General features: G+C 73.1%; 42 protein-coding genes and 1 riboswitch. Of the genes, 22 read left to right on the plus strand and 20 right to left on the minus strand.

The window, feature by feature from the left end; translation table 11 throughout:
* Positions 1-396 precede the first annotated feature (396 nt).
* Complete coding sequence (locus ACIBAF_RS19010; RefSeq protein ID WP_399464357.1) at positions 397-648, minus strand: hypothetical protein; 252 nt, start codon at positions 646-648, stop codon at positions 397-399.
* On the minus strand, positions 635-2,209 hold the full coding sequence (locus ACIBAF_RS19015) for a PspC domain-containing protein (RefSeq protein ID WP_399464358.1): 1,575 nt from the start codon (positions 2,207-2,209) through the stop codon (positions 635-637). The genes ACIBAF_RS19010 and ACIBAF_RS19015 overlap by 14 nt, the downstream gene beginning before the upstream one ends.
* Positions 2,210-2,352: 143 nt before the next feature.
* Between ACIBAF_RS19015 and ACIBAF_RS19020 the strand changes: the two genes are divergently transcribed.
* Both ACIBAF_RS19020 and ACIBAF_RS19025 read left to right on the plus strand, forming a co-directional pair.
* Entirely contained in the window at positions 2,353-3,681 is a 1,329-nt protein-coding gene (locus ACIBAF_RS19020) for a PspC domain-containing protein (RefSeq protein WP_399464359.1), read from the plus strand.
* Entirely contained in the window at positions 3,678-4,448 is a 771-nt protein-coding gene (locus ACIBAF_RS19025) for a LuxR C-terminal-related transcriptional regulator (RefSeq protein WP_399464360.1), read from the plus strand. Before ACIBAF_RS19020 ends, ACIBAF_RS19025 begins: the two co-directional genes overlap by 4 nt.
* A 47-nt stretch (positions 4,449-4,495) precedes the next feature.
* On the opposite strand, the gene ACIBAF_RS19030 is transcribed toward ACIBAF_RS19025, so the two are convergent.
* Positions 4,496-5,575 (minus strand): NlpC/P60 family protein, encoded by a 1,080-nt coding sequence (locus ACIBAF_RS19030; RefSeq protein ID WP_399464361.1) that lies wholly within the window; start codon positions 5,573-5,575, stop codon positions 4,496-4,498.
* A gap of 463 nt (positions 5,576-6,038) precedes the next feature.
* Between ACIBAF_RS19030 and ACIBAF_RS19035 the strand changes: the two genes are divergently transcribed.
* The gene (locus ACIBAF_RS19035) at positions 6,039-6,392 is read left to right on the plus strand and encodes a hypothetical protein (protein ID WP_399464362.1); all 354 of its coding nucleotides are present in this window, start codon (positions 6,039-6,041) and stop codon (positions 6,390-6,392) included.
* Here the strand turns inward: ACIBAF_RS19035 and ACIBAF_RS19040 are convergent.
* Together ACIBAF_RS19040 and ACIBAF_RS19045 are read right to left on the minus strand one after the other, a co-directional pair.
* On the minus strand, positions 6,370-7,377 hold the full coding sequence (locus tag ACIBAF_RS19040; RefSeq protein WP_399464363.1) for a tellurite resistance/C4-dicarboxylate transporter family protein: 1,008 nt from the start codon (positions 7,375-7,377) through the stop codon (positions 6,370-6,372). The two genes, ACIBAF_RS19035 and ACIBAF_RS19040, sit on opposite strands and share 23 nt — an antisense overlap.
* 367 nt (positions 7,378-7,744) lie before the next feature.
* Entirely contained in the window at positions 7,745-8,911 is a 1,167-nt protein-coding gene (locus ACIBAF_RS19045; protein WP_399464364.1) for an NlpC/P60 family protein, read from the minus strand.
* Positions 8,912-8,918: 7 nt separating this feature from the next.
* A riboswitch (cyclic di-AMP (ydaO/yuaA leader) is annotated at positions 8,919-9,098 on the minus strand.
* Positions 9,099-9,337: 239 nt separating this feature from the next.
* On the opposite strand from ACIBAF_RS19045, the gene pcrA reads away from it, so the two are divergent.
* Entirely contained in the window at positions 9,338-11,836 is a 2,499-nt protein-coding gene (gene pcrA, locus ACIBAF_RS19050; RefSeq protein ID WP_399464365.1) for a DNA helicase PcrA, read from the plus strand.
* A 55-nt stretch (positions 11,837-11,891) separates the two neighbouring features.
* Here the strand turns inward: pcrA and ACIBAF_RS19055 are convergent, their stop codons facing one another.
* Both ACIBAF_RS19055 and ACIBAF_RS19060 read right to left on the minus strand, forming a co-directional pair.
* Positions 11,892-13,382 (minus strand): M23 family metallopeptidase, encoded by a 1,491-nt coding sequence (locus tag ACIBAF_RS19055; RefSeq protein ID WP_399464366.1) that lies wholly within the window; start codon positions 13,380-13,382, stop codon positions 11,892-11,894.
* A 218-nt stretch (positions 13,383-13,600) separates the two neighbouring features.
* Positions 13,601-14,575 (minus strand): esterase/lipase family protein, encoded by a 975-nt coding sequence (locus ACIBAF_RS19060; protein ID WP_399464367.1) that lies wholly within the window; start codon positions 14,573-14,575, stop codon positions 13,601-13,603.
* A gap of 523 nt (positions 14,576-15,098) precedes the next feature.
* Between ACIBAF_RS19060 and ACIBAF_RS19065 the strand changes: the two genes are divergently transcribed.
* On the plus strand, positions 15,099-15,515 hold the full coding sequence (locus tag ACIBAF_RS19065) for a cobalamin B12-binding domain-containing protein (RefSeq protein WP_099936101.1): 417 nt from the start codon (positions 15,099-15,101) through the stop codon (positions 15,513-15,515).
* Between the two features lie 68 nt (positions 15,516-15,583).
* Here the strand turns inward: ACIBAF_RS19065 and ACIBAF_RS19070 are convergent, their stop codons facing one another.
* Both ACIBAF_RS19070 and ACIBAF_RS19075 read right to left on the minus strand, forming a co-directional pair.
* Positions 15,584-17,227, minus strand: coding sequence for a DUF5691 domain-containing protein (locus ACIBAF_RS19070; protein WP_399464368.1), 1,644 nt, complete (start codon positions 17,225-17,227; stop codon positions 15,584-15,586).
* 43 nt (positions 17,228-17,270) lie between these two features.
* Positions 17,271-18,635 carry an SWIM zinc finger family protein gene (locus ACIBAF_RS19075; RefSeq protein WP_399464369.1) on the minus strand — a complete coding sequence of 455 codons (1,365 nt, stop codon included), beginning with the start codon at positions 18,633-18,635 and terminating at the stop codon, positions 17,271-17,273.
* Between the two features lie 167 nt (positions 18,636-18,802).
* Between ACIBAF_RS19075 and ACIBAF_RS19080 the strand changes: the two genes are divergently transcribed.
* The 7 genes from ACIBAF_RS19080 (at position 18,803) to sucD (ending at position 28,528) form a co-directional block, all read left to right on the plus strand.
* Positions 18,803-19,933 carry an AAA family ATPase gene (locus ACIBAF_RS19080; protein WP_399464370.1) on the plus strand — a complete coding sequence of 377 codons (1,131 nt, stop codon included), beginning with the start codon at positions 18,803-18,805 and terminating at the stop codon, positions 19,931-19,933.
* Between the two features lie 127 nt (positions 19,934-20,060).
* Complete coding sequence (locus tag ACIBAF_RS19085; protein ID WP_399464371.1) at positions 20,061-22,430, plus strand: DUF5682 family protein; 2,370 nt, start codon at positions 20,061-20,063, stop codon at positions 22,428-22,430.
* Between the two features lie 184 nt (positions 22,431-22,614).
* Positions 22,615-23,778: a VWA domain-containing protein gene (locus ACIBAF_RS19090; protein ID WP_399464372.1), complete on the plus strand. Its 1,164-nt coding sequence runs from the start codon at positions 22,615-22,617 to the stop codon at positions 23,776-23,778.
* Positions 23,779-23,893: 115 nt separating this feature from the next.
* Entirely contained in the window at positions 23,894-24,826 is a 933-nt protein-coding gene (locus ACIBAF_RS19095) for a hypothetical protein (protein ID WP_399464373.1), read from the plus strand.
* 102 nt (positions 24,827-24,928) lie between these two features.
* Positions 24,929-25,993, plus strand: a complete 1,065-nt coding sequence (locus tag ACIBAF_RS19100; RefSeq protein ID WP_399464374.1) for a hypothetical protein — start codon at positions 24,929-24,931, stop codon at positions 25,991-25,993.
* A gap of 421 nt (positions 25,994-26,414) precedes the next feature.
* Positions 26,415-27,593, plus strand: a complete 1,179-nt coding sequence (sucC, locus tag ACIBAF_RS19105; protein ID WP_399464375.1) for an ADP-forming succinate--CoA ligase subunit beta — start codon at positions 26,415-26,417, stop codon at positions 27,591-27,593.
* 47 nt (positions 27,594-27,640) lie between these two features.
* Complete coding sequence (sucD, locus tag ACIBAF_RS19110) at positions 27,641-28,528, plus strand: succinate--CoA ligase subunit alpha (protein ID WP_079660326.1); 888 nt, start codon at positions 27,641-27,643, stop codon at positions 28,526-28,528.
* 79 nt (positions 28,529-28,607) lie between these two features.
* On the opposite strand, the gene ACIBAF_RS19115 is transcribed toward sucD, so the two are convergent.
* On the minus strand, positions 28,608-29,567 hold the full coding sequence (locus ACIBAF_RS19115; protein WP_399464376.1) for an RNA polymerase sigma factor: 960 nt from the start codon (positions 29,565-29,567) through the stop codon (positions 28,608-28,610).
* 67 nt (positions 29,568-29,634) lie between these two features.
* Here ACIBAF_RS19115 and ACIBAF_RS19120 point away from each other — a divergent pair, with 67 nt between their 5' ends.
* Entirely contained in the window at positions 29,635-31,278 is a 1,644-nt protein-coding gene (locus ACIBAF_RS19120) for a DUF6350 family protein (RefSeq protein ID WP_399464377.1), read from the plus strand.
* A gap of 58 nt (positions 31,279-31,336) precedes the next feature.
* Here ACIBAF_RS19120 and ACIBAF_RS19125 read toward each other — a convergent pair whose 3' ends face one another.
* Positions 31,337-32,080 (minus strand): hypothetical protein, encoded by a 744-nt coding sequence (locus ACIBAF_RS19125; RefSeq protein WP_399464378.1) that lies wholly within the window; start codon positions 32,078-32,080, stop codon positions 31,337-31,339.
* Between the two features lie 281 nt (positions 32,081-32,361).
* Between ACIBAF_RS19125 and purN the strand changes: the two genes are divergently transcribed.
* Both purN and purH read left to right on the plus strand, forming a co-directional pair.
* Positions 32,362-32,991 (plus strand): phosphoribosylglycinamide formyltransferase, encoded by a 630-nt coding sequence (purN, locus tag ACIBAF_RS19130; RefSeq protein ID WP_399464379.1) that lies wholly within the window; start codon positions 32,362-32,364, stop codon positions 32,989-32,991.
* Positions 32,988-34,571 (plus strand): bifunctional phosphoribosylaminoimidazolecarboxamide formyltransferase/IMP cyclohydrolase, encoded by a 1,584-nt coding sequence (purH, locus tag ACIBAF_RS19135; RefSeq protein ID WP_399464380.1) that lies wholly within the window; start codon positions 32,988-32,990, stop codon positions 34,569-34,571. Before purN ends, purH begins: the two co-directional genes overlap by 4 nt.
* An 81-nt stretch (positions 34,572-34,652) precedes the next feature.
* Here purH and ACIBAF_RS19140 read toward each other — a convergent pair whose 3' ends face one another.
* The 5 genes from ACIBAF_RS19140 to ACIBAF_RS19160 all read right to left on the minus strand — a co-directional run bounded on the left by ACIBAF_RS19140 (position 34,653) and on the right by ACIBAF_RS19160 (position 39,372).
* On the minus strand, positions 34,653-35,126 hold the full coding sequence (locus ACIBAF_RS19140; RefSeq protein ID WP_399464381.1) for a hypothetical protein: 474 nt from the start codon (positions 35,124-35,126) through the stop codon (positions 34,653-34,655).
* Between the two features lie 53 nt (positions 35,127-35,179).
* On the minus strand, positions 35,180-36,085 hold the full coding sequence (locus ACIBAF_RS19145) for a hypothetical protein (protein WP_399464382.1): 906 nt from the start codon (positions 36,083-36,085) through the stop codon (positions 35,180-35,182).
* A gap of 160 nt (positions 36,086-36,245) precedes the next feature.
* A complete protein-coding gene (locus ACIBAF_RS19150; RefSeq protein ID WP_399464383.1) occupies positions 36,246-37,838 on the minus strand; it encodes a serine/threonine protein kinase in 1,593 nt (530 codons plus the stop codon).
* On the minus strand, positions 37,835-38,608 hold the full coding sequence (locus ACIBAF_RS19155) for an FHA domain-containing protein (RefSeq protein WP_399464384.1): 774 nt from the start codon (positions 38,606-38,608) through the stop codon (positions 37,835-37,837). Before ACIBAF_RS19155 ends, ACIBAF_RS19150 begins: the two co-directional genes overlap by 4 nt.
* Positions 38,609-38,754: 146 nt before the next feature.
* On the minus strand, positions 38,755-39,372 hold the full coding sequence (locus tag ACIBAF_RS19160; RefSeq protein ID WP_399464385.1) for a hypothetical protein: 618 nt from the start codon (positions 39,370-39,372) through the stop codon (positions 38,755-38,757).
* A 295-nt stretch (positions 39,373-39,667) separates the two neighbouring features.
* Here ACIBAF_RS19160 and ACIBAF_RS19165 point away from each other — a divergent pair, with 295 nt between their 5' ends.
* From ACIBAF_RS19165 to ACIBAF_RS19185, 5 genes are all read left to right on the plus strand, one after another.
* Complete coding sequence (locus ACIBAF_RS19165; protein WP_399464386.1) at positions 39,668-40,522, plus strand: bifunctional methylenetetrahydrofolate dehydrogenase/methenyltetrahydrofolate cyclohydrolase; 855 nt, start codon at positions 39,668-39,670, stop codon at positions 40,520-40,522.
* Between the two features lie 61 nt (positions 40,523-40,583).
* On the plus strand, positions 40,584-41,066 hold the full coding sequence (locus ACIBAF_RS19170; RefSeq protein ID WP_399464399.1) for a DUF3017 domain-containing protein: 483 nt from the start codon (positions 40,584-40,586) through the stop codon (positions 41,064-41,066).
* A 141-nt stretch (positions 41,067-41,207) separates the two neighbouring features.
* Positions 41,208-41,666 carry a helix-turn-helix domain-containing protein gene (locus tag ACIBAF_RS19175; RefSeq protein ID WP_399464387.1) on the plus strand — a complete coding sequence of 153 codons (459 nt, stop codon included), beginning with the start codon at positions 41,208-41,210 and terminating at the stop codon, positions 41,664-41,666.
* A 108-nt stretch (positions 41,667-41,774) separates the two neighbouring features.
* A complete protein-coding gene (locus ACIBAF_RS19180; RefSeq protein WP_399464388.1) occupies positions 41,775-42,794 on the plus strand; it encodes a helix-turn-helix domain-containing protein in 1,020 nt (339 codons plus the stop codon).
* A gap of 393 nt (positions 42,795-43,187) precedes the next feature.
* Positions 43,188-44,177 (plus strand): malate dehydrogenase, encoded by a 990-nt coding sequence (locus ACIBAF_RS19185; protein WP_399464389.1) that lies wholly within the window; start codon positions 43,188-43,190, stop codon positions 44,175-44,177.
* Between the two features lie 48 nt (positions 44,178-44,225).
* Here the strand turns inward: ACIBAF_RS19185 and ACIBAF_RS19190 are convergent, their stop codons facing one another.
* Genes ACIBAF_RS19190 through ACIBAF_RS19205 form a run of 4 tightly spaced genes read right to left on the minus strand, consistent with a single transcriptional unit; the run spans position 44,226 to position 51,306 of the window.
* Entirely contained in the window at positions 44,226-47,639 is a 3,414-nt protein-coding gene (locus ACIBAF_RS19190) for an SAV_2336 N-terminal domain-related protein (protein WP_399464390.1), read from the minus strand.
* Positions 47,640-47,677: 38 nt separating this feature from the next.
* Complete coding sequence (locus ACIBAF_RS19195) at positions 47,678-48,640, minus strand: AAA family ATPase (RefSeq protein ID WP_399464391.1); 963 nt, start codon at positions 48,638-48,640, stop codon at positions 47,678-47,680.
* On the minus strand, positions 48,637-50,937 hold the full coding sequence (locus ACIBAF_RS19200; protein WP_399464392.1) for a trypsin-like peptidase domain-containing protein: 2,301 nt from the start codon (positions 50,935-50,937) through the stop codon (positions 48,637-48,639). Before ACIBAF_RS19200 ends, ACIBAF_RS19195 begins: the two co-directional genes overlap by 4 nt.
* 3 nt (positions 50,938-50,940) lie before the next feature.
* Positions 50,941-51,306 carry a CU044_2847 family protein gene (locus tag ACIBAF_RS19205; RefSeq protein WP_399464400.1) on the minus strand — a complete coding sequence of 122 codons (366 nt, stop codon included), beginning with the start codon at positions 51,304-51,306 and terminating at the stop codon, positions 50,941-50,943.
* A 103-nt stretch (positions 51,307-51,409) separates the two neighbouring features.
* On the opposite strand from ACIBAF_RS19205, the gene ACIBAF_RS19210 reads away from it, so the two are divergent.
* Positions 51,410-51,967, plus strand: a complete 558-nt coding sequence (locus tag ACIBAF_RS19210) for a DinB family protein (RefSeq protein ID WP_399464393.1) — start codon at positions 51,410-51,412, stop codon at positions 51,965-51,967.
* A 189-nt stretch (positions 51,968-52,156) separates the two neighbouring features.
* The gene (locus ACIBAF_RS19215) at positions 52,157-53,710 is read left to right on the plus strand and encodes an aldehyde dehydrogenase family protein (protein ID WP_399464394.1); all 1,554 of its coding nucleotides are present in this window, start codon (positions 52,157-52,159) and stop codon (positions 53,708-53,710) included.
* The last annotated feature ends 99 nt before the right edge of the window (positions 53,711-53,809 follow it).

Here is a 53,809-nt window from a genome sequence, read left to right on the forward strand (position 1 = left end):
GCGGTCCTGCGGTCCTGCGGTCCTGCGGTCCTGCGGTCCTGCGGTCCTGCGGTCCTGCGGTCCTGCGGTCCTGCGGTCCTGCGGTCCTGCGGTCCTGTGGTCCTGCGGTCCTGCGGCCCTGCGGCCCTGTGGTCCTGCGGTCCTGTGGTCCTGCGGTCCTGCGGCCCTGCGGCCCTGTGGTCCTGTGGTCCTGCGGTCCTGCGGCCTTGTGGTCCTGCGGTCCTGCGGTCCTGCGGCCTTGTGGTCCTGCGGTCCTGCGGTCCTGCGGCCTTGTGGTCCTGCGGTCCTGCGGTCCTGCGGTCCTGTGGTCCTGTGGTCCTGCGGCCTTGTGGTCCTGCGGCCCTGCGGCCCAGTGGTCCTGCTGCCCTGCGGCCCCCAGGCCTCGCGGCCCCGCGGTCAGGGGGTTGTGTTCGTGCCGGTTCTGGGTTCGGTTGCGGTGGCGTTGCGGGACGGGGCGCGTCGTCTGCGTATGGTCCGGGCCACGACGCCCGTCGCGCCCGCCAGACACAGGCCTGCCACGACGACGGGGATCACCACGAACCACGGCGTTTCCCAGAGGCCGCCCGCGCCACCTGCGTAGATGACGCCCGCGAGGGCGAAGAAGGCGCCGGCGACCAGCCTGCCGGGCCGGAACTCATGACGCAGCACGGGCCACCTCCGCCTGTCCGACTCCCACCTGGAGGTCGAGGTCGATCGTCCCGGCGTCCGTCCTGCCCGAGATCGGCGACAGGGTCACCTCCTTGTGCTTTCCCGGCTGCACGTCCACGTCCTTCTCGTCGTCACCCGGTAGCTGGATGTCTCCCAACCCCACGTCGATCCTCAGTTTCACGGTCACGTCCGGCGGCACGATCACCCGCAGTCGGCCCGCCCCCACCTCGGCGTTGGTACTCACCGTCTGCCCCTTTGTCAGTTCCAGTCGGGACAGGTCCAGCGTGCCGTCGCCGGTGCCCAGGTCGTAGGCCGGGCTGACGTCCGCCACTGCCGTGGGCTGCCACCTCGTGTCGATCCAGTGCGTGCCGATGTCCTTCGGCACGACGGCCGCGCCGGCCAGCAGGCCCGCCGTGACGATCGCCAGGAACACCGAGCCTGCGCCCGTCCGCCCCAGGAACGAGCTGACCGCGATGCCCACGCCGAGCACGATGAGCGCCGCCGCCAGGCCGGCCTGCAGGCTGGTGCCGAGCGGGTGGTCGTCCCAGGTGAGCCGGCTGACGAGGCCGCCCGCGACCATGGCCAGCAGGAAGAGCCAGCCGCCGATCCAGCGCGGCCCGCGTGGTCCGGCGTAGCGCTCGCGCGGGGTGCGTATGTCCTCCGGGCGGCGCGTGTGGCCGATCAGGTCGACGTTGACGGTCTCCGTGATGTCCCGCCCGCGGGCGTCCCACGGCCCCCACAGATAGCCTGTGCCGCCGTCGTGCGTGCCGTCCTTGACTATGGGGTCACGCCACCAGGACGGGTAGCCGGTGGGGGCCGGCGGCGCCTGGGCCTCCGGCGGGGCGTCGGCCACGGCCTGGGCGGAGAGCGGGTCGGCGTCGGAGGACTCCCGGTTCCGCGACCAGTACCCGGCGCCCGCGAGGAGCAGGGAGACGACGACGGCGAAGGTCAGCACGCTGCCGTTGTTCAGCATCGTCAGGAACACCCCGCAGCCGACCAGCGCGAACAGCACGGCCGCGAGGGCCTGGCCGTCGACCCGGCCGGTCAGGAGCTTGCGCACCTCGTTCTGCCCGTCGTCGGAGTAGGGGACGAAGAGCCAGGCGAAGCCGTAGAAGATGAGGCCGATGCCCCCGGTCGCGGAGAGCACGGCGAGTGTGATGCGGAAGATCACCGGGTCCATGTCGCAGTGCCGCCCGAGGCCTGCGCACACCCCGGCGAGCACCTTGTGCTCGCGGTCCCGCCGGAATCTCGGCGGAATCTCGGCGGCTCCCGTGGCGCCCACTGCTTCGGCGGCTGCCCCGCCAGTCGAGCCGGCCTGCGCCCTGGCGGCGGCGGAGGCGGCTGTCGCGGCCTCGGCCGCCGCCTCGGCCGCCGTCCTGGCCTCCGTGTCCTCGGACGGGCCGTGTCCTTCACGGCCTCCCTGCTTTCCGTGCGCGCCCGCCCGCCCGTGCGCGCGAGGGTTCTCACCCGCGGCGCCCGGGGCGCCGGAGGACGGGGCGGCCGCGTCGGGCGCGGTGCCCCCGTCGGGCACGGCGTCCGCGGCGTGCTGGTGATCTGTCATGACTCCATGGTGGCGGGAGAGCCGTCCTCGCGGCAGTCGGAATGACCCTGGTCGGACCCTGATATCGGCCCTGATCCGGGGCCGGGGACGTGTTCGACCTGCGAGGGCCTCGAAGATCAGGGGCGTCTCGGGGATGAACCCTGATGCCTGGCAACGGCCCCCGTGTGACCATCGTTGGCATGCCGGAAGCCGCAGCAGCGCCACTCGTCGAACCGCGGCCCCCGCGCAAGCTCTACCGCAGCAGCGACGGACGCTGGCTGGGTGGCGTGGCGCGAGGGCTCGCCGGGCATCTCGGGCTGCCTGTGGTGTGGGTGCGGCTCGTCTTCGTCGGCCTGTTCATGGCGGACGGCCTCGGCGCCCTGCTCTACGCGGCCTTCTGGTTCTTCGTGCCGCTCGGGATAGGCGGTGTCGGCGACCAGAAACCGCCGGCGTTCGTCGCCACCGAGACGGCGCCCGACGGCCGCCGCAGACTCGTCGCCCGCAAGCCGGACAAGGGGCAGATCGTCGCCCTGCTCCTCATGGTCGTCGTCGCCATGGTCTTCGTGGGCAACGTGAACCTGGGCAGCGGCGCCAAGGCCTACCTCCTGCCCGCCGTCCTCGTCGGCGCGGGCGTCGCCCTCGTCTGGCGTCAGGCGGACAACGCGCGGCGGGCCCGCTGGGTCGAGGTCGGCCGCAGACGCCGTACCCTCACGCTGCTGCGCGCGGGCGCCGGTGTCCTGCTGGTCACCGCCGGCGTCTCCGGCACCTTCGTTCTGCAGGGCTCCGCCGCCCACCTCGGCTCCGTCCTGCAGGCGGCGCTCGCCGTGATCGTCGGCATCACGCTCCTCGCCGGTCCCTACCTGGTCCGTATGACACAGGACCTCTCCGAGGAACGCCTGATGCGCATCCGCGCCCAGGAACGCGCCGAGGTCGCCGCTCACGTCCACGACTCGGTGCTGCACACCCTGACCCTGATCCAGCGCAACGCGGAGAACGCGGGGGAGGTACGCCGCCTCGCCCGCGCCCAGGAGCGCGACCTGCGCACCTGGCTCTACAAACCCGAGGGCACCGGCAAGGAGGAGGTCGACGAGCCGACCACGGTCGCCGACGCGGTGCGGCGCAACGCGGCCGAGGTCGAGGACAAGCACGGCGTCCCCATCGAGGTCGTGGTCGTCGGCGACTGCCCGCTCGACGACGGGGTCGGCGCACAGATGCAGGCCGCGCGCGAGGCGATGGTGAACGCGGCCAAGTACGGTGGCGAGGGAGGCGCCGTGCAGGTCTACGCCGAAGTCGAGGGCAGGACGGTCTTCGTGTCCGTCCGTGACCGCGGACCCGGCTTCGACCTCGACTCGATACCCGCCGACCGCATGGGCGTTAGAGAATCGATCATCGGCCGCATGGAGCGCAACGGCGGCACGGCGCGGCTGCGGGCGGTCCCGGGCGGCGGCACGGAGGTCGAGCTGGAGATGGAGAGGGCGGAGAAGACGTCATGAGCGATCCGACCGAGAACGATCCGACCGAGACGAACGGCACGGCGGGGGCGGCGGGGGCAGCGGAGCCGGCCGAGCCGGCGAAGGCCTCCGGCGACGGCACGGGCGGGCGCCACGTGCGCGTGGTCCTCGTCGACGACCACCGGATGTTCCGTACGGGCGTCCAGGCCGAGATCGGCCAGACCGAGCAGACCGGCGTCGAGGTCGTCGGTGAGGCGGCGGACGTCGACCAGGCGGTCACCGTCATCACCGCGACCCGGCCCGAGGTCGTCCTGCTCGACGTCCACCTGCCGGGCGGCGGCGGGGTCGAAGTGCTGCGCCGCTGCGCCCCGTTGATGGCCGACGCCGAGCAGCCGGTGCGCTTCCTCGCCTTGTCGGTGTCGGACGCGGCGGAGGACGTGATCGGGGTGATCCGCGGTGGCGCCCGAGGCTATGTCACCAAGACGATCACCGGGACCGACCTGGTCGACTCCATCTTCCGGGTGCAGGAGGGCGACGCCGTGTTCTCGCCGCGTCTCGCCGGGTTCGTCCTCGACGCGTTCGCCTCGACGGACGCGCCGCCGGTCGACGAGGACATGGACCGTCTCACCCAGCGTGAGCGCGAGGTCCTGCGGCTCATCGCCCGTGGTTACGCCTACAAGGAGATCGCCAAGCAGCTCTTCATCTCCGTCAAGACGGTCGAGTCGCATGTCTCGGCGGTGCTGCGCAAGCTCCAGCTGTCCAACCGTCACGAACTGACCCGGTGGGCCACGGCACGGCGGCTGGTGTGACGGACGGGGCGCCGCCGGGTGACGGTCACGGCTGAGGAACCGAGGCCTCAGACCACTCGGGTCGCGCCCGCGAACGGCATCTCGTCGATCGGTGCCACGCGCACCGGGGCCGACGGGTTCGGTGCGTGGATCATCTGGCCGTTGCCGATGTAGAGACCGACGTGGGTGATGCCGGAGTAGAAGAACACCAGGTCGCCCGGGAGGAGTTCGGAGCGGGAGATCCGCTGCCCGGCGCCGATCTGGGCGTAGGTCGTACGGGGGAGGGAGACACCGGCGGAGCGGTACGAGGCCAGGACGAGGCCCGAGCAGTCGAAGGCGTTCGGCCCGGTCGCGCCCCACACATAAGGGCTGCCGAGCTTGGAGTAGGCGTAGGAGACGGCGGCCGCCGCACGGGAGTTGGGGGCTTCGGCGGTGGTGGAGCCGGGTGCCTGGAGGTCGGCGCGGCCGGTCGCCGCGGCGCGTGAGGCGCGGTCGCCCGCGGCGGTGCCGCCCGCTTCCTCGCCGATCCGGGACCGCTCCGCCGCCGTCAGCTGGGACAGCAGGCGGCGTGCCGCGCCGAGCTTGCCGGTGATCGTTTTCTTGTGCGTCCTCAGCTCGGCCTGACGCGTCTTGAGCGAGGTCAGTTCGACGCGCGCGGCGCCGCGCAGCTGCTCGATCTCCCGCAGCTGTCTACGGACCCCGGCGACGGCGGCGGACTGGCGGTCGCCGGCCCGTTCGGCGAAGGCGGCGCCGTCCAGGTACCGGTCGGGGTCGTCGGAGAGGGCCAGCTGCACGGCAGGGTCGAGCCCGCTGCTGCGGTACTGCGCCGCCGCCATCGAACCCAGCGCCTCCCGCGCCGAGTTGAGCTTCTCCTCCTTGCGTGCCGCCTCGTCACGCAGGGTCGCCAGCCGCTGCTCGGCCGACTTCGCCTTCTCCTGCGCGCCGTTGTACTTCTCGGTGGCTTCCTCCGCCTCCTGGTACAGCTTGGCCACCTTCGCCTTGACCTGGGCCGCAGTCAGGTTCGGCTCGGCCTGTCCGGTCCCGTCGAAGGCCGTCGCCGTCGCCGCGCCCGCGAGGGCGAGGGTGAACGCCGTACGGGCCGTCTGGCCGCCGAGTGAGCGCTGTCGGGGCTTGCGGTGCGCTGCCACTGGGACTGCACGTCCTTTCGTACGACCGCCTCGTCCGTCCTCCGCACGGCTACCGGGTGACCGTCGTGGGGGGAGCGGACGGACGGCCTCGGGGAGCGGCTGACGCGTCCGGCGACGGCCCGCACGGGGGAGCGGGGCGCGCCGCCGGACTTCTCGGCGGTGATGGCCGACTGCCGCCCCTGGCCCGGGCGGCGGTGGGGAGCCGGTCACCTGGGGGAGGACGCTAGGCCGGTTTATGTCGCGTCGGTAACGCGAAGTACGGAAGTGACGTGAGCGGACTGCCGGGTGACCGTATGTGTCCGACAATCCGGGCCGGGTGCGTCGGGTTCGCGCGGCGCGCTGACCGAAGCGGTGATTCCGGGACATCTTCGGACCGGCGGGTGCTATGGAGCGCATATATGCACATGCCGTAGGGAGGGCCGGTGTCGGGCGGCTCGGAGGCGGCTGATTAGCATCCGGCTTCATGGACGTACTCATCCATCTTTTCGTCGGTCTGCACATCATCGGCATCGCCGCGCTCCTGGGCGGCTTTCTCACACAGATGAAGGCGATGGGCCAGGGCACGGCACGGTTCGTTCCCGCGATGCTGCACGGCGCGGCGACGATGCTGGTCACCGGCGTGATCCTGGTCGGCCTCAACCAGGCAGACGACCAGCACGTCAACAACATCAAGATCGGTGTGAAGCTGGCGCTGCTGATCGTGATCCTCGGCCTCGTCTATGTGAAGCGGGACGACGAGAAGGTGGAGAAGCCCCTGTTCGGCCTGGTCGGACTGCTGACCGTGGCGAACGTCTTCATCGCGGTGCTCTGGACCTGACGGAGGCACGGCCCGCGGCGAGTGCCAGAGCGGCGACGGTCAGCCACGCCGCCACCGCCACCCACAGCAGCACCTGCCCCGGTCCCTTGAGCGCCGGGACGTCGACGGCGGCGGCCACGGACAGGGTCGCCGCTGCTGTCATCCCGATCGGGAACACCGTCGCCCAACGGCGCACGTCGTAGCGCGGCCGGGGCCACCGCACCTCGGCCACGAGCAGGAGTGCGCACCAGGCCAGGTCGAGCACCAGCAGCGTGACGGTCACCGTGCGCAGCACGCCGGTGTCGTCGCCGTTCCACAGGTACAGGCCCCCGTCGTCGGCCGCGAGGAGTTTCGCCCCGGCGAGCGCCGAGATGGCGAGGGCGCCGCCCGCGATCCACTGGTCCCCGGGGCCCTTGGCCACCTGACGCAGGTCGAACAGGGCCAGGGCGCCGCAGTAGAGCGCGATCCCGAGCCAGAACAGCACGAGCGCGGTGTGCGCGAGCCAGGCCGCGGACTCCGCCTCGGCGAGGACCGCTCCGAGCACGGCGAGTCCCTGCGTGGCCACGCAGCACAGGAACACCGCCCCCGGCATGCCCCGCCGCCACCGCCGTACGACGGTCACGAGCAGCACGGGCCACAGCACCGCGGCCAGCGCCAGCAGCGCCTCGGCCAGGGTCCGCCGGCCGAGCGCGCAGACGCCGGTGCCGAGCACGGTCGTCGCCGCCACGGCGGTCAGCGCACCCGGCGTGCCCGCCTCGGCCAGCCACCGCTCGCGCTGCCGCAGCAGCCGGACGACGAAGTCCGCCGCCAGCGCCGCCCACGCCACGCCCGTCATCGCCAGGGTGACGCGGGACAGGACGTCGTATCCCGTGAGGTGCAGGCCGATCGACACGATCCCGGTCGCCAGCACCGCGGCCCCGGCCGCCGGTGGCCGCCGCGCCCACCAGAGGCGCAGAGCGGAGCCGGGAGAGGGCGCGGGCGAGGGACGAGCCGAGGAGCCGGGCATGCGCCCGATGCTAAGGAGCACGCCACACCCCACGAGCGGGGCACGCGCGCGGGCGGCCAGAATTACGCGCGGGTGCAGGCGCGGAGCAGGGGCGCGCGGGGAGGCCGTGAGCGCGGGGTGTCCGGGGGCGCGGGGTGTCCGGGGGCCCGTGCAGGCGCGGGTCGTGCCACGCCGCCGCTCAGCGTGGCCGGCCCTCGCCCCCGCCGGCGGCGAAGCCCACTGCCCGACTCCGCCTTCGCCTCCGCCTTCGCGAACGAACCCCACGCGCGCGTGCGCCCGCCGCGACGCTCACGCGCGCGTGTCCGCCACGCAGGCCACGCGCGCGTGCCCCACCGGAAGCGGCTCGCCTACGCGCGCACGTCTGTGCTCAAGCCGGGCGTACCACGCTGTGGATGATCGACTCGCCGGCGTAGTAGATCGACTCCTCGCGGACGTAGGCGCCCGGCTTCGGGGCGTGGATCATCATGCCGTTGCCTATGTAGACGCCGACGTGGCTGACGTCGTCGTAGAAGAAGACCAGGTCGCCGGGCTGGGCATCGGCGAGGGAGACCGTGGTGCCGGCGTTCACCTGGTCGTAGGTGGTGCGCGGGAGGGTGACGCCGGCGGCCTTCCAGGCGGCCTGGGTGAGGCCGGAGCAGTCGTAGGAGTCGGGGCCCGTGGCGCCCCAGACGTACGGCTTGCCGATCTGCGCGCGGGCGAAGGCGAGCGCCTTCTCGGCCTTGGTGGCGTACGAGGAGTCCGCAGGGGAGGTGGACCCGGTCCCGGTCCCGGTCTCCGTGCTCGACGAGCCCGCGCCGCTCTCCTGCTGCGCCGCGGCCTGGTCCGCGGCCTGCTGTCGGGCGAGTTCCGCCGCCTGCCGGGCGGCCTCCTCCCGCTTCTGCGTCTCGATCGCCGCGAGGCGGGCCTTCTCCTGGGCCGTCAGCTGGGACAGCAGCTCGCGCGCGTCGCCGAGCTTCTTCTGGACGGTGGCCTTGGCGGTCTTCAGGTCGCTCTGCGTGTCGGTGAGCGATGCGAGGCTCTCCGTGGCCTCCCGGCGCTTCTGCATCGTCGCCGACTGCTCGGTGACGAAGTCGTCGACCGCACCCTTCTGGCGGTCGGTCAGCCGGCTCATCAGCTGGTTCTGGTCGAAGTAGTCCTGCGGGGTGTCCGCGAGCAGGAAGGTCGCCGTGTCGGGGGCGGAGGCGCCGGTGCGGTACTGGGCCGCGGCATAGGAACCCAGCTCCTCCCGCGCCTCGTTGAGCTTCTGGGTGCGCTGCGCGACGTCGTCCAGGAGGTTGTCGACCCGCTTGCGCTGCTTGGTCGTCTTCTCCTTGGCGGCGTTGTAGTTCTCGGTGGCCGACTCCGCCTGGCGATAGAGGTCGTCGACCTTCTTCTCGACCTCCTCCAGGCTGGGCTTGCCGTCGTCCGACGGGGTCGCGTTCGCCGTCTGGGAGAGCAGGGCCACGGACGTGAGCGCGGCGGTGGCGAGAGCGGGCGTGCGGATGCCTGCCACGCGCGGGCCCGCGGAGCGCGGCTTGCGGTGCTGCGACGCCAAGGGAGGCGACTCCTTCCAGTGCTCCGCCTACCGGGTTAGCTGTCGGGTTCGGGCGGGTAGATCATCGGAAGGGTTGCCCTACGGCCGCCTCCCCGAGAGGGAGTTGGGCCGATTCACCCCAGGGTTTCGGTGGGTCCCCGGCTCCGGCTGGCGCGAGCGGGCGCGTCGGATTCGGCGGAGGCCGCGCGGCCCGGCGGGGTTCGCCGGTGCGGGTCGTACGGCCTGTCCGGCACGGTAGCCAACTCGTGTGGCCCGTGTGAAGGTTGATGGGTGATATGCCCGATACGTCTTCGTGACCTCGGGCTGTGGTCTCGTGCTTCGACCATGTCCGTCGCGGATCGTGACGGCGGTCTGCCGGAGGGTGAGTGGGGGATGTTTCCGGGAGGGCGGCCGGTTGTCAGTGGCGCCCCCTAGACTCGGAGAGCGATGAGCAGCCTCTTTGACGACAGCTTCCTGGCGGACCTCCAGGGCCCCCGCGCCCACGAGGACGAACCCCCGCCGCCGCCCGAGGACGATCACGGACCGGAGTCGGTTCCGGACGATCTGTTCGGCGGGAAGTTCGACGTGCCCCCGGACCGGGACGCCTACTACCGCGACGGCGCCCCGCGCCCGGCGCTGGACGCGGCGGCGCTCCTGGAGGGGCTGAACGAAAACCAGCGCGCGGCGGTCGTCCACGCCGGCACCCCGCTGCTCATCGTGGCCGGCGCCGGCTCCGGCAAGACGCGCGTGCTCACCCACCGCATCGCCCACCTGCTGGCCGAGCGCAACGTCCACCCGGGGCAGATCCTCGCGATCACCTTCACCAACAAGGCCGCGGGCGAGATGAAGGAGCGCGTCGAGCAGCTCGTCGGCCCGCGCGCGAACGCGATGTGGGTGATGACGTTCCACAGCGCGTGCGTGCGCATCCTGCGCCGGGAGAGCAAGAAGCTCGGCTTCACGTCGTCGTTCTCGATCTACGACGCCGCCGACTCCAAGCGCCTGATGGCCCTGGTCTGCCGTGACCTGGACCTCGACCCCAAGCGCTACCCGCCCAAGTCCTTCAGCGCCAAGATCAGCAACCTCAAGAACGAGCTGATCGACGAGGAGGACTTCGCCGCCCAGGCCGCCGACGGCTTCGAGAAGACCCTCGCCCAGGCCTACGCCATGTACCAGTCGCGGCTGCGCGAGGCGAACGCCCTCGACTTCGACGACCTGATCATGACGACGGTCAACCTGCTGCGCGCCTTCCCGGACGTCGCCGAGCACTACCGCCGCCGCTTCCGCCACGTCCTCGTCGACGAGTACCAGGACACCAACCACGCCCAGTACGCCCTGGTCAGGGAGCTGGTCGGCACCTCCGAGCACCCCGTCGACGTGCCGGTGAACGAGTACGACGTGCCGCCCGCCGAGCTCTGCGTCGTCGGTGACGCCGACCAGTCGATCTACGCCTTCCGGGGCGCGACGATCCGCAACATCCTCCAGTTCGAGGAGGACTACGCGGACGCGACGACGATCCTGCTGGAGCAGAACTACCGCTCCACGCAGACGATCCTGTCCGCCGCCAACGCGGTCATCGAGCGCAACGAGTCCCGCCGCCCCAAGAACCTGTGGACCAACGCGGGCGCCGGCGCGCGCATCACCGGCTATGTCGCCGACACCGAGCACGACGAGGCGCAGTTCGTCGCCGACGAGATAGACCGACTGACGGACGCGGGCGACGCGAAGGCCGGTGACGTCGCCGTCTTCTACCGCACCAACGCCCAGTCCCGTGTCTTCGAAGAGATCTTCATCCGGGTCGGCCTGCCCTACAAGGTCGTCGGCGGCGTCCGCTTCTACGAGCGCAAGGAGGTCCGGGACGTCCTGGCCTACCTGCGTGTGCTGGCCAACCCGGAGGACTCGGTGCCGCTGCGCCGGATCCTCAACGTGCCCAAGCGCGGCATCGGCGAGCGCGCCGAGGCGATGATCGACGCCCTGTCCCAGCGCGAGAAGATCAGCTTCCCGCAGGCGCTGCAGCGCGTCGACGAGGCCTACGGCATGGCCTCGCGGTCGACGAACGCCGTGAAGCGGTTCAACGCGCTGATGGACGAGCTCCGTACGATCGTCGAGTCGGGCGCGGGGCCCGCGACGGTCCTGGAGGCGGTGCTCGAACGCACCGGCTACCTCGCCGAGTTGCAGGCCTCCACCGACCCGCAGGACGAGACCCGTATCGAGAACCTCCAGGAACTCGCCGCGGTGGCCCTGGAGTTCGAGCAGGAATCCGGTGCGGGGGAGGGCGAGGGCGCGACGCCGCCCGGGCTCTCCGACTTCCTGGAGCGGGTCGCCCTGGTCGCCGACTCCGACCAGATCCCCGACGAGCAGGAGGACGGCTCGGGCGTCATCACCCTGATGACCCTGCACACCGCCAAGGGCCTCGAGTTCCCGGTCGTCTTCCTCACCGGCATGGAGGACGGCGTCTTCCCGCACATGCGCGCCCTCGGCCAGACCAAGGAGCTGGAGGAGGAGCGCCGGCTCGCGTACGTGGGCATCACGCGCGCGCGTGAACGGCTGTATCTCACCCGGTCGTCGCTGCGCAGCGCCTGGGGGCAGCCGTCGTACAACCCGCCGTCCCGGTTCCTGGAGGAGATCCCGGCGACGCACGTGGACTGGAAGCGGACGGGGGCGACCGCGCCCGTGTCCTCCGGCCCGGTGTCCGGGGTGGCCGCCTCGCTGTCCTCGTCCCGCTCGCGTTCCTCGGCCGCGGGCGCGTCCGGCTTCGCGACCCGCCGGACGGCGGAGAAGCCGGTGGTCGCGCTGACCGTCGGCGACCGCGTCACCCACGACCAGTTCGGACTCGGCACGGTCGTCGGCGTGAAGGGCACGGGCGCGAATGCGGAGGCCACGGTCGACTTCGGCGACACCAAGCCGAAGCGGCTGCTGCTGCGGTACGCGCCGGTGGAGAAGCTCTAGACGCGAGAAGGCCCGACGTCGGCGGCCCGCAGGCGAGTTGCCTGGTCGCGGTCGCTTACGTCGGGTTGAGTCCGTGGCTGCGCAGCCACGGCAGCGGGTCGATGGCCGAGCCGCCCGCGGGCCGGACCTCGAAGTGCAGGTGTGGTCCGGTGGAGTTGCCGGAGTTGCCGGAGTAGGCGATCGGGTCGCCGGCCTGCACGGTCGTACCGGAGGAGACGCGGTAGCTGGAGAGGTGGCAGTACCAGGTCTCCGTGCCGTCCTTCGCCGTGAGGATCAGCATGTTGCCGTAGGCGCTGTTCCACTGCGTCCGCACGGTGCCGTCGGTCGCCGCCATCACCGTCGTGCCGTACGAGACGGGGAAGTCGATGCCGGTGTGCTGGGACATCCAGTTGATGCCGGCCTGGCCGAAGTAGGCGCTGAGGCCGTGCTGGGCGACCGGAAGGGCGTACTTGGGGCGCAGCCGCTCCTTGCGGGCCGCCTCCGCCGCCGCCTTCTTCTTCTCGGCCTCCTGCTGCTCCTTGAGGTCGATGCGTTCCTGCGTCCGGCTGGCCCGGTCGGCGAAGTCGTCGGCCCCGGCGCTGAGGGTCGCGAGCTGGGCGTCCAGCTTGTTGTTGGCGGCGGACGGCTTCACCGGCTGAGCGTCCGGCGCGGACGCCGTGGTGTCCTTGCCCTCGCCGCCGGTCAGCGTGCCGACCGAGGCCGCGGCGATCCCGGCGACGCCCATCACGCAGGCCGAGGGCACGGCCACGGTCAGCAGGGCGGAGCGCTTCGCGGGCATACGGCGCCGGGAGCGGTTCGCGTTGCGGGCGGCCGCCCGTCCGAGCGGGGCGGGGGCGGCCTCCTCCTGGTCGTCGAGGAGCAGAAGCGGGTCGCTGGCGGGCGACTCGCCCTCGGCCGGGGCGGGTTCGTCGGACCCGAGGTGCTGGAAGGTGGCGGTGGCCTGCTGGTCGAACGGGACCTCGGCCTGCTGCTCGTACTCGTCGGCGGCCTCGGCGGAGGTGTTCTCGCTGCCGTCTGCGTTCCACTGCGTGGCGTCGTACGCGCCGGTGTCGAAGGCCTGCGTGCCCCATTCCCACTGCTGGGTCTGGTCGGCCGGGCTTGCGGACTGGTCGGGCTGCAGCCATGCCGCGGCGTCCCACTGCCCGCTGGCATCGGGTGCCGTCGCCTGCTGGGGGACGGCGGCCAGGTGGTGGTGCTGGTCGGTGGACCAGGTGGTCGCGTCGTACACGCCCGAGTCGTAGGCGGCGTGGTGCTGGGCCGCGTACCCGTCGTAGTGCAGGGCCTGGTGGCTGCCGGTGCTCCAGTGGGTGCTGTCGTACGCGCCGGTCCCGCTGTCGCCCGGGAACTCGCAGAAGAGGGGGTCGGCCGCCGGGAAGTGCCCGGTCGGGTGGGCGCCGGCGTCGAAAACACCGGTCTCCTGGCCGTGGTACGGGGTGAAGCCGTCGTACGGGGCTTCCTGGGTGCCGTACGACGCGTAGTGCGCCGAAGCGGCGTCGGAAGCCGGGGCCGGGGGGGTCATCATCCCCGACGGGTGACGGTCGTTCACCAACTTCTCTTTCGCCGACAACAGGGGCTGCCAGAGCAGTGCGGCGACTGTACCCGTCGGTACGCGGGCACGACAATCTTCTGCAGGTTTCGTGCTCGCAGGAAAGGGGCATTCGGCCGTGTTTCGGGGGACGGCGGGCGCGGGTTTGGCCCTACGTTCGAATAGCGTTCGATGACGGAGGGGTGTCGGACGCTCGTGGCACGGCTGTCGGGGCGCGATCAGGCCACGGTGAGGCCGCCGGTGCGAGCGCCGGCGGATGCTCCCGGGTGCGCCGCGTCGGGGCTCGCGTCGAGGGCCTGGCGGATGCCCGTCGCGACGGCCGGATGCACGGGCAGGGCGAGGTGGCCGATGCCGGTCACCCGCACGTTCTGCGCCAGCAGGTCGGGGTGGTCGACGCAGGCGCTCTCCAGCGGGTCCATCAGGTGGTCGAGATCGCTCCAGAAGCTGACGAAGTGCGTACGGCAACCCGGCGCGGGCCGGGCGAGCTCCTCGATCACCTCCGACCCGGGGCGCATCTGCCGCACGATCGGGTGAGCGTTCGCCAGCGGCGCCACCCGGGTCCCCGAGTGCGGGGTGCCCAGCGTGACGAGCGTCCGGACGCGGACGTCACCGCCCAGCCGCTGCACGTAATAGCGGGCTATCAGGCCCCCCAGGCTGTGTCCGACCACGTCGACCTGCCGGCTTCCGGTGCGCTCGCAGATCTCCTCTATGTGCCGGCCGAGCAGCTCGGCCGCCGTGCGGATGTCGCACGTCAGCGGCGAGTAGTTGAGCGACTCCACCCGGTGCCTGCCGTGCTGGGCGAGACTGCGGCGCAGCAGGACGAACACGGAACGGTTGTCTATGAACCCGTGCAGCAGGACGACCGGAGGCGGGCCGACCTGGGCGGGCAGCTGGGCGGGGTCCGCGACGCCGGCGGCCCTGGGGAGCGCGGGCCGAACCGCGGCGCGGCGCTCCTGGGCGATGCCGGAGGGGTAGAGGAGCAGATGGCCCGCGAGGATCGCGAGGTCCAGCGCGGTCGCCTTGACGAGCGTCATGGAGAGCCCGGCCAGCCTGCTCGGAAGGCTGGGGAGACTGGAGATGTTGGGGATGGTCGCGAAGTTCGAGAGGTTGGGGAAGTTCCGAAGGGTCGGCAGGTCCGGCAGCAGATGCCGGTACGGCGGTAGAAAGGGCTGCAGTGCCCGTGTGACCTTCATGGCCGACCTCCTGTCGGCACGCTGAGGACTTCTCTGTCCCCCGTGTGCCCTCGTGAAAGTCGCGGTGGAGGAGGTCGATCGGGCACGAGAGGGTGTCGAGCGGGCGCGGCTGCGGCGTGTGGGGTGCGTGCCGTGCGTCCTGTGCACGGCGGGGGTGTGACACCCGTGACGCCGATGACGTGACGAGGATCCCTGCCGGTGTGGCGCGAGGCTCCCCGCTGTCGTGCCTACCTGCCCTACATGACCATCGTGCCTTCCGATGCGCCGTACCGCCACGCCACGCGGCCCGTGGCACGGCGGTACGGCGACCTCGTCGCGGCTCCCGGTGCGACTGCTCCCCCATGGCGCGGGGGAACAAGTGCGCGGTGAAAGTGTGTCCCTCCGTGTGATTTCCCCCTCGGTCCGCACCGTGAAACTGCCGGTTGCGGGATGCTGGCGATAACGTTCGTTCACTTCCCCGGGCGGTCTGGCACGGGGTGTCCGTGCCGTTGAGGATGGACGTAGTCGCTTCATGGAGGCAGTGATGGGTGTGGCAGCCGGTCCGATCCGCGTGGTGGTGGCCAAGCCGGGGCTCGACGGCCACGATCGTGGGGCCAAGGTGATCGCGCGGGCGCTGCGTGACGCCGGTATGGAGGTCATCTACACCGGGCTGCACCAGACGCCCGAGCAGATCGTGGACACCGCGATCCAGGAGGACGCCGACGCGATCGGGCTGTCCATTCTGTCCGGGGCCCACAACACGCTCTTCGCCGCGGTGATCGAGCTGCTCAAGGAGCGGGACGCGGCGGACATCCTGGTCTTCGGCGGAGGGATCATCCCGGAGGCGGACATCGCGCCGTTGAAGGAGAAGGGGGTCGCGGAGATCTTCACTCCGGGGGCGACCACCGCGTCGATCGTGGACTGGGTTCGGGCGAACGTGCGGCAGCCTGCGGGGGCTTAGCCGGTCCTCGTGCGCCTGGCTTGTGCGCCCGCCCGTCTGGGGGCTGGGCCCCAGCCCCCGTTCGACCCTCAAGGGGACTCGTCCTCGGACGCCGGACGGGCTGGACGCCCCAGCTCCTGGGTCATCACCGCTCTCAGTCTCAGCGTTCTCGCCAGTCGTTGGAATGCTTCCGACCAGTAGCCGGCGGCGCCGGGGGAGGCGTCCTCCGGGTCGTCCGGCGTGGTCAGGAGGGCGTCGAGGCGGCTTGCTTCCGAGGGGTCGAGGCAGCGTTCGGCCAGGCCCATCACGCCGCTGAAGCTCCAGGGATAACTGCCCGCGTCCCGCGCGATGTTGAGTGCGTCGACCACGGCCCGGCCGAGCGGCGCGGCCCACGGGACGGCGCACACGCCGAGCAGTTGGAACGCCTCCGACAGACCGTGCGCCGCGATGAAACCGGCCACCCATTGCGCCCGTTCGGCCACCGGCAGCGTGCTCAGCAGTTTCGCCCGCTCGGCGAGGGAGACCGCGCCGGGGCCGCCCGCACCGGGCGCCGACGGCGCGCCGAGCAGCGCTCGCGCCCAGCCGGCGTCCCGCTGTCGAACGGCGGCCCGGCACCACGCCGCGTGCAGTTCGTCGAGCCAGCCGTCGGCCACCGGCAGCGCCACGATCTGCTCCGGAGTACGGCCGCCCAGGCGCGTCGGCCAGGTGGCGAGCGGGGCCGCCTCGACCAACTGGCCGAGCCACCAGGACCGTTCGCCCCGACCGGGCGGGGCCTTGGCCGACACGCCGTCGCGTTCCATGGCCGGGTCGCACTCGTGGGGCGCCTCCACGAGCAGCGTGAGCGTGTCCTGGGTGTGGTCGACGGCCACGCACGCGCCGGCCCGGACCGCCATCCGCGCGGCGAGTGCCGAGCCCGGCAGCGCCGACAGCAACTCCGCGGCCGTCGCCCGCACGTTGCGGCTGCGGTCCGCCAGCGCCTGTTCCAGGAACGGCTCGTCCCGCGCGCCGAGGCCGGTGCGCAGCGAGTCGAGGAACATCAGCCGGTCCTCGGCGCGTTCCGTCGGCCAGGTGGCCGCCAGGAGCTCGCGGGCCGCGTCCGGGTCGCGGGAGCGGATCGACGCCAGGAGGGCGACCCGCTCGGCGAACAGGCCCTCCTGCCAGAGCTTTTCGGTGCGTCGGGCGTCCTCGGGCCCCGGCAGCGCCGGGCCGGCGCCCGGGGCCCCGCGCAGGGCGAACCGCCAGTCCGGGTTGAGTCGGGCCAGCCACAGGGCGCGCGGGCCGGCGAACTCCAGCGCCGCGGGCCGCAGGTCCGTACGCCCGCGGGCCGCGTCGAGCAGTGCGGGCAGGGACTCGGCCGGTGCGGCGAATCCGCGCGCGTTCACCGCGGTCAGCCATTGGGGCAGCAGTTCCATCAGATCCGGCGCCGTGCCGCGGCGGCCGCCTCCGCCGGTGCCGGAGCGGTCGGCCAGGAGCAGGGCGAGTCTGCGGGCCGCCGCGGTGGGCAGCGCCGGGCGCGGGTCCTCGGCGGTCGGCTCCGGGAGGGGGGCCGCCCGGCCCGGGCGCAGACCGGCCCGTCGGCGTACGGTCTCCGCGGCTGCCGCGTCCAGGAGAGCGGTCGGCGCGTTCCGGCCGGGCGCGGCGCCCGGGGGCGTACGCCGGTCCGTGCCGAGGAGGGCGGCGGTGACCAGGTCCTCCCAGGCCGGTGGCCGGGGCCCGGGCGGGGTGGCGTTCATGAGGCTCCCTTCTGTTGCCGTGGTCGTCGTGCGCGGGGTTCGGTCAGCACAGGCGCACCGGCTCTCCCGGCCCGGTCGGCCAGGCCGTCAGCGGGGTGAAGCCGCGGTGGCCGCACTCGCCGAAGACCCTGACGGGGGCGCCGCCCGAGAGGGCGACCAGACGCCACAGGCCGGCGCGGGAGGCCGCGGGGGTGAGCGGCAGGGCCGTGTCGCCGTCGGCGTCCGCCAGTTGCCAGGAGTCGCCGTCGGGGGTGGGGACGACATCGGTCAGGGTGAGGGGGACCGAGTCCTGCCACGGGTCGTGGCGCAGGGCCTCGCCGTAGCGGGCGGTCGCCTCGGACGTCGTCAGGCCCGCAGGGCGGGCGTCGGTGGGCATCGGCGGCGCGAACTGCTCGACGAGCGAGGCCCGTTGCTGTCCGGATCCCGGGTGTGCGGACAGCTCGGCGTCCAGGGCGAGGCCGACGGGAAGCGTGAGCTCCGGGGAGCGGCCCGCGGCGCCGTAGGAGAGGAGGAGCGCGGTGCGGCCGGAGGCGGCGCCGTGCAGCCAGATGCGGCGGGTCGTCAGTTTCGGGTCCTGCGTGTCGTACTGGGCGACCACCAGCCAGTGATCCCGCAGCCGTGGGCCCTCCGGTGCGGAGGGCAGGCCCACGCGGGTGCGGACCGTGGCCGCCAGGGCGGCCGGCAGCCGCTCGCGGTGCAGCCAGCCCTGGTCGAGGAGGTGGAGCAGCGCGCACTCCTCCAGCAGCCGCACCGGCCAGCCGGGACCGGACGCCGGGATCGCCCCCAACTCCCGTACGCGCGAGGCGAGTCCGGGGGCCTGGGCGTCGACCATGCGGGCCGCCGTCTCCTCCCACAGCCCGTACCCCGACTGCTCGGCCGTGGCCAGGCCGGAGCGCAGGAGATCGGCGAGTCGCTCCTCCAGCTCCGTCGCCCCCGCGGTGATCCGCTCGGCGCGTCGCTCCGCACGGCGGCGCGCCCCCTCCGGGTCGGCGGGCCCGGACCCGGAATCCGCCGGGCCCGCCTCCCGCTTCTCCCGCGTACGCCTGCGGTCGGCGATCCACTGCTCGGCCCAGTCCGGCGCCCGCCCCGCCGGCGCCGATCCCTCCCCCTCGGCCGACCAGAGCAGCAACAGCCCGAGCGCGTGCTTGCACGGGAACTTGCGGCTCGGGCAACTGCACCTGTACGCCGGGCCCGACGCGGCCGCGGCCGGGTGCGGGACGTCCACGACCGTCCGGTACGGCGTGCCGCCGCTGCCCGCGCACAGCCCCCACACCACCCCCTCCTCCGACCTGCCCGTACCCGACCACGGCCCGGCCGCGCCGAGTTTGCTCCCCGCTTTGCGTGACGCGGAGTCAGGCGCCAGTGCCAGCACCTGTTCCGCGGTCCAGCGCACCCCCTGCTGAGTCATGGCATCGAAGGTAGAGCCCACCACTGACAATCGGTCCGACGAGCGCCCGGCGACCGCTCGGCGAACGCGGTCGTGAGGACGTTTCCGCAGGTCGGATCGCATTGTCAGTGGCGTGGTGCACGGTGGACACCAGATCCGAACCGGCCGAGCTGGAGGGGGCCTCAGCCATGTCTGTGTCCGTAGATCCGACGTCCGTGAATCCGATGGGGAACGAGCCGGCGGAGACGTTGCGTCCGCACGCCGAGGACGCCTTCGCCGACGAACTCGCCGCGCTGGCCGCGCAGGACGACCGGCCGCGCCCCGCCCGCTGGAAGCTGTCGCCGTGGGGCGTCGCCACCTATCTCCTCGGCGGCGTCCTGCCGGACGGCACGGCGATCTCGCCGAAGTACGTCGGCCCGCGCCGCCTCGTCGAGGTCGCCGTCAGCACCCTCGCCACCGACCGGGCCCTGCTCCTGCTCGGCGTCCCGGGCACCGCCAAGACCTGGGTCTCCGAGCACCTGGCCGCGGCGGTCAGCGGTGACTCGACGCTGCTGGTGCAGGGCACGGCGGGCACACCGGAGGAGGCGATCCGCTACGGCTGGAACTACGCGCAGCTGCTCGCGCAGGGGCCTAGCCGGGACGCGCTGGTGCCCAGCCCCGTCATGCGGGCCATGGCGGAGGGGTCGACCGTACGGGTGGAGGAGCTGACCCGGATCCCGGCCGACGTCCAGGACACGCTGATCACCATTCTCTCCGAGAAGACGCTGCCGATACCGGAGCTGGGGCAGGAGGTCCAGGCGGTCCGCGGGTTCAACCTCATCGCCACGGCCAACGACCGCGACCGTGGGGTCAACGAGCTGTCCAGCGCCCTGCGTCGGCGCTTCAACACGGTGGTGCTGCCGCTGCCGGAGAGCGTCGAGGCCGAGGTCGACATCGTCACGCGGCGCGTCGACCAGCTCGGCCGCTCCCTCGACCTGCCGGCCGTGCCCGACGGCATCGACGAGATCCGCCGCGTGGTGACCGTCTTCCGCGAACTGCGCGACGGCGTCATCGCCGACGGCCGCACGAAGGTGAAATCGCCGAGCGGCACGCTGTCCACCGCCGAGGCCATCTCCGTCGTCACCGGGGGCCTCGCACTGGCCGCCCACTTCGGGGACGGCGTGCTGCGGCCGGGGGACGTCGCCGCGGGCATCCTCGGCGCGGTCGTCCGCGACCCGGCCGCCGACCGGGTCGTCTGGCAGGAGTACCTGGAAGCCGTCGTGCGCGAACGCGCCGGCTGGACGGACTTCTACCGCGCGTGCCGGGAGGTGAGCGCGTGAACGGCGGCAACGACAACGAGAAGAGCCGGGTCCCTGCCTGGGACCGGTACCGAGGAGTGGGGAGGGTGGCCGTGGACGACGACACGAAGTGGCCCCGCAGGTGAAGGGGACGGAAACGACCGGCGCCGTGGACAGCGATGCCCAGCGCGCAGGCACGGTGCGGCCGTTGCTCCTCGGGGTGCGTCACCACGGGCCGGGGTCGGCACGGGCGGTACGGGCGGCCCTGGAGACCGCCCGGCCCCGGACCGTGCTCATCGAGGGGCCGCCCGAGGCCGACGCGCTGATCCCGCTGGCCGCCGACGAGGACATGCGACCCCCGGTCGCACTGCTCGCCCACGCCGTCGACGAGCCCGGCCGGTCGGCCTTCTGGCCGCTCGCCGAGTTCTCCCCGGAATGGGTCGCACTCCGCTGGGCCCTGGACCACGAGGTCCCGGCCCGCTTCATCGACCTCCCCGCCTCGCACACGCTCGCGTGGGAGGCGGCGGAGGGAGAGGCGCCGGGCAGTCGTGGACTGCGCGGGGATCCGTTGGCGGTGTTGGCCGAGATCGGCGGGTACGACGATCCCGAGCGGTGGTGGGAGGACGTCGTCGAGCATCGGACCGCCGCGGCCAAGGATCCGTTCGCGCCGTTCGCCGCACTCGAGGAGGCCATGGGGGCGCTGCGGGAGACGCACGACACCGACGCAGGGGGGCACGGGAGCCGCCGGGACCTCGTGCGGGAGGCGTACATGCGCGTCCAGGTGCGGGCGGCACAACGGGAGTTCGGGCCGGACGGGGTGGCCGTGGTGTGCGGGGCGTGGCATGCGCCCGCGCTGCGCCGGAGCGTCGCCGTCGCCGCCGACCGGGCGCTGCTCAAGGGGCTGCCCAAGGTCAAGACCGACCTCACCTGGGTGCCGTGGACCCACCGCAGGCTGGCCCGGGCCGGCGGGTACGGCGCGGGCATCGACTCGCCGGGCTGGTACGCGCATCTGTTCGGCGCGCCCGACCGGCCGGTCGAGCGCTGGCTCACGAAGGTGGCGTTCCTGCTGCGCGAAGAGGACCGGATCGTGTCCTCCGCGCACGTCATCGAGGCGGTCCGGCTGGCCGAGACGCTCGCCGCGCTGCGCGTCCGGCCGCTGCCCGGCCTGAGCGAGACGACCGACGCCGTGCGCGCGGTGCTGTGCGAGGGCTCGGACGTCCCGCTGGCGCTGGTGCACGACCGGCTGGTGGTCGGGGACGTGCTGGGCGAGGTGCCGGCCGGCGCGCCCGCGGTGCCCTTGCAGCGCGACCTCGACCGGGTGCAGCGTCGACTGCGGCTCAAACCGGAGGCCGCCGAGCGGGAGTTGGCGCTCGACCTGCGCAAGGAGAACGACGCCGAGCGCAGCAGGCTGCTGCACCGGCTGCGGCTGCTGCGCGTCGAGTGGGGCGAGCCGGCCGCCTCGCGCGGCAGCACGGGGACGTTCCGGGAGACATGGCGGCTGCGGTGGGAGCCGGAGCTGTCCGTGCGGGTCGCCGAGGCCGGAGTGTGGGGCACGACCGTGCTCGCCGCGGCCACCGCCAAAGCGGAGGCGGACGCCGTCGGCGCGCGGGGCCTCGCCGAGGCGACCGCGCTCGCCGAGCGCTGCCTCCTGGCCGGGCTGCCGGACGCGCTTTCGACGGTGATGCGGGTCCTGGCCGACCGGGCGGCCCTCGACACGGACGTCGGCCACCTCGCCCAGGCCCTGCCCGCCCTCGTCCGCTCCCTGCGCTACGGCGACGTACGCGGCACCGACACCCGCGCCCTCGCGGAGGTGGCCGCGGGCCTCGCCGAACGGGTGTTCGTCGGCCTCCCCCCTGCCTGCGCCTCGCTCGACGCGGACGCGGCGGACGAGATGCGGCGCCATGTGGACGCGGTGCACGGGGCGGTGGGGATGCTGGCGGAGACGGCCTCACCGGAGCTCGGCGACGGTGAGCTGAGCGGCGGCGGTCTGCGGGCGCGCTGGCGGGGTGTGCTGCGGGCGTTGTCCGGGCGGGACAGCGTGGCCGGAGCCGTTCGGGGGCGTGCGGTGCGGCTCCTCCTGGACGAGGGGGAGCTGGATCCGGACGAGGCGGCGTGGCTCATGGGGCTCGCTCTGTCGCCGGGGACGCCGCCGCCGGACGCGGCCGCCTGGATCGAGGGCTTCGTCGGCGGCGGCTCCTCCGGGGGCGGGCTGCTCCTCGTGCACGACGAACGGCTCCTCGGGCTCGTCGACGGGTGGCTCACAGCGGTGCCGCCGGAGGCGTTCACGGACGTGCTGCCGCTGCTGCGGCGGACGTTCTCGGCGTACGAGCCGGGGGTGCGCAGAACGCTCGGGGAGCTGGTCCGGCGCGGGCCGGGGCAGAGCGGGCAGGCGTCGGCGGCCGGTTCGGGGGTACCTGGTTTCGCGGCCGAACCGGACGCCGGGCGCGCGGACGCCGTGCTGCCGGTCGTGCGCCTGCTCCTCGGGCTGGACGGAGCGGAAGAGGACGTCGACAACGACCTTGTGGGGGTGGCGGGATGACGAAGAACCGACTGAGGGAACCGCGAGAGGGCGCGCACGTGACGGCCGCCGGCAGAAACAACAACAGGACCAGGAATAACAGGACCATCAGCAACAACAGGAACGGGGTCGAGGCCGGTGGTCGCCCGGCGGCTGCCGTCGCGGTGATGCCGCTCTGGGAACGGCCTCGCACGGCGGTGCGCCGATGACGACCGAGGCGCTGGACCCGACGCAGGAGCGGCTGCGGCGGTGGCGGCTCGTGCTCGGCGGCGACCCGGCGGACGGTACCGAACACGGGCTCTCCGGGCGGGACGCCGCGATGGACGGAGCGCTCACCGCGCTCTACGGGAAGGACGACGCGGCGCGGACGGGGCGGGACCGGGCGGCGGGACTCGGGGCGTCGGCGCCGTCCGTGGCCCGCTGGCTCGGGGACATCCGGACGTACTTCCCCTCCTCCGTCGTGCAGGTCATGCAGCGCGACGCCATCGACCGGCTCGGGCTGTCCGCGCTGCTGCTGGAGCCGGAGATGCTGGAGGCGGTGGAGGCCGACGTGCATCTCGTCGGCACGCTGCTCTCCCTCCACAGGGCGATGCCGGAGACCACGAGGGCGACGGCACGGGCGGTCGTCCGCAAGGTCGTCGAGGAACTGGAGGCGCGGCTCGCCACCCGCACCCGGGCCGCCCTCACCGGCGCCCTGGACCGGGGCGCGCGGGTCAGCCGCCCGCGCCACCAGGACATCGACTGGAACCGCACGATCGGCGCCAACCTCAAGCACTACCTGCCCGAGTACGGGACGGTCGTGCCCGAGCGGCTCGTCGGGTACGGGAGGGCGTCCCAGTCGGTGAAGAAGGAGGTGATCCTCTGCATCGACCAGTCGGGGTCGATGGCGGCGTCGGTGGTGTACGCGTCGGTGTTCGGGGCGGTGCTGGCGTCGATGCGGTCGATCAGCACCCGGCTCGTCGTCTTCGACACGGCGGTCGCCGATCTCACCGACCTGCTCGACGACCCCGTGGACGTCATGTTCGGCACCCAGCTCGGCGGCGGCACGGACATCAACCGGGCGCTCGCCTACTGCCAGTCGCAGATCACCCGGCCCGCGGAGACGGTGGTGGTGCTCATCAGCGACCTGTACGAGGGAGGCATACGCGACGAGATGCTCAAGCGGGTCGCGGCGATGAAGGCGTCGGGCGTGCAGTTCGTCGCGCTGCTCGCCCTGTCCGACGAGGGCGCGCCCGCCTACGACCGGGAACACGCGGCGGCGCTCGCGGCGTTGGGCGCACCGGCGTTCGCCTGCACACCCGATCTGTTTCCCGAGGTCATGGCGGCGGCGATCGAGAAACGTCCGCCGCCCGTCCCGGACAGCGCCTGAGACCGGACAGCGCCTGAGACCGACAGCGCCTGACACAGGAGGGGGGCTTGCGCGACCTCGGGACGCGCGTGCAAGGATCGAGCGCACGTTGCCGCCGCACCGAGGACCTTCCCTCTTGATCTGGCCCACCGCTCTTCCCGTTGCCGCTCTGCGCGTCCTGCGCACGGCGGCCGGGCGGCGTGTGCTGCAACTCGCGTTGCTGGTGGCCGGGTTGTTCGCGCTCGGGTTCCTCTGCGGGGAACAGGCGCAGGCGGCGGAGGGCGTGCCGACCCCGAATGCCGTGACGACCCGGGTCCAGAGCCTGACTACGGCTGCGGTTCCAGCCCCGGCCCCGGTCGAGGTTCCTGAGGCGCGTGCCGTGGAACCCGCGCGTTCCTCTCGTACCGCCCTTCCCGTTGCCGACGAGGTCGTACAGCCCGTCGGTGAGGTCGTGGCGGCGGTGAGCGAGGAGTTGGGCCGGGCCGCGACGCCGGCTGCGCCTGTCTCGTCGTCGCCGACGTCGCCGTCGCTTCCGTCGCTGCCGGTCGTGTCGGACCTCCACGGCCTCTCCGACCTCCAGGACCTGCCGGGCCTCTCCGAGCTGCCCGGCATTCCCGCTCTCCCAGGGTTTCCGTCGCTTCCGTCGCTTCCGTCGCTTCCCGTGCGGACGCTTCCGGCGCCCGTCGCGCAGACGCCCGCGCCGGATCCCGCGGTGAGCCCGTCGGCGGACGGGCGCGCAGCCGGTGACCTGGCGACGGCCGAGAGCGCGGTGCCGTACGGGCCGGTGGGCTCTGTCACCGGCGGTTCTTCGGACGGCGTCGGTCATCGCGTCGCGCCCGCCCACACCGGCCGCGGTCCCCTGCCTGTGCGGCACGGGCCCGCCGGTGACCGCAATGGCGTGCTGGGCGGCGGGTCGGTGCTCGACGGAGGTGCGTCGCGGCACGGCGACGCGCATGCCGTCACGCCGTATCAGCGGGTGCCGCTGCGGCTGGCGCCCGGCAGTGCCGTGCGTTCCGACGCAGTCGGGACACGGGACAGGTTCCGGGACATTCCGGTCTTCCCCGGCTAGGGACAGGCGGTCTTCCCCCGCCCCAGACCTGCCGCGCGGGGGTGGAGCAGGTCTGCCCACCCGTCCGAAGTCTCGGAACCCTCCTAAGGATCTGACGCACGCATGAACAAGAACATCCGCCGTTCCCTCGTCGTAGCCGCCGGTGTCAGCGGCGCGTGGGCCCTCGGGTCCGCCGTCGCCAGCGCCGACGAACTGCCCGCCGCCTCCGTGTCCATGCCGGACGTGCCGACCACCGACGGAGCTGACGTGACCGACGTGACCGACTCTCTCCAGGGCGCCGTCAGCGACACGGCCCACACGGTCACCGCCACCACTTCCACCACCCCCACCACCGCCACCAAGCCCGCCGCCTCGGCCGTGGCCAAGGTGAAAGGCGGCGCCGCCAAGGCCATCCAGGGCGCCAAGGCCGCCCGTGCGAAGGCGCAGGCCCCGAACCTCCAGCAGAACGTCCACGACCACGACAGCGCCGTCGACTACCTCTTCGGCCCTCTCTCCGCCTTCGCCCCGGAGCTGGAGCAGGAGCAGGAGCACGTCACGGACGCGGTCGTTCCGCCGGTGGCGACCGCCGCCGTGGACGGCGTGGTCCCCGTCGCCCACGGGGCCGTGACCGGGGTCGTGCCCATCGCGGGCCGCGCGGTCGAGGGCGTGACGTCCGTCGCCGCCGGCACGGTCGCCGACGTGCACCCGTACGCCACGGGTGTCGCCGCCCAGGCCGTGCCCTACGCCACCGGGCTGGTCGGCCAGGTCACCGGGGACGCCGCGGGGGCCGTGCTGCCGCCCGTCGCGCGCACCGTCGTGGACGGCGTGACGCCGGTCGCCGGGCAGGCCGTCGTGGACGCGGGCGCGGTGGCGTCCGGTGTCGTGGGCGACGTCCGGCCGTTCGCCGGGGGAGTCGTCGGCGAGGTCCCGCCGTTCGCGCACGGGGTCGTCGGGGCCGTACAGCCGGTCGTCGACACCGTCACCGGCGCGGTCGACACGAGCGTCCGGCCCGTCGCCGACAGCGGTACCGCACTGGCGTACGGCGTCGCCGGCCATGCCGGGACCTTTGCGCAGGACCTGTCCGGGACCGTGGAGGCCACCGGCGGTCCGCTGGCCGGGCACGCCGTCACCGGCGTCCACGGCGTCGCCGAATCCGTCACCTCGGGCTACGCGGTCGGTCTCGGCTGATCCGTCGTCGACTTCGTGAGGCGGCAGGCCCCGGACGGCCGAAAGCCGTCGGCTTGTCCGGCCGAAACCTCGCGGACGGGGCGAGGTGGTCCCCATTGGGGTGGGGATCACCTGCCCTGCGCCCCTAAGGGGCTGTTCAGAGGGCCTCACCGGGCCAACCCCAACCCGGTGAGGCCCTTCCCCGCGTCCTCACTTCCGGCACGCGGTGCCAGTGAGCGCGGCATCATGTGACAGGTATCACCGCTCAGGTGTGACCCTCGATTTAGGGGCCTCCTGCAAGCAGCGATAACCTGCGAGACGGACATGCCGCGCGCTCGGACACCGTGTGCGCCTCCCCTGTGACTAGCGGACGTCACGTTGCCCTTCGCGGCACGCCCACGCATCCAACGAACCGCGAGATCACTGATAGGGACGGAAGCGCGTGGACCTGTTCGAGTACCAGGCGAGGGACCTCTTCGCCAAGCACGATGTACCGGTGCTGGCCGGTGAAGTCATCGACACGCCTGAGGCGGCCCGCGCAGCCACCGAGCGTCTCGGTGGCAAGTCCGTCGTCAAGGCCCAGGTGAAGGTCGGCGGCCGCGGCAAGGCCGGTGGCGTGAAGCTCGCCGCCACCGCCGACGAGGCGGTCGAGCACGCGACCAACATCCTCGGCATGGACATCAAGGGCCACACGGTCCACAAGGTGATGATCGCCGAGACGGCCCCGGAGATCCTGGAGGAGTACTACGTCTCCTTCCTCCTCGACCGTGCCAACCGCACCTTCCTCTCCATCGCGTCCGTCGAGGGCGGCATGGAGATCGAGGAGGTGGCGGCCACCCGTCCGGAGGCCGTCGCCAAGACGCCGATCGACGCCAACGAGGGTGTGACCCCCGAGAAGGCCCGCGAGATCGTCGCGGCCGCGAACTTCCCGGCCGAGGTCGCCGACAAGGTCGCGAACGTCCTGGTCACCCTGTGGAAGACCTTCATCGAAGAGGACGCGCTCCTCGTCGAGGTCAACCCGCTGGCCAAGGTCGCCTCCGGCGACGTCATCGCCCTGGACGGCAAGGTCTCCCTGGACGAGAACGCCGAGTTCCGTCAGCCGGGACACGAGGAGTTCGTCGACCACGCGTCGGCCAACCCGCTCGAGGCCGCCGCCAAGGCCAAGAACCTCAACTACGTCAAGCTCGACGGCGAGGTCGGCATCATCGGCAACGGCGCGGGTCTCGTCATGAGCACCCTGGACGTCGTCGCGTACGCCGGCGAGAACCACGGTGGCGTCAAGCCCGCCAACTTCCTCGACATCGGCGGCGGCGCCTCCGCGGCCGTCATGGCGAACGGCCTGGAGATCATCCTCGGCGACCCGGACGTCAAGTCCGTCTTCGTCAACGTCTTCGGCGGCATCACCGCGTGCGACGAGGTCGCCAACGGCATCGTGCAGGCGCTGAAGCTCCTGGAGGATCGCGGCGAGGACGTCACCAAGCCGCTGGTCGTGCGTCTGGACGGCAACAACGCCGAGCTGGGTCGTCAGATCCTCTCCGACGCCAACCACCCGCTGGTCCAGCGCGTGGACACCATGGACGGCGCGGCCGACAAGGCCGCCGAGCTCGCGGCTGCACGCTGACATTGCGCGTCTCCGACACGACAAGGAAGAGGAACTGAGAGACAGCCATGGCTATCTTCCTCAACAAGGACTCCAAGGTCATCGTCCAGGGCATGACCGGTGCCACGGGCATGAAGCACACCAAGCTCATGCTGGCCGACGGCACGAACATCGTCGGTGGCGTGAACCCGCGCAAGGCGGGCACGTCCGTCGACATCGACGGCACCGAGATCCCGGTCTTCGGCACGGTCGCCGAGGCGATCGAGAAGACGGGCGCGAACGTGTCCGTCCTCTTCGTGCCGCCGGCGTTCGCCAAGGCCGCCGTGGTCGAGGCGATCGACGCCGAGATCCCCCTCGCCGTCGTCATCACCGAGGGCATCGCCGTCCACGACTCGGCCGCGTTCTACGCGTACGCCGTGTCCCAGGGCAACAAGACCCGGATCATCGGCCCGAACTGCCCCGGCCTCATCACGCCGGGCCAGTCGAACGCCGGCATCATCCCGGGCGACATCACCAAGCCGGGCCGCATCGGCCTGGTCTCGAAGTCCGGCACGCTGACGTACCAGATGATGTACGAGCTGCGTGACATCGGCTTCTCCTCCGCCGTCGGCATCGGTGGCGACCCGGTCATCGGCACCACGCACATCGACGCGCTCGCCGCGTTCGAGGCCGACCCCGACACCGACCTGATCGTGATGATCGGTGAGATCGGCGGCGACGCCGAGGAGCGGGCCGCGGCCTTCATCAAGGACAACGTGAAGAAGCCGGTCGTCGGCTACGTCGCGGGCTTCACCGCGCCCGAGGGCAAGACGATGGGCCACGCCGGCGCCATCGTCTCCGGCTCCTCCGGCACGGCCGCCGCGAAGAAGGAGGCCCTCGAGGCCGCCGGCGTCAAGGTCGGCAAGACGCCGACCGAGACGGCGAAGCTGGCGCGGGAGATTCTCTCCGCGGGCTGAGCGGTCTGCCGGCTGAACGTTTGGTGGGCCCGTCCCCTCGGGGGGCGGGCCCACCGGCGTTTCCGCAGCCGGGTCGCTGTCACCTCGGCTCCGGGAGCAGTCTCTCCGGGCCATGAGCTGTTTGCGCACGCAGCTTTGCCCGAAGGTTCAGCTGGGTGTTCGAGAGGGGGCCCGCGGCCGCGCGCGGGGGAACGCCCTGCACCTGCTCGCCGGGGGGTACCGGGGCCTCGTACTGGGTGGGAGCCGTGCGCAGGGTCAGTGCGGTCGCACCGATGATCGCGACCGTGAACGCGATCGCCGACCTGGCCCAGAACTGGGCCCGCCGTTCGCCGCCCACGCGGACGGTGGGCGGCTTGGCCGCGCGCAGCCGTTCGGCGGACGCCACCTCGGTGAGCCTGCGGTGCAGTGCGGCCGGGTCCGCCAGTTCGGGCAGCCGCGCCGCGATCGCCTCACGCGCGTGGAGCAGCCGGTTGGCGGCGGCGGGCGTGCTCGCCTCCGTCTCCGCCGCGGTCTCCGGGAGGTCGAGGCCGACGCCGTCGTAGAGGAGGAGCGTGCGGCGGTACGGCCTCGGGAGGGTGAGCAGGACGTCCATCAGCGCGCGGTCGGACGCGTCGGGCGGGGGCGGTTCCGGGTGGCGGAAACGGGGGCGGAACCGGTGCCAGGGGGAGAGCGCGTACTCGTACGCCGTCGCCCGTACCCAGCCCGCCGGGTCGCGGTCCACGGCGACCTCGGGCCAGCGCTGCCAGGCAAGTTGGAAGGCCCGCTCGACGGACTCGCGCGCGAGTTCACGACGGCCGCAGAGCAGATAGGTCTGCCGGACGAGCGCGGGGGCGCAGAACGCGTAGAGGGCGTCGAAGGCCTGAGCGGGGGTCAAGGGGGCGGGGGTCAGGGGGGCGGGGGACGCCGTCGTCGGCAGCGGCTGGGGGCGGACCGGGCTTTTCGTCGGGCGCGCCGTCACCTGGCGTCGAGGCGCTGCCTCCTGGGTGTTCGTCACCTTGTCCGCTTTGGTCAGCGATGCCGGCAGCGCGAAAAAGTACATAAACGTATATTGAGCGACACAACGGGAGTTCGCCTGTTACGACGGGAAAGCGCGTGTCGTTGGCAGCATGACGGTCGTGATCCAGACGACCGCTCGCCGACTGTCCCCGTCGCCTCTGTTCGCCCGGATGCGCGACCGCTCTCCCGGACTCGCCGCCGGTCTCCTGGGCGGCGCCCTCGCGGCCGGGCTGGGGCTCGGTTCGTTCGCCGTGCTCGTCATGGTGCTGTGGATCAGCTCGCCGTATCCCGACAGCGGGCCGGGGGGTGCGCTGCATGTCGCCGCCGCGCTGTGGCTGCTCGCGCACGGCGCGGAACTGATGCGCGTCGACACGCTGTCCGGGGCGCCGGCGCCGGTCGGCGTCACGCCGCTGCTGCTGCTCGCGCTGCCGGTGTGGCTGGTGCGGCGCGCCGCGCGGGACGCGGTGGACGGGGGCGGCAGCGCCGGTGACGGTGTGCTCGTGGGCGCCCGTACGGCGTGGGCGGGGGTGGTGCTCGGGTACCTCGCCGTGGCGGCGGGCGCCGCCTGCTACGCCGCCGCCGGCGGTGCGTTGCGGCCCTCGTGGGTGTGGACGGGGGTGTGCGTTCCGGCGGTCGCCGTCATGGCCGCCGGGGCGGGGGTGTGGGAGGCCTGCGGTCGTCCGCAGGGCCCGGTGGAGAGCGCGCTGCTCGTGTTGCCGCGCGAGGTGCGACGGTTGGTCCTCGGGGCGGAGGGCCGGGAGCGGGTCGCGGTCGCCGGGCGGGCGGCGGGGGCGGGGGCTGCGGTGCTCGTCGGGGGCGGGGCGTTGCTGGTGGCGGTGTCGTCCGGGTGGCACGCCGGCGCTGCCCGGGAGGCGTTTCTGCAGCTGACGGAGGGGTGGTCGGGGCGGTTCGCGGTGCTGTTGACGTGTGTGGCGCTGGTGCCGAACGCTGCGGTGTGGGGGGCGGCGTACGGCCTCGGGCCGGGGTACGCCCTCGGGGCCGGTCATGTGGTGTCGCCGGTGGCCTCGGATCCGGCGCCGTTGCTGCCGCCGTTTCCGCTGCTGGCGGCGGTGCCGGAGGCGGGGGGCGGGACGTGGTGGAACTGGGCGGCGGGGCTGGTGCCGGTGGCGGCCGGGGCGACGGTCGGGGTGTTCGTGGCGCGGGCGGCGCGACCGGGTGGGGGCGGGTGGTCGCGGGGGAGGACTGTCGGGGTTGTCGTGCTGGCGGGGGTGGTGTGCGGGGTGCTGGTGGGAGGGCTGGCGGGGTTGGCCGGTGGGCCGTTGGGGGTGGGCGCGTTGGCTCGGTTCGGGCCGGTGTGGTGGCAGGTGGGGGGCGCGGTGGTGCTGTGGATCGTGGGGGTGGGGGTTCCTGTGGGGGTGGGGGTGCGGGGGTGGCGTCGGCGCGGGGAGTGGGGCGCGTGGAAAGGGCGGAAGGGGTGGACGGGGCGGAAGGGGCGGACGCTCTGGGGACGGCGGAAGGGGCCGGGGCAGGGGGAGAGTTCCGGTGCGGCGGTTGCCGCGGAGTCGGAGCTGTACGACTTCGCGCGGGTTGAGACTCCCGTGCCCCCTGTGCCTGCCGTGCCTGCCGTGCCTGCCGTCCCGCCCATGCCTGCCGTGCCCGTCCAGCCGTTCGAGCCTGTCGCGGCTGTCGAGTCGGTGGACCCGGTGTGGCACGAGGATGCGGCTCGGGAGGCACGCTGGGCGGCGCTGCGGGAGTTGGGCGACGAAGGGGAGGCAGGAGAGGAGAGGCCCTGAACGGGCCTCTCCTCAAGCGCCGGACGGGCTGCTGGGGGCTCGCCCCAGGCGACCTCGCTCAGGCGTTGGCCCCCAGGATGTCCTTCAGTTCTTTCGGGAGGAGGTCGTTGCAGCCCTGCTTCGCCTCGTTGGTGAGGGCGTCGTTCGTGCAGGTGTAGTAGTCGCTGTAGACGAACTGCGCGGTGAAGCTCGCGGCGACCAGGGCCAGGGCCAGGGAAGCGGTGACCAGGCCGGTGACGGCCGCGGTCCGCTGGGGGCGGCCCGTGGGCTCGGGGGTGTCGGGGTCGGGGGTGCGGGGCTTGCTGCGCAGGGCGCTGATTCCCCAGTTCAGGGCGAGTGCGCCGAGCAGCAGGGCCACGTACGGCCAGCCGAAGAGGGCGAAGAAGAAGGCCCACATGCCGCAGAGCAGGGCGTAGCGCGCGCGGCGCTGCGCGGGGTCCGTGGGGTCCCAGCGCTTGCCGGGGTCCGTGCCCGGCCCGCCGCCCTCGGGGCTGTTGCCGCCGCCGGGGCGCTCGCCGAAGCCGCCGGGGGAGCGGCCGGGCTGCTGGTCGCTCCACTGGCTGCCCCACGGCGCCCGCCCGCCCTCGGGGCCGCCGCCCGCCGGGGGCCGGGGCTGCCACGGGCGGTCCGGGGCGCCCTCCGGCGGCGGGGCGAAGGGGTTGTCGTCCTCGGGGGGCTTGTTGTCGCCCGAGGGGGCGTCCGGGGGAGAGGCTGGGCGCTCCCGCAGCAGCACGGCGCCGCGCTCCCCTCCCTGCGGTGACTGCGGGGGGAGCGTGAGGAGTCGCAGACTGCGGTCCGGCATCAAGTGAGCGTCTTCCCCTAGGAGATACGGCGTCTGGCGTGAGCTGTCACTTCGGGAACGCACCGCACCACCACCGCGTTCCCGAGCCCGCTCGCCCCAGACGCTACCTTCCGGCCACGCCCCCGTCCCGTGGGGGCCGCCCGGTGTGCCGGTATCGTTGCTGACGGTCGGCTGATTCGTAGGCTTCCCCGTATCCGGGGGCGCGATGCATTCGTACGAAAGTACAAGCCCACGTCCAGGCCCGCCACCCCGTACGTGCTTCCCCGAGAAAGGGCCCCACCGTGGCCGCCAAGCCCGTGGCCAAGCGCCTCGTCGTCCTGGTCTCCGGATCCGGTACGAACCTGCAGGCTCTCCTCGACGCCATCGCGGACGCCGGCGTCGACGCCTACGGCGCCGAGATCGTGGCCGTCGGGGCCGACCGGGACGGCATCGAAGGGCTCGCCCGTGCCGAGCGGGCCCGGATCCCCACCTTCGTGCGCCGGGTCAAGGACTTCGGGACCCGCGAGGAGTGGGACGCCGCTCTCGCCGAGGCCGTGGCCGCCCACGAGCCCGACCTCGTCGTCTCCGCCGGGTTCATGAAGATCGTGGGGAAGGAGTTCCTGGCGCGGTTCGGGGGACGGTTCGTCAACACCCATCCCGCTCTCCTCCCCAGTTTCCCGGGGGCTCACGGGGTGCGGGACGCCCTCGCGTACGGGGCGCGGGTCACCGGCTGCACCGTCCACTTCGTCGACGACGGCGTCGACACCGGACCGATCATCGCCCAGGGCGTGGTCGAGGTCCGGGACGAGGACGACGAGAGCGCTCTGCACGAGCGCATCAAGGAAGTCGAGCGAAGGCTGCTCGTCGAGGTCGTGGGGCGGCTCGCCCGCAACGGCTATCGCATTGAGGGACGAAAGGTAGTTATCCAGTGACCGCCGACAGCACTGTCACGGCCGAGAGCAGCAAGCGGGGCATCCGTCGCGCGCTCGTCAGCGTCTACGACAAGACCGGTCTGGAGGAGCTCGCGCGCGGGCTGCACGAGGCGGGCGTCGAGCTCGTCTCCACCGGGTCCACCGCCTCCCGCATCGCCGCCGCCGGCGTCCCCGTCACCAAGGTCGAGGAGCTCACCGGCTTCCCCGAGTGCCTGGACGGCCGGGTCAAGACCCTGCACCCCAAGGTCCACGCCGGCATCCTCGCCGACCTGCGGCTGGAGAGCCACCGTCAGCAGCTCGACGAGCTGGGCGTCGCGCCGTTCGACCTGGTCGTCGTCAACCTGTACCCGTTCCGCGAGACCGTCGCCTCGGGCGCCTCCGACGACGAGTGCGTCGAGCAGATCGACATCGGCGGGCCGTCCATGGTGCGCGCCGCCGCGAAGAACCACCCCTCGGTGGCCGTGGTCACCAGCCCGGCACGGTACGGCGACGTCCTCGCGGCCGTCCGCGGCGGCGGCTTCGACCTCGCCGCCCGCAAGCGGCTCGCCGCCGAGGCCTTCCAGCACACCGCCGCCTACGACGTGGCCGTCGCCTCCTGGTTCGCCTCCTCCTACGCGCCCGTCGACGAGTCGCAGTTCCCCGACTTCCTCGGCGGCACCTGGGAGCGCCAGAACACCCTCCGCTACGGCGAGAACCCGCACCAGCCCGCCGCGCTCTACGTCGACGGCAGCGGCGCCGGTCTCGCGCAGGCCGAGCAGCTGCACGGCAAGGAGATGTCGTACAACAACTACACGGACACGGACGCCGCGCACCGTGCCGCGTACGACCACGCCCAGCCGGCCGTCGCGATCATCAAGCACGCCAACCCGTGCGGGATCGCCGTCGGCGCGGACGTGGCCGAGGCGCACCGCAAGGCGCACGCGTGCGACCCGCTGTCGGCCTTCGGCGGCGTCATCGCCGTGAACCGGCCGGTCAGCAAGGAGATGGCGGAGCAGGTCGCGGAGATCTTCACCGAGGTCATCGTCGCGCCCGACTACGAGGAGGGGGCCCTCGAAGCCCTCACCAAGAAGAAGAACATCCGCGTGCTGAAGGCGCCCGCCGGGCCCGCGGGCGTCGTGGAGCTCAAGCCCATCGGCGGCGGCGCGCTGCTCCAGGTCGCCGACCGTCTCCAGGCCGACGGCGACGACCCGGCCCACTGGACCCTCGCCACCGGCGAGGCGCTCTCCGACGCCGAGCTCGCCGACCTCTCCTTCGCCTGGAAGGCGTGCCGGGCCGTGAAGTCCAACGCCATCCTCCTCGCCAAGGACGGCGCCTCGGTCGGCGTCGGCATGGGGCAGGTCAACCGGGTCGACTCCGCGAAGCTGGCCGTCGAGCGGGCGGGCGCCGAGCGCGCCCAGGGCTCGTACGCCGCCTCCGACGCCTTCTTCCCGTTCCCGGACGGGCTGGAGGTCCTCGTCGAGGCCGGCGTCAAGGCCGTGGTCCAGCCCGGCGGTTCGGTCCGCGACGAGCTGGTCGTCGAGGCCGCGAAGAAGGCCGGCGTGACGATGTACTTCACGGGGACGCGCCACTTCTTCCACTGAGCCGACACGGGTCGGTGCGTACGACGCGAGACGGGCGGTCCGGCAGCAGGCCGGACCGCCCGTCTCCCGTCTCTCCGCGGCTCAGGTCAGCCAGGTCGCGCACTCGCCGGCGGTCACCCAGCGGTGCGAGCGGATGTTGTTGTCCACGATGGGATGGCCTGCGTTGAAGGAGTTGTCGGACAGGTCGTCCGCGAAGTACTCGTTCGGGGACAGGCAGGTGTAGGTCATCTCGTAGTTCTGCCAGACCCAGAACTGGACGACGTCCTTGCCGCCGGTGTAGCCGGCGTTCATGACGGACGACGCCTTGTCCCAGGCGTTCTCGAAGCCCCCGCCGGCCGCGTTCCAGTCGGGGTCGGCGCCCGCGGTGTGGCCCAGCAGCGTGCCCTGGCAGTCGTAGCCGTCCCAGGCGTAGACCTGGCCGTTGCGGCCCGGCCACTTGTTGTTGCAGCCGGTGACCTGGACCCCCGTGTCGGCCGCCTGGGCGGTCGTCGCGGGCACGGTCAGGCCGAGCGCGGTCAGGCCGATGACGGCCGCCGTGACAGCGAACTTGCGCATGACGGTTCCCCTCGTTCGGTTGTGGTGCGTTTCTTGGTCGGTGCGTCGACGCGTCAGGCGCGCTGCGGCACGATGTGCACCGCGCGGTCGTACGCCTGGCGCTGGAGGCGCCGGTAGGTGTCGAGCGCCTCGCCGTACCGGTCCGGGAGCCGGTCGACGTAGTGGGTCTCGCGGGCCGCGGCCACCGGCTTCAGGGAGGTCGCGCGGGCGCAGGTCGCGTCGGCGACCGCGGTCTTGCGCTCGGTCGCGAACGCCTGGTCGGCGCCGGCCGGGCCCAGCCGCGCGGTGTTCGCCCGTATCGCGTCACGGGCCGCCTGCGGGTCGGCGTAGGACAGGCCGGACTTCTTCATGCACGTGGACCAGGCGGTCACGGCGGCGGTCAGCTGCCGGTCGTGCATGAGGTCGCCGGAGTACAGCGCGTTCAGGCCGGTGGCGGTCTTGGACGCGCGGAACCAGTCGCCCAGGTCGCCGTAGAGGGCTTTCTCCGCCTCCGCCGTGCAGCCGCCGAGCCGGCTGCGGACCTCGCGGGTGCCGCCGGGGAGCTTCGCCGAGACCACCTGGACGTCGTCGCCGCCGTCGAGAGCCTTGTCGAAGGCGGCCCGCCGGGCGGCGGACAGGCCCTGCCGGTAGACGGCGACGGGGTTGTGCAGCCGCACCTGCTCCTGCGCGGCGTCGATCCGGCCGCCGTAGCCGTACGTCCGCGCCCATGCCACGTCGTCCTGCACGAACCGCACCGGCATGCTCTCGCGCAGGGTCAGGGTGCGGTCCTCCCCGTACGTGAAACCGTGACGCTTCATGCACCGGGCGGTCAGGCGCTGCTGGGCGTCGGAGACGCGGAGTTCCTGCTGCCAGGTCAGCGGCTGCGGCCGGGCCGCGCCGGAGGACTCGTCGTCCTGGGCGCAGCCGGCCACCGCCGTGACCGCCGCCATCGCGCACACCGCGGCGAACGCCCGCTTCATGGTCCTACCCCCGCTTCCCCCGTGGGCCCCGTGGCCGTTCTGCGGCCGTTCCGGCTGTCGGTGCGGGGTCCGGCCCTCCCCCGAGGGGGCCGAACCCCGCACCGACGCAGGACCAAGGTGGCGGGAAATCATGCCTGCCGGTACCTCTGACTTCACAGGGTCACGTGCGGCCCGGGGGCGTGTACTCCTTGAGGTAGTGGGCGACCTGGGTCGCGTAGTCGCGGGTCTCCGACGGGACGCCGCCCGCCTTGTTCACCACGTCCCACGAGGTGCGGTAGGCGCTGGCGACCAGGACGCGCCGGTCGCCGGGGAGTCCGGCCTTCAGACGCGGCGCGATCCAGCACAGGTAGCGGCCCATCGCCGGGATGGACTCGGCCGGCGGGAAGGGGGGCGACGGGACGGCCTCTCCGGGGGCGCCGTCGGCGTTCATCCACCAGCGCAGCACCCTCGGGGTCCAACGGGCGATGCCGTACTCGTTCGCGGCGGGGTCGGAGAGGTCCGGATCGAAGTCGCTCTCGACCTTCAGCATGGCGGCGATGAGGGAGGGGGTGACGGCCGGTTGGCTGCAGTCGTGCGCCGTCTCGACGATCAGCAGCCGGTACGCGGCCGGTACGCCCTTGTCGGTGCGCAGGTCCACGGCGCCGTACTGCGCGGCCGGCGTCACCGACGCGCTCCCGCCGGGCGCCTTGTCGTCGCCGGAGGCTCCGTCGCCGGTCCAGGCGCTGATGCCGTAGCCGAGAGCCGCCAGGGTGACGGCCGTCAACGTGACGGCCAGGATCGTCGTACGGCCGGACGGGCGGCCGGGAAGCAGCCGGAGCCGGCCGCCGGTCGGGGCCGTGCCGGCGGCCTTCTCCACCCGGCGCAGCAGGGCCTGGGCGCCGATCCGGTCGGCGTGCGTGCGGGCCAGACAGGCGCGGACGATCTCCCGCCAGTCCTCCGGGAGTTGGGGCGACAGGCGCAGTTCGGCGGTGCCGCGGGCGTAGGCGACGGCCGCGTCGCGGCGGGCCGTCGGCGTGCCGCCGGGCAGCGGGAAGGAGCCGGTGAGGACCAGGTGCGCGAGGACGCCGAACGCCCACACGTCGGCGGAGGGGCGGATCCGGCGGCCGCGTTCGCCGATCTCGGCCCACAGCAGCTCGGGCGGGGTGTAGTCGGGGGTGGAGAAGGCGGGGGTGTAGGCGTGCGTGCCCTCCAGTTCGGCGGCCATGTTGAAGTCGGCGAGCCGGGCCGAACCGTCCTTCATCAGCAGGACGTTGGCCGGTTTGAGGTCGCCGTGCACCCAGCCCTCGCGGTGCAGCTGGGCCAGGCCCGCGCAGACCTGGGCGAGCAGGGCCGGCCCGGCCGCGGGTCCGGCGTCGCGTCTCAGCAGCGCCGACAGCGAGTCCTCGGCCTTCTCCAGCACCAGCACGGTGGCGCCGTCGAGTTCGGGCCGGGACGGGTCGTCCACGGTGAGCGTCTCATAGAGGCGGATGAGGCGCGGGCTGCTGAGACGGCTCAGCAACTCCACCTCACGCTCGGCCAGTTCGCGCAGAGGGGCGAGCTGGCGTGGGGTGTGGGTGCCGGTGGGCAGGAACTTGAGGGCGGCCGTCTCGGGAACCTCCGACCCGTCCGCCGCGTCCCCCGGGGCATCGTTGTCAGCAAGGTCCCGCCGGGCCGCGTACACGCTGCCGAACGCCCCGGTCGCGATCGGCTCCCGCACCTTCCAGCCGCCCACCCGGTAGCCCCTGGGGACCTGGACGGCGTACGGCTCGGTCACCGCACCACTGCCCGGTCGGCGGGCGCGGGGGCTGTCAGGACGACGAGGTCGTCCTCGCGCACCAGGTCGAAGCGGAGCGCCAGCGACACCAGGGACTCCTTCTTGCCGTTGAGCCGCGGGCCCGGTTCCGCCGTGTCGGGGCCGGGCTTGAGGCGCAGCTTCACGGCCAGGTAGTCGATGTTCCACTGCACGGAGGTGCGGGAGGCGGCGGGCCAGCCCGGGCGCAGCCGGGCGACGACCTGGTCGACGGTGGGCAGCGGGGCGTGCGGTTCGCCCCGCAGCCGGGGCTCGCACAGGGCGGCCAGCACCGCGAAGTAGCGCTTTCCGCGGTCGAGGGAGAAGGCGGGCGCCGTGGTCGCGCCGGTGAGGCCCGACGCGGCGCCCAGGTAGTCGTGGCGCGGCGCCCACACCTCGAACGTCAACAGGTCGCCCGCCGCGGGCAGCACGATCCGGGCGAACTCGAAGGGGACGGGCGCGTCCAGTCGTCCGGGCCCGACCTTGACGTGCTCGCCGGCGCCCTCCGGGTTGTCCACGACGTACGTCTGGTCCCGGCTGAAATTGCTCAGTATCCAGAACGCGCCCTGCGCGGTGATCTCGCCGGCGCGCCGGGAGACGCCCTCGTGCGGGATCTCCAGGTCGTTGTCGTGCGCCGACCGTCCGAAGGTCAGCCGCTCACCGGGGGCGAGCCGCAGCTGCCCTGGTTCCCGGCCGCCGGGTCCGTCCTCCCGCTGTACCAGAGGTACCGGAGGTACGACGATGATGCTGTACACGGTGTGTCACCCCGTCCCCACCCGCCCTTACGGCATCAGAGTGGGTGACGGGACGGGGCCGTGTCACGACGCGACACGGCCCCGGCGAGGAATGGCGAGAAGACGCCGTTGCGTCGATCTCCGTCGCGCTGGTCCGGCTGCCGTCGTCAGTACCGCGGACGGCTGAACCAGGCCCCGCCGCTGATCATCGCGGAGAGGATGATGCCGCCGAACGCGAGCGAGATGACGCCCCCGAAGGTGCCCGAACCGCCCGCGCCGTTCACGATGTTGCCCAGGCTGCCCAGGATCATCAGCGACGCGTACACGATGGTGGTGACGCGGATGCCGCCGCGGCCGGTCTTGAACTTGACGCCCAGGAAGATCGAGAGGCTGCCCAGCGCCAGCAGCAGCAGCGCGACCAGGATGACGACGCCCGTCGCCATGCTGCTGTCGTCGCCGGAGCCGAAGGCGTTGGACGCGTCCTGAGTGGCGCCGGCCAGGATGCCGACGATCACGCCGAACAGGAGCTGCAGGCCGGCCAGGATGAACAGCAGTACCCGGGCGGTCTTGACCAGACCGGGCATTTCCTGCGGGACGCCGTAGCCGTACCCCTGGGGAACCGGCGGGGCCTGCGGGTAGCCGTAACCGGGCTGCCCCTGGGGAGCGGTGGGGTAGCCGTAGCCGGGCTGGCCGGGCGGCGGGCCCTGCGGCGGATAGCCGGGCGGGGGACCCTGGGGCGGGCCCTGCGGCGGGCCGTAGGGGTTGTTCGGGTCGCCGAAACTCATGGCGGTCCTTCCTCCGTGTGCATGCGAGTGCGGGGACGACGGGCAGCCTGGTTCGGAGGAAGGTCTACAGATGCGGTCGTCCCCCCGGTACTGCCCGCGGCACTGTGACGGCAATCGTTCTGCAATGGTCGGTTTGTTGTCCAGCCGCATTCCGCGGCATTCCCCAGGTGTTGTGCAAGTGCAACATCATTGATCACGAACGCACAGGTCCGGGTGGCGCCCGGCCTCCCGCCCGCACCCCGTACGGCGTCACCCGGATTGGAACCGGGGGGCCGTCATCCGGGAGGATGGGCCCATGACCGCCCAGATTCTCGATGGCAAGGCCACCGCAGCCGAGATCAAGTCCGATCTGACCGCCCGAGTGGCGGCGCTGAGGGAGAAGGGCGTGACGCCCGGCCTCGGCACGATCCTCGTCGGCGCCGACCCCGGCAGCCAGAAGTACGTGGCCGGCAAGCACCGCGACTGCGCCGAGGTCGGCATCGCCTCCATCCAGCGCGAGCTGCCCGGCACGGCCACCCAGGAGGAGATCGAGGCGGTCGTCCGCGAGCTGAACGACGACCCCGCCTGCACCGGTTACATCGTGCAGCTGCCGCTGCCCAAGGGCATCGACGAGAACCGCATCCTGGAGCTGATGGATCCGGCCAAGGACGCCGACGGCCTGCACCCGATGAACCTCGGCCGGCTGGTCCTCAACGAGCCGGCGCCGCTGCCCTGCACCCCCAACGGCGTGCTCACGCTGCTGCGCCGGTACGGCGTCGAGATCAAGGGCGCCGAGGTCGTGGTCGTCGGCCGCGGCGTCACCATCGGCCGTCCCATGCCGCTGCTGCTGACCCGGCGCAGCGAGAACGCGACGGTGACCCAGTGCCATACCGGCACCCGGGACCTCTCGGCGCACCTGAAGCGGGCCGACGTCATCGTCGCCGCCGCGGGCTCCGCCCACCTGGTGCGGGCCGAGGACGTCAAGCCGGGCGCGGCCGTCCTCGACGTCGGCGTCTCCCGCAACGCGGAGGGGAAGATCGTGGGCGACGTCCACCCGGACGTCCGCGAGGTGGCCGGCTGGATCTCCCCGAACCCGGGCGGCGTCGGCCCGATGACCCGCGCCCAGCTGCTCGTCAACGTGGTTGAGGCGGCGGAGCGCAGTGTCGCCTGAGGGCGCCTCCGGCAAGGCCGAGGACAGGGACGCCGAGGACGGCATGGACGCCACGGACGGCATGAACGACGTGAACGGCAACGACGTGAACGACGGGGACGACATCGAGGTGCGCGACCCGGTCAGCGCCCCCGGCCCGGACGGCGTGCCGCGCCGCACCACCCGCCGTTTCCCGAAGTTCACCCGGGACACCGCGCGCCCCGAGGGCGCCGGCCGGGCCGCGAACGGCGACGCGCTGGCCGCCCGGCAGTGGCCGATCATCGCCGTCCTGGGCGTCGTCGCGCTCGGCCTGCTGCTGACCGCGCTCGACGTGTTCCGGATCGGCACCATCCTGATCGGCGTCGGCCTGCTGACCGGCGCGGTCCTGCGCTGGCTGCTGCCCGGCGTCGGCATGCTCGCCGTCCGCTCCCGCTTCACCGACATCGTGACCTACGGGGTGCTGGGCACCGCGATCGTCCTGCTGGCGCTGATGGCCCAGCCCGACCCGTGGCTGCAGATCCCGTTCCTGAAGGACACCCTGCACTTCACGGTCACCAGCAACTGACGTACGGCGGCCCGTCCCCCTCTCCCGGCTCTTCCGGGAAGGACGGGCCGCCGACGCGTTCCGTCCCGGCCGGCCGCGCCCCGGGAACCGTCCGGCCGCCCCGCGTCGTCCCCTCAACGGATCGAGGGAGAGGTGGGCGGAATGGGCGCCTGGCAGCCGCTGCCGGACGGGCTGCCGTCGGAGGTACGGCACTTCGTGGAACAGTTGCGGCAGCTCAAGGACGGTACGGGCCTCAGCCTGGCCGCGCTCGGCGCGCGCACCGCGTACAGCAAGTCCTCGTGGCAGCGGTATCTCAACGCCGTCCAGCCGCCGCCCCGGCAGGCCGTCGCCGCGCTGTGCAGGGTCGCGGGACTGGCCGGCGCGGAGGCCGAGCGCCATGTCGTGCGCTGGGAACTGGCGGTCGAGGCCTGGCCCCGGCCGGCGTCGGCGAACCCGGCCGGGGAGTACGAGGACGATCCGACGGTCCCCTGGTGGGAGCGCCTGGAGGAACCCGCCCCGGAGCCCGCGCCCCGCCCTGCCGGACGCCTCCTGCTCTACGCCGTCCTGCTCCTGCTCGCGCTGCTGCTCACGGCCGTCGGGGGAGCGGTCGTCTTCGGCTGATGTGCGCTCGTCGTATCGATACGTTGACAGTTCGGGTATGTGTCCCGAATCGTCTGCACATCGGGTCTAACGTGACCGATGGGCGACTTGGCGGAGGGAGGGGGTTCGATGCCTCGGTGGAAGGCCCTGCCGGACGAACTCGACCCACAGGTACGGGAGTTCGCCGAGCAGTTGCGGCGGGTGGTGGACCGCACGGGACTGAGCGTCGCTGCGGTGGCCGACCGCACGGGCTACAGCAAGACGTCCTGGGAGCGTTACCTCAACGGCCGGTTGCTCGCCCCCAAGGGCGCGGTGGTGGCGCTGGCCGAGGTTACCGGCACGCCGCCCATCCATCTGACGACCATGTGGGAGCTGGCCGAGCGGGCCTGGAGCCGCTCGGAGATGCGGCACGACCGGACCATGGAGGCCGTCCGGATCGCCCAGGCGCGCGCCGCGCTCGGGGAGTTCGGGCCGCCGCCCGAGGTGCGGGAGGGCGGCGCAGGGCGGGAGAAGGCCGAGGCGCGTGAGCAGGGTGATGTACGGGTCGCGGTGACTCCGGGGATCGCGGGCCCGGCGGGCGTGTCGCCGACGATTCCGCCGTCGCAGGGCGGGTCCGGCGGGCCCGGCGGCGCCGGCGGCTCCGGATCCCCGGGCGGCGGACCGCGGCGGACGGCGATGTTCCTGGCCGGAGTCGTGGGGGTGGTGATCGTCGTCGTGGGGGCGTTCCTCCTGACCGACGGCGGGGACGCGAAGCAGGCGGTGGGAAACGTCAAGTCGCCCTCCCCGCTGGCCAGTTCGGCTCCTGTCCTGCCCTCCGGGGTGCTGTGCAGCGGCTCCGGCTGCACGGGCCGGGACGCCGAGCGGATGGGGTGCAGCGGCGATCTCGTGGAGACGGCGAAGACCGCGACGGTCGGGGCGATCCAGGTCGAGGTCCGCTACAGCAGGACCTGCCAGGCGGCCTGGGGCCGGATCACGCAGGCCGCGCAGGGGGACGGGGTGCGGGTGACCGTCGGGTCGGTGCGGCAGACCGGCAGCATCACCGTCGCCGGCGACACGATCGCCTACACGCCGATGGTGGCGGTGAAGAGCCCGGCGGACGCGAAGGCGTGCGCGGTGCTGGCGTCCGGGCAGCAGGGCTGCACGCCATAGCGCCCGCCTGCCGGGTGAAGGAAGCGGCGGGGAAAGACCGCGAAGAAAGACGGTGGACAAAGACCGCGGAGAAAGACCGCGGAGAAAAACTGCGGCGAGAGGAATAGCCCCGTCCGCGCGGGGCACGCGAACCGTACCCCCACGGGAGTCCGGCGCGACCCGGTACCCCCACCACGGCGGCCGCTCGGTTCCTCCTCTCCCGGACCGGCGGCCGCCGGTCCGTCGTCGGCCGGGCCGCTCTGTGGGACGGGCCACACAACCCCGGACGTCCGGGATCCCGGATGCGCGATAGCCTGACCGCTGGATGGATCTCTTGATACCAAGAGATCGATCATTTGTACGTCCCACCCGGGGCAGGGACGCCCCACCGACAGCTGTCATACGGAGAACGCCATGACCCGCACTCCCGTGAACGTCACCGTCACCGGCGCGGCCGGCCAGATCGGTTACGCCCTGCTCTTCCGCATCGCCTCCGGCCAGCTGCTCGGCGCGGACGTGCCGGTCAAGCTGCGCCTGCTGGAGATCACCCCCGCGCTGAAGGCCGCCGAGGGCACCGCGATGGAGCTCGACGACTGCGCCTTCCCGCTGCTTCAGGGCATCGACATCACGGACGACCCGAACGTCGCCTTCGACGGCGCGAACGTCGCCCTCCTCGTCGGCGCCCGCCCCCGCACCAAGGGCATGGAGCGCGGCGACCTCCTGGAGGCCAACGGCGGCATCTTCAAGCCGCAGGGCAAGGCCATCAACGACCACGCGGCGGACGACATCAAGGTCCTCGTCGTCGGCAACCCGGCCAACACCAACGCGCTCATCGCGCAGGCCGCCGCGCCGGACGTACCGGCCGAGCGCTTCACCGCGATGACCCGCCTCGACCACAACCGCGCGCTGACCCAGCTCGCGAAGAAGACGGGCTCGACGGTCGCCGACATCAAGCGCCTCACCATCTGGGGCAACCACTCGGCCACCCAGTACCCGGACATCTTCCACGCCACGATCGCCGGCAAGAACGCCGCCGAGGTCGTGAACGACGAGAAGTGGCTGGCGGAGGACTTCATCCCGACCGTCGCCAAGCGCGGCGCGGCCATCATCGAGGCGCGCGGCGCGTCCTCGGCCGCCTCCGCCGCCAACGCGGCCATCGACCACGTGCACACCTGGGTCAACGGCACCGCGGACGGCGACTGGGCCTCCATGGGCATCCCGTCGGACGGCTCCTACGGCGTCCCGGAGGGCCTGATCTCCTCCTTCCCGGTCACCACGAAGGACGGCCGGTACGAGATCGTGCAGGGCCTGGACGTCAACGAGTTCTCCCGCGCCCGTATCGACGCCTCGGTGCAGGAACTGGCGGAGGAGCGCGAGGCGGTTCGCGCCCTCGGCCTCATCTGATCTCGCGTATCCGCTTCCGGTCCCCGGGCTGCCGCCGCTGCCCGGGGATCAGTGCGTCCGGGTCCGTACGACCCGCTCCGCCAGGTCCAGGAAGACGTTCAGGGTCGGTGTCCGCAGCCCGTTCAACTCCCTTTCCTGGAAGAGCGAGGAGCTCAGCGCCCGGTCGAAGGGGACCGCGACCACCTGGTTCACGCTCACCCCGACACGGCTCGCCAGGGCGGCCGGCACGCGCCGCGCGGAAGGCCCGTCGACCTCGGTGACGACGACGATCGCCTCGTCGGCCAGCCGCCAGCGGCGGGCGGCGCGCAGCCGCTCCAGGACCTGCCGGGCCGCGGCGAGGAACCAGTCGGCGGTGCCGCAGCACAGGATCAGCCGGTCGGTCAGGTCCAGCACGGGGTCCGCCGAGTCGTCGAGCCGCTGCGGGGCCCAGTCGGTGAGCACGAACGAGTAGAACGGCTCCGTCCGGGCCAGCACATGCTCGTAGGCCTGGGCGTGCACCAGGTTCGGGTTGGCGTGGCCGGACGGGTGCGCCGCCACTTCCAGCCCGGACGGCAGCCGGGTGGTCAGGGCGCGGACCTCGTCGTACGACGGGTTGGCGGAAAGCCCCGCGAGATCGCGCACGGTGGCCGGGTTACGGCTCGTCAGGAAGCGGCCCAGGGCCCCCTCGTGGGCCGCTCCGTCCAGGGCGAGGACGGGCTCGCCCCGGACTGCGGCGAGCAGGGAGCCGAGCACCATCGTCGTGGTGGCCCGCCCGCTGTAGTGGTAGGCGCCGACCACCGTGAGGCGCCTGCCGTGGCGCAGCGGCGTCCGCAGCCGGGCCAGCCGGGCCTCCGCCTCGCGGCGGGCGCTGCCGAAGCGGGGCGGGCGCAGGCCCGCCGGCAGACCGGGCCCCGACGGCGCACCGGCCCCGGACAGCGGGCCGGCCGGCGGCGGGGCGAGCGGGACGCGCTCCATGGGCAGGGCGTTGACCGCGGACGCCGGCGGGACGGTGCGGGTGACGCGGGACTGGGCGATGTACCGGGCCAGCACGTCCGCGACCTCGGCCGCGCTGGGCCGCTCGGCCGGGTCCGCGGCCAGGCACCGCAGGACGCGCCGCCGCAGCTCCCGCCAGGTGTCGCCCTGCCACAGGTGCATGCCCTCCGGTTGGCCGGGCAGCTCCCAGCCGGCCTTGCTGCTGACGATCTGGAGCAGCTCACCCAGCGCGCGCACGTTGTCCTCGGGCGTCGGCGGCGGGCCCGTGCCCGGGTAACCGCCGTCCACGGCGCAGTCGGAGAGGTCCGCGAGGACGACCGACCGGCGCAGCACGTGGATGTTCTCGGCGTTGAGGTCCGCGAGCACGATCCCGTGCAGGTGGCACAGGGCCAGCGCGCTGGCGAGGTGCCAGCCGACGACCAGCGCGGTGATCTTGTCGAAGGGGGCGCGGCCCTCCGTGTGGGCGGCGTTGAAGATCTCCGCGAGGCGGGGCGCGGCGGGCTGCTGCGGGCCTTCGCCGATCGGAGCCACCGCAAACCAGGGTGGCCGGTCCCCGAGCGCGGTGGAGAGCAGCGCGGGGGCGTACTGGCCGCCCAGCCGGCGCAGCGCCTCCGCCTCGGCCGCCAGGGCGTCGCCGGCCGGGTGATCGGGGCGCGGGGTGCGGACCAGGGCGTGGGCGGCCCGCGCGTCGACGGCGTCGTACTCCACCGTCCGCCGCAGCCGTCGGCGCCGCAGCAGCCGGTACGGTCCGAGGCGCCGGGGGTCGTCCTCCAGCAGGGACGTCCAGCCGTCCGGCGATTCGGTGCTCGCGCCGCGCCCCGCCTCCAGCCCCTGCGCCTCGCGCTCGAACGACACCCCGAAGCGGGTGAGCAGCCGGCGCTCGACGCTGGTGAACGGGCGGTGGCTGCCGGGGAGATGGGCCGTGCCGTCCGGGTGGGCGAGCCAGGCCGGGAAGTCCGGCGAGTGGCCGGCGAGTTGCTCCAGGCGCCGCCCGATGCTGCGGCTGGTCCTGAGCAGTTCGGCCTGCGGAACCGCGTCCAGGAGCACCAGCCTGGAGGGGTCGGAGAAGTCGAAGACCTGGTGCTTGGCCGGCAGTGGCCCCGGCACCGGCGCGGGGTGCGGCCGCATCAGCCCGCCGAGGAAGACCTCCGCGAGGTGAGAGGTCCGCGCCCGCCACGGGACGGCCGTCTGCACGAGCCGCATGACCGGCACGGTCAGCGGCGACACGGCCGCCAGGTGCGCCGCCAGCCGGTACGCCTCCGGGGTGGCGGCGTCCCGGAAGTGCTGGGCGTCGCCCGGACCGGGGGCGGGGCCGCTCACGCCGGGCCGGGGCCGGGACAGCAGGGGCAGCGGGACCGTGGCGCCGGGGGAGGCGAGGAGGTGGGCCCAGTTGCGCAGGGAGGCGGCCGTCGGCTCCAGCACCGGCACCGGCACCCCGTCGAACGCGGCGAGGTCGGCCGGGAGGACCGGATCGGTGATGTCCCAGGAGGTGTTGGCGCCGCCGATGCGCCGAGTCGTGGCCTGCCAGCGCTCGGCGTGGATGCCGGAGCCCTCCCACAGGTCGGGCGGGAGGGTGTGGAGCACGGCGGTGGGTCCGCGCGAGGCCCACTGCGACAGCAGCCGGTGCAGGGCGCCGCTGCGCCAGGAGGCGCCCATGCCGTCGCTGACGACGAGGACCAGGGTGTGTCCCGACGGGTCGCTGACGGCGCTGAGCGGGACGGGTGTGCTGTCGTGCCGGAAGGGGCGGGCGTGCAGCCGGGGCTCTCGCGCGCTGCGGGCGTCGAGGCCGAGGACGCGGTTGGTGGCGAAGGCGCCGAGACGTTCGAGGAGGGTGCGCAGTTCGGCGCCGAGGCGGTGCCACAGGAGCATCGACAGGCCGTCGTCGACGAGCAGCACCAGATGCAGCCACCGCTCCTGCACGGGCCGTTGCACCACGTCGGGCAGCCGCGTCTCGGCGAGTTCGGCGGCGGTGCGCTCCTCGTCGATCTCCAGGCGGTGCGGGCTGGGGTGGCGGCGGCGCAGCGGCCGGAGCGCGCGGCCCAGCGCCAGTTCGGCCGCGAGGGCCTTGTCCTCGGGGACCCGGACGGGCATCGCCCGGTTCGGTTCGCCGCTCTGCCGCAGCCGGATGTCCGGCATCGGCGGCGGCGTGGAACGGGCCGACCCGTACAGGGAGGGGGCGGTGAGGTCCGGCAGGTCCGGGTCGTCGGGGTCCGGCGCCGGCGGCTTCGGACCGGGCTCGTCGGCTTCGGGCGCGGACGGTCCGGCGTCCCTCGGCTGCCCGGCGGGGGCAGCCGGGTTGAGGGCGGTGGCCGCTCCGGCGGGCAGCGCTCTGGCCAGCCACAGCACGTCGAGCACCTGGTCGGCGTCCAGCTCGTGTCCGGCGGCCCGCAGCACCCGCAGAGCCTCCGCGAGCCGCGCACCACCGCCCCCGGATCCGCCCCCGGATCCGCCCCCGGGTCCGGCGCCGGCCCGGCTCTCGCCCCCGCTCACCGCATCCCCCTCACCACGGCCGCCTCGTCACGGTCGTCTCACATCGCGCCGGTGAGCTGGTGCAGTACGGCGTCCAGGAGGCCCTCCGCGTCTAGGTCGACGCCTCCGGTGCGCAGGAACACCGCGTTGAGCAGCTGGTCGGTGGCGAGTTCGCCGGGGGCGCGGCGGCGCAGGAACGCGTCGATCAGGTCGTCGGCCTCGCGCAGCGCCTCCTCGCCGAGGTGGGCGGTGACGATGGCCCGCAGCCGTGCCTCGTCGGGCACCGGCAGGTCGAGTCGGACGCAGCGGCGCAGGAAGGCGGGCGGGAAGTCGCGCTCACCGTTGCTGGTGATGACGACCACCGGGAACTCGGCGCACTGGACCCGCCCCTGACGGACCGTCACCGTGCCCCGGTGATCGGCGGTCTGCACCTCCACCTCGACCATGTCCTCGGGGAGCCGGGTCAGTTCGGGGATGTCGAAGTACCCCTCCTCGAAGACGGTGAGCAGGTCGTTGGGCAGGTCGACGTCGCCCTTGTCCATCTCGTCGATGAGCAGGGCGCGTGGGGTGGCGGAGGGCACCAGCGCGGTGCCGAGCGCGCCGAGCCGGATGAACGTCCCGATGGACGGCTCGCGTTCGCCCCGGTCGCGGCTGAGGGTGGTCTCGCGCAGCCGTCCGATCGCGTCGTACTGGTAGAGCGCCTCGCGCACGGACGACCGGCTGTTGATGGACCAGCGCAGCAGTTCGCCGAGCCGCAACTCGTGCGCCACGGCACGGGCCAGCGAGGACTTGCCGGTGCCGGCCGGTCCGGTGACCAGCAGCGGGCGGCGCAGATGCAGCGCCGCGTTGACGACGTCGGCGTGCTGCGGCTCGATCAGGTAGGGCAGTTCGGGGCGGACGGCCGGCGTCGGGCTGAAACGGCGCCACGGCGGGGCCGAGGGCAGGGCGACGGCCCGCGGGACACCGTCGCCGCGGAAGAGGCGCCAGCCGGCGCGGGCCTCGGGGTCCTCTGCGGAGGTCATGCGCTCTCCTGGGGTTCGGTCAGGTGCAGCCGGGGCACCGTGCGGTCGGCGTCCGCCCAGGCGAGGACCGGGCGGCCGGGGAACTCGGGAGCGCGCGTCCCCCTGGCGTTGGCCCGGTAGACACGGACCCCGTCGGGCAGTTCACGGGTGGCGACCTCCGCCATGTGCCGCACGACATGGGACGGCGCCGAGGAGGGAGTCGAAGAGGGAGACGCAGCGGGGGCCGCCGAGGATGACACCGAAGACGAAGACGAAGACGAAGACGAAGACGAAGACGAGGAGGATGACTCGGCGTCGTTTCCGCGGTCCCACACCACCACCGGTATGCCCACGGCGAGGCAGATCTGAACGATGGCGTCGCGCGGGCCCGGCGGGACGTCGACGGAGACGCGGACGGTGTCGAGCCGGCCCATGAGCTCGTAGTAGATCTGGTGCGGGTCCTGGGCGGGGTCCGACACGACCAGCGTCTCGCCCGAGTCGAGCTGCCGCCACCGCTCGCGCCAGTCCGGGAGGAACCGCTCGTGCCGGCGCAGCAGTTCCGGGCAGTGCACCACCAGCGGGAACTCGACCCCGAGCACACCCGGCACGACTTCCCCCGGCGCCTGGGCGGCCCATTCGTCGACCGGGAGATTGAGGTCGGCGCGGTCCACGAGGACCTCCACCAGCGGTCGCGCCCCGTCCGTCGCCGAGGGCGCGAGGGACTCCAGGACGCGCAGCAGTTCGCGTGCCGCCCCCGACGCCGAGTACGTGGCGGAACTGTCGACCGACATCTGCCGCGGCCCGGTGCCCTCGTCGCACCACACGCGCATCCGGTGCCGCCCCCGCCCGGCCCGCGTCACCTGGGCCAGGACCCGCACCCGCCGCGCCCCGCCGCGCAGCATCCGGGCCCAGTCCCCGGCGTCGGAGCGTCGCTCGCGCAGCGCCGCCGAAGGAATGCCGAGCCGTCCGGCCACCGCGTCCGACCACAGCCGCAGGTCCGCCTTGCGGGGCTGCGGGCACAGGGCGGCGATGTACTCGACGACCCGCAGCAGCGCGGGGACCCGGGGCCCGCCGTCGTCGGAGTGACCGTCTCCGGGCAGCGTCTCCAGGCGGTCCAGGACGACGTCGAGGGTGTCCCCGTCGGCCGGTACCGCGACCCGCTTCGTCGCCTCGCGCACCGCCTCGGGGAACCGCGCGAGGACGGGCCGTTCGATCCGGCGCAGGACCTGGTGCAGCCGCCGGTGCTCGCGCGGTGCGAGCAGCAGGGGAACGTCCGTGAGCCGGCCGGCGACCAGGACCCGGTCGGCGGACCTCGGATCCCTGGGCCGCAGGATCTCGACCAGGGCGGGCAGCGCGCGCGGATGGGTGACCAGGAAGTCCGCGAACTCCTCGACCGTCGGCGGCGTCACCGGGCTGCCCGGCGCGATCCCGCACTCGTGCGCGAGCTGACGGGCGGTGTCGCCGAGCGTGTACGGCGACGCGAGGGCGTTCCGCAGCGCCATCACCAGCATGCCGTGAGCGGGATCGTCGGACTCGACGTCTGCACCGCCCCCCGCGCTCTGCGCGCCCCGCTGGGCTCCCGGGCCGCAGGCGCCGTCCGGGTCGAGGACGCCGAGGGGGCGCAGTTCCGCCTCGACCCGCTGCCAGGGGATGCCCCAGCTGCGCCGGATCAGGTGCTGCGGGTCGGGCGGCAGAGGCGCTCCGTCCGGACCGCACGGTGGCATGTAGTGCGCGGCGACGAGCCCTACGACGGCCCCGTCCTCCTCCGACCAGAGCGGCCCCCCGCTGTAGCCGGGGCCGACCGCCATGCCGGTGCTCTTGCCGTCGAGGTAGCCGATCGGGCCGTCCAGAGCGGCGACCTCGAGATCCGCGAAGGTCGCGCCGTGCCCGCTGCCGTGCCAGGCCCGCACCTTCTGGCCGGGCGTCATGGCCGTACGGGGCGCGGGGGCGGGGACGCTGCCGAGCGGCGCCTCGATCCGCAGCACCGCGAGATCGCCGAGCCACTCGCCGTCGCCGTCCCGCACCGCCCCGCCGTCACGCCTGCGTGGGGCGATCCAGTGCACCACGCGCGCGGGGTACCGCGTGGTCCGCAACGGACCGTCCAGCGCGACGAACACCTCGTCCAGCCTCGGTGTCCGGGTCTCGAAGAGTGCTCTGCCCAAGGCGTCGTTGATCACGTGTGCGCAGGTCAGCACCGTGTCGATGCCGAGCACGACCGCCGCGCCCGCCGTCCTGCCGTCCGCCGACCGGCGCACGGAGGCGACGCGTGATCTCGCCTCCGCGTCGCCGGACGTCCCCACGGCCTTGAACCAGCCCATGGTTCACTCCGTGCCGGGCGCCGGTTTCCAGCTGGCGGTCACCGTGAGATGCGCCTGACCGCTCCCGCCCACGATCCCGAGTTTCAGGTCCTGCCCGATCTGCACCCCGAAGGTGACGCTCAGCTCGGCCGGCGGGTCCGGCACGGCCGAGACGACGTCGTGCACCTCCTGCAGCAGCGGCCCGAGCGGCTTGAGCGCGTTGCGCAGCGCCCCCGCCGCGAAGCTGGCGACAGCGGCCCCTCCGGTGGCCACGGGGACGGCTCTGCCCATGCCCGCGGGGAGGTCGGCGCCGCCGTCGGGGGCGGGGCCCGCGGACGTCAGCACGAATCTGACGGGCGTGCCGTCGTCCAACTCTGCCTCTGTGCTCATCGGTTGGGCCACGCCGACATTGTGATCGACGAGACGAGGACGGGCCAGTCCCCGTCGAAAAGCGGCGCGCCAGGCCCGACCGCCGGACCGTAGCCTGCGGGGCATGAGTGACAGTGAGAACAACGAGTCCGTACTGCTGGAGCCGCCCGTCGCCGGCTCCGAGGCCGACACGCTGGTCGGCTCGCTGGAGCGGCAGCGCCGGATCCTGGCCTGGAAGTGCGAGGGCCTGGACGCGGCCGCACTGAACACCCGGCTCGCGCCCTCGGCCATCACCCTGGGTGGGCTGCTGAAGCACCTGGCGCTGGTGGAGGACGAGTACCTCACCCGGCGCCTGCTGGGCAAGCCGCTCGGCGCGCCCTGGGACACGGTCGACTGGGACGCCGAGCCGGACTGGGAGTGGCAGTCGGCCGCCTCCGACACCCCCGAGCAGCTGTACGGGCTGTGGGAGGCGGCCGTGGCCCGTTCCCGGGCCCACGTCCGGCAGGCGCTCGCGCAGGGCGGACCCGACAGTCTCGTCGCCTACACGAGCGCGCGCGGCGAGTCGCCCAGCCTGCGGCACGTGTTCGTCGACCTGATCGAGGAGTACGCCCGGCACGTGGGCCAGGCCGACCTGATCCGCGAGTCGATCGACGGCCGGGTGGGGGAGGACCCGCCCCACTGAGCGATCGACGTTCCCTCGCGCGATCGACGCTCCTTCTGTTCCCTTATGACCGCATTTTCAGTGACGCGGCGCACTTTCGGCCATGGATCGCGCATGCAAGCGGAGCGCGGGGGCAGGCGATCGCGGTCCCCGAGAGTGCCCCGCGGGTGACACAGGGGGACTGAACAGGAACGGAAGGCAACACCGATCATGGCCGACAGGACGGAACAGCCGGAACAGACGGAACGGCCGGCACAGCGAGAGCACCGGACGATTCATATCGGCGGCGAGTGGCTGGCAGCGGCCTCCGGCGCCACCCGCGAGATCCTCGACCCCGCGGACGGCCGCCCCTTCGCCGTGGTGGCGGAGGGCGACGAGAAGGACACCGACCTGGCGGTCGCGGCCGCCCGTGCCGCCTTCGACGGCGGCGCGGGCGCCTGGCCGAGCACCCCCGCCGTCGAGCGCGCCGCCCTCCTGCACCGCGTCGCCGACCTCCTCATACGCGACCGCGAACGACTCGGCCTGCTGGAGAGCCGGGACGCGGGCAAGACGCTCGAAGAGGGCCGCGTCGACATCGACTGCGTCGCCGACGCGTTCCGCTACTTCGCCGGCCTCGTCGCAGCCGAGGCCCCGGGCCGGGTGGTGGACGCGGGCACGGCCGACGTCCACAGCGTCGTCGTCCACGAACCCGTCGGCGTCTGCGCGCTGATCACCCCCTGGAACTATCCGCTCCTCCAGGCGAGTTGGAAGATCGCCCCGGCCCTCGCCGCGGGCAACGCCTTCGTCGTCAAGCCCAGCGAGATCACCCCGCTGACCACGATCGCGCTCATCGACCTGCTCACCGAGGCCGGACTCCCCGCCGGGGCGGCGGGCATCGTCACCGGTCCCGGGCACACCGTCGGCGCCCGGCTCGCCGAGCATCCCGACGTCGACCTCGTCTCCTTCACGGGCGGCCTGGTCAGCGGCGCCAAAGTCGCGCAGGCCGCCGCCCCGACCGTCAAGAAGGTGGCCCTCGAACTCGGCGGCAAGAACCCCAACGTGGTCTTCGCCGACGCCTGCGCCACCCCGGAGGCCTTCGACACCGCCGTCGACCAGGCCCTCAACGCGGCCTTCATCCACAGCGGCCAGGTCTGCTCGGCGGGCTCCCGCCTCATCGTCGAGGCATCCCTCAGGGACCGCTTCGTCGCCGAACTCGCCCGCAGGGCAGGCCGGATCCGGCTCGGCCGCGGCACCGAGGACGGCGTCGAGTGCGGGCCGCTCGTCTCGGAGCAGCAGCGCGCCAAGACCGAGGCGTACGTCGCCTCCGCGCTCGCCGAGGGCGCGGTGCTGCGCACCGGCGGCAAGCGCCCGGAACCCGCCCCGCACCGCCCGGAGTCCGGCTACTTCTACGAGCCCACCGTCCTCGACCACTGCCACCGCGAGATGCGGGTCGTGCGGGAGGAGGTCTTCGGTCCGGTCCTCACCGTGGAGACCTTCCGCACCGAGACCGAGGCCGTCGCGCTGGCCAACGACACCGAGTACGGCCTCGCGGGCGCCGTCTGGACCGCCGACGCGGGCCGGGCGCGACGGGTCGCCGGGCGGCTGCGCCACGGCACCGTCTGGATCAACGACTTCCATCCCTACCTGCCGCAGGCGGAATGGGGCGGCTTCGGAAAGAGCGGGGTGGGCCGCGAGCTGGGTCCGGCCGGGCTCGCCGAGTACCGCGAGACCAAGCACGTCTACCAGAACCTCGCGCCGAAGCCCGTCCGCTGGTTCGCAGGCTGAGCCCCTCCCCGTTATGTTCTTCGCGGTCCTGCAACGGGGCCGCTGGCCTCCGGGCCCGGCATGACTGTGTCCCCCTGTCGAAGGCATGACCTGGGGGGT

The organism is Streptomyces sp. NPDC051677 (assembly GCF_044453465.1).
Taxonomy (GTDB): Bacteria; Actinomycetota; Actinomycetes; order Streptomycetales; family Streptomycetaceae; genus Streptomyces.

Excerpts from the sequence above, each read along its gene's own strand:
- ACIBAF_RS19120 (WP_399464377.1), top strand. The coding sequence starts at position 29,635 with ATGACGGTCGTGATCCAGACGACCGCTCGCCGACTGTCCCCGTCGCCT.
- ACIBAF_RS19100 (WP_399464374.1), top strand. The coding sequence starts at position 24,929 with ATGAACAAGAACATCCGCCGTTCCCTCGTCGTAGCCGCCGGTGTCAGC.
- ACIBAF_RS19075 (WP_399464369.1), bottom strand. The coding sequence starts at position 18,635 with ATGACTCAGCAGGGGGTGCGCTGGACCGCGGAACAGGTGCTGGCACTG.
- ACIBAF_RS19215 (WP_399464394.1), top strand. The coding sequence starts at position 52,157 with ATGGCCGACAGGACGGAACAGCCGGAACAGACGGAACGGCCGGCACAG.
- ACIBAF_RS19140 (WP_399464381.1), bottom strand. The coding sequence starts at position 35,126 with ATGCGCAAGTTCGCTGTCACGGCGGCCGTCATCGGCCTGACCGCGCTC.
- ACIBAF_RS19175 (WP_399464387.1), top strand. The coding sequence starts at position 41,208 with ATGGGCGCCTGGCAGCCGCTGCCGGACGGGCTGCCGTCGGAGGTACGG.
- ACIBAF_RS19020 (WP_399464359.1), top strand. The coding sequence starts at position 2,353 with ATGCCTGGCAACGGCCCCCGTGTGACCATCGTTGGCATGCCGGAAGCC.
- ACIBAF_RS19195 (WP_399464391.1), bottom strand. The coding sequence starts at position 48,640 with ATGACCTCCGCAGAGGACCCCGAGGCCCGCGCCGGCTGGCGCCTCTTC.
- ACIBAF_RS19170 (WP_399464399.1), top strand. The coding sequence starts at position 40,584 with ATGAACGACGTGAACGGCAACGACGTGAACGACGGGGACGACATCGAG.
- ACIBAF_RS19115 (WP_399464376.1), bottom strand. The coding sequence starts at position 29,567 with ATGTACTTTTTCGCGCTGCCGGCATCGCTGACCAAAGCGGACAAGGTG.
- ACIBAF_RS19185 (WP_399464389.1), top strand. The coding sequence starts at position 43,188 with ATGACCCGCACTCCCGTGAACGTCACCGTCACCGGCGCGGCCGGCCAG.
- ACIBAF_RS19090 (WP_399464372.1), top strand. The coding sequence starts at position 22,615 with ATGACGACCGAGGCGCTGGACCCGACGCAGGAGCGGCTGCGGCGGTGG.
- ACIBAF_RS19160 (WP_399464385.1), bottom strand. The coding sequence starts at position 39,372 with ATGAGTTTCGGCGACCCGAACAACCCCTACGGCCCGCCGCAGGGCCCG.
- ACIBAF_RS19210 (WP_399464393.1), top strand. The coding sequence starts at position 51,410 with ATGAGTGACAGTGAGAACAACGAGTCCGTACTGCTGGAGCCGCCCGTC.
- ACIBAF_RS19125 (WP_399464378.1), bottom strand. The coding sequence starts at position 32,080 with ATGCCGGACCGCAGTCTGCGACTCCTCACGCTCCCCCCGCAGTCACCG.
- ACIBAF_RS19070 (WP_399464368.1), bottom strand. The coding sequence starts at position 17,227 with ATGAACGCCACCCCGCCCGGGCCCCGGCCACCGGCCTGGGAGGACCTG.
- ACIBAF_RS19165 (WP_399464386.1), top strand. The coding sequence starts at position 39,668 with ATGACCGCCCAGATTCTCGATGGCAAGGCCACCGCAGCCGAGATCAAG.
- ACIBAF_RS19040 (WP_399464363.1), bottom strand. The coding sequence starts at position 7,377 with ATGCCCGGCTCCTCGGCTCGTCCCTCGCCCGCGCCCTCTCCCGGCTCC.
- ACIBAF_RS19145 (WP_399464382.1), bottom strand. The coding sequence starts at position 36,085 with ATGAAGCGGGCGTTCGCCGCGGTGTGCGCGATGGCGGCGGTCACGGCG.
- ACIBAF_RS19080 (WP_399464370.1), top strand. The coding sequence starts at position 18,803 with ATGTCTGTGTCCGTAGATCCGACGTCCGTGAATCCGATGGGGAACGAG.
- ACIBAF_RS19180 (WP_399464388.1), top strand. The coding sequence starts at position 41,775 with ATGCCTCGGTGGAAGGCCCTGCCGGACGAACTCGACCCACAGGTACGG.
- ACIBAF_RS19065 (WP_099936101.1), top strand. The coding sequence starts at position 15,099 with ATGGGTGTGGCAGCCGGTCCGATCCGCGTGGTGGTGGCCAAGCCGGGG.
- ACIBAF_RS19015 (WP_399464358.1), bottom strand. The coding sequence starts at position 2,209 with ATGACAGATCACCAGCACGCCGCGGACGCCGTGCCCGACGGGGGCACC.
- ACIBAF_RS19060 (WP_399464367.1), bottom strand. The coding sequence starts at position 14,575 with ATGAAGGTCACACGGGCACTGCAGCCCTTTCTACCGCCGTACCGGCAT.
- ACIBAF_RS19025 (WP_399464360.1), top strand. The coding sequence starts at position 3,678 with ATGAGCGATCCGACCGAGAACGATCCGACCGAGACGAACGGCACGGCG.
- pcrA (WP_399464365.1), top strand. The coding sequence starts at position 9,338 with ATGAGCAGCCTCTTTGACGACAGCTTCCTGGCGGACCTCCAGGGCCCC.
- sucD (WP_079660326.1), top strand. The coding sequence starts at position 27,641 with ATGGCTATCTTCCTCAACAAGGACTCCAAGGTCATCGTCCAGGGCATG.
- ACIBAF_RS19205 (WP_399464400.1), bottom strand. The coding sequence starts at position 51,306 with ATGAGCACAGAGGCAGAGTTGGACGACGGCACGCCCGTCAGATTCGTG.
- ACIBAF_RS19200 (WP_399464392.1), bottom strand. The coding sequence starts at position 50,937 with ATGGGCTGGTTCAAGGCCGTGGGGACGTCCGGCGACGCGGAGGCGAGA.
- ACIBAF_RS19035 (WP_399464362.1), top strand. The coding sequence starts at position 6,039 with ATGGACGTACTCATCCATCTTTTCGTCGGTCTGCACATCATCGGCATC.